Below are 57,671 nucleotides of genomic sequence, written 5' to 3' on the forward strand. Positions count from 1 at the left end.
CAGGGCACCGAGCTGATCCCGGCGGACTTCATCGGCTTCGCCCGCCCCGTCGACGAGCTGAGCGGTGAACTCGCGGCCCAGCACGACCTGTTGATGGCGAACTTCTTCGCCCAGACCCAGGCCCTCGCCTTCGGCAAGACCGCCGACGAGGTCCGCGCGGAGGGCGTGCCGGACGAACTCGTCCCGCACAAGACCTTCCCGGGCGACCGGCCGACGACCACCATCCTCGCGCGCGAGCTGACCCCGTCCGTGCTCGGCCAGCTCGTCGCCCTCTACGAGCACAAGGTGTTCGTGCAGGGCGCGGTGTGGAACATCGACTCCTTCGACCAGTGGGGCGTGGAGCTGGGCAAGGTCCTCGCCAAGCGCATCGAGCCCGCCCTGACCGAGGGCGCCGCCGTGCCCGGTCTGGACCCGTCCACCACGGCCCTCGTCGCCGCCTACCGTTCTCTCAGGAAGTGAATAGATCATGCAGCTCGGTCTCATCGGTCTCGGCAAGATGGGCGGCAACATGCGCGAGCGGATCCGCCGCGCCGGCCACACCGTCATCGGCTACGACCGCAACCCCGAAGTCTCCGACGTGAAGAGCCTCGAAGAGCTGGTCGAGAAGCTGGACGCGCCGCGCACGGTCTGGGTGATGGTCCCGGCCGGCACCGCCACCCAGGGCGTCGTCGACGAACTCAAGGACCTGCTGTCCGAGGGCGACACGGTGGTCGACGGCGGCAACTCCCGCTGGACGGACGACGAGAAGCACGCGGCCGAACTGGGCGTCAAGGGCATCGGCTTCGTCGACGCCGGTGTCTCCGGCGGTGTGTGGGGCCTGCAGAACGGCTACGCCCTGATGGTCGGCGGCGACAAGGCGCACGTGGAACGGCTCCGGCCGATCTTCGAGGCGCTCAAGCCCGAGGGCCCCTACGGCTACGTCCACGCGGGCCGGGTCGGCGCCGGCCACTTCTCCAAGATGGTCCACAACGGCATCGAGTACGCCATGATGCAGGCCTACGCCGAGGGCTGGGAGCTGCTGGAGAAGGTCAAGTCGGTGGACAACGTCCGCGAGGTGTTCCGCTCCTGGCAGGAGGGCACCGTCATCCGCTCCTGGCTGCTGGACCTCGCGGTGAACGCCCTGGACGAGGACGAGCACCTGGGCAAGCTGCGCGGATACGCGGAGGACTCCGGCGAGGGCCGCTGGACCGTCGAGGCCGCCATCGACAACGCGGTGCCGCTTCCCGCGATCACCGCCTCGCTGTTCGCGCGGTTCGCCTCCCGGCAGGAGGACTCACCGCAGATGAAGATGATCGCCGCGCTGCGCAACCAGTTCGGCGGCCACGCCGTGGAGGCGGCGAAGAAGGACTGACCTCGGGGGCGACGGCGGCGCCGTCCCCCGTGAGCGGCCCGGGTCGTCCACGGCGACCCGGGCCGCGGTGCGTTCAGTGCGGGGCGTGCTGCGCGGCCAGCCGCACCGGGGCGTTCGCGGCGCCGTAGCCCCGGTAGCCCGCGTCGCGCTGGACCAGTTCGAAGAAGACCCGGCCGACGGTCACGGTGTAGCAGTGCCGGAAGGCGCCGCCCGAGTCCCGGTCGTAGAGGATGCCGAGGTCCCGGTACGTCTGCAGTTCGCCGGCCTCGAACTCGTACCGTGCGGCCAGGTCGTCGTGGTAGTTGGCGGGCACGGGCAGCAGCCGGCCGCCCGCCGCGCGGAAGGCGCGGGCCGCGGCCACCACGTCGCCGGTGGCGAGCGCGATGTGCTGGGCGTGCGCGGTGTCGTCGGTGGGCGCCGCGCCGACGGACAGGGCGATCCGCACACTGCCGTCGGCGTTGCTGACGGCGCGGCTGCGCAGCAGGCCGTAGGGGTCGGCGAGGTCGACGCTCTGTTCGGCGTCGAGACCGAGGACGCTGCGGTGGAAGAGGGCCGCCTCGTCGAAGTGGTGCCAGGGCTGGGTGAGGGCGAGATGGTCGACCCGGACGGCGCTGGGCGCGGGGGCCCCGTGTTCCGGCAGGTCCTCGAAGTCGGCCCGCCAGTGCGGGAGCTGATCCCCTTCGGTGGCACAGAAGAACAACTCGGTGCCGTCGGGGGCGGACACCGCCTCCAGCGGGGCGTCCCCGGGATCGCGGTGGCGGGGCAGGGCGGGCGCGAGCAGGGCCTCGGCGCGGCGCGCGGCGGCGGCCGGGTCCGGGGACTCCAGGCCGATCGCGGCGAGCCGGGTGCCGTCCCGGCGGGCGGCCGGGCCGGTGTTGACGAGGACCCGGGCCCGGCCCGACTGCCACAGGTCGACGGGCTTGCCGCGGTGACGGGCGACGCGGGTGAAGCCGAGGGCGGCGAGGACGGCGGTGACCGGTTCGGCGTCCGCGGTGAGCAGTTCGGCGAAGGCGACCCCGGTGGGTACCACGGGCGCGGGCAGCTCCGCCACGCCGGCGGCCTCCTGCAGGAGCAGCAGGGAACGGTGGGCGTCCACGGCGGTCGGGCCGGCGTCGGCCTGCCGGAAGACGTCGTTGAAGACCTCCAGCGAGAGCGGTCCGGCGTATCCGGTGCGCAGCACGTGCCCGAGCAGGTTCGCCAGATCGAAGCCGCCCTGGCCGGGGAAGCACCGGTAGTGCCTGCTCCACTGCAGGACGTCCATGGCGAGCAGCGGGGCGTCGGCCAGCTGGAGGAAGAAGATCTTCTCGCCGGGGATGTCCGCGATGCCTTCGAGGTCCTTGGGGCCGGAGCCGCGGGAGAGGATGTGGAAGCTGTCCAGGCAGGTGCCGAGCGCCGGGTGGCCGGCCGCCTCGACGATGCGCCACGCGTGCTCGTGGGTGTTGACGTGCCGCCCCCAGGCCAGCGCCTCGTAGGCGACCCGGATGCCGAACTCCCGCGCCAGGTCGGCCAGCCGGCCGAGCTGGCCGGCGGCGAGCGAGTCGTCGTCCACGGCGTGCGGGGAGACGCTGGAGCAGACCAGGACGGTGTCCGCGCCGAGCCGGTTCATCAGCTCGAACTTGTGCCGGGCGCGGCGCAGGTTGCGGCCGAAATCGGCCTCCGGCACCGCCTCTACGTCGCGCATCGGCTGGTAGAGGTCGATGGTGAGGCCGAGGTCGGCGCAGCGGGCCCGGATCTCCTCGGGGGTGAGCGGGCTGGCGAGCAGGTCGTTCTCGAAGATCTCCACCCCGTCGAAACCGGCCCGGGCGGCGGCGGTGAGCTTCTCGGTGAGCGAGCCGCTCAGTGAGACGGTGGCGATGGACGTACGCATCCGGGTGCCTCTCTGCGTCGGGGCTGTTTCGGGCGCCGCGCCGGGCGGCGACGGGGGCGTTCGGCGCTACTTCGGCGTGGTCCGCTACTTCGGCGTGGTCCGCTACTTCGGCGTGGTCACGGCGCCGGCCAGCTCGGTGAGGTCCGCGAGCATCCGCGCGCTGTCGGGTTCCCGGCCGGTGAAGAGCCGGAACGCGTCGGCGGCCTGGAAGGCGGCCATGCCACCGCCGTCGAGGGTGGCGCAGCCCGCCGCCCGGGCGGCACACAGCAGCTCGGTCTCCAGCGGGCGGTAGACGACCTCCGCGACCCACAGCCGCGGACGCAGCAGCTCGGCGGGGAGCGGCAGGCCCGGGTGGGCGGCCATGCCGGTGGGGGTGGCGTGCACGATGCCGTCGGCGCCGGTCAGCAGGTGTGCCAGGCGGTCGGGGGTGGCCGGGACCGCCCGGCCGTCGCCGAAGTGCCGGTTCAGGGAGCCGGCGAGGGCGGCGGCCCGCTCCGGCAGGGCGTCGACGACGGTGACCCGCCCGGCTCCGAGGGTGAGGGTGGCGTGGGCGACCGCCGCGCCCGCGCCGCCCGCGCCGAGCTGCACGACGCGCTCCAGTGACACGTCCGGAAGGCCGCGCGCGAAGGCGGCGGCGAACCCGGTGACATCGGTGTTGTGGCCGACGGCGCGCCCGTCCTCGCCGAAGACGACCGTGTTGACCGCGCCGAGGGCCCGGGCCTGCGGGGCGAGCCCGTCCAGGTGCGGGACGACGAGCTGCTTGCACGGGTGGGTGATGTTGAGCCCGTCGTACCCCAGGTCGCGGGCGGCCCGGACGAGGTCGCCGACCGCCTCCGGCGGGACGCCGAGGGTGTCGATGCCGATGGTCCGGTACAGGTAGCGCAGCCCCTGGCGGTCGGCCTCCCGTTCGTGCAGGGCCGGACTGAGCGACGGGCCGATGCCGGAACCGATCAGCCCGACGAGATACGAGTCCTTGGCCACGAAGCCCTCCCGGCACGCTCACTAATGTACGAACTAGTACGTTAGCTATATCAGCAGTGGCCGTCTTCGGGAAGACCCCTACGGCCCGCCCCACCCCTGCTTCTAGAATCACCGGCACTGGCCCTACGCCCGAAGGAACCCGATGACCAGCGTCGACGAACCGGTACGACCCGGCGGGCGGACACGGGACGCCGCCCGCACCCAGGCCGAGATCCTCGACGTGGCGACCCAGGAGTTCGCCCGGGCCGGCTACGACGGCGCCCGGGTGGACGAGATCGCGGCCCGCACCCGCACCACGAAGCGGATGATCTACTACTACTTCGGCGGCAAGGAGCAGCTCTTCACGGCCGTGCTGGAACGGGCCTACGGCGTGATCCGCGAGGCCGAGCAGCAGCTCGACGTCGAGCACCTGGACCCGGTCGCGGCGATCCGGCGGCTGGCCGAGGTGACCTTCGACCACCACGAACTGCACCCGGACTTCATCCGCCTGGTCAGCATCGAGAACATCCACGGCGCCGAGCACATCGCCGCCTCGGAGAAGCTCGGACGGATCGGCTCCCCGGCCCTCGAGGTGATCCGCCGGATCCTGGCCGCCGGGCAGGAGTCGGGGTTGTTCACGGCCGATGTGGACGCCGTCGACCTGCACGCGATGATCAGCTCGTTCTGCTTCTTCCGGGTCGCCAACCGGCACACCTTCGGCGCGCTGTTCGGCCGCGACCTCGTCGACCCGGCACAGCGCGAGCACTACCGCGCCATGCTCGGCGACATGGTGATCGCCTACCTCACGGCGGAGCGGGCCGCGGACTGAGCCGCGGCCCCCGGGGGCGACCGCGAGTCGCGCCCGCCCCCCGGCCACGGCGGCCGGAGCCGCGCACGGGCCCTTGACAGCGGGGAAACGCGGGCGCAACATCCCACCCATCACGACTAACTATCCAGTGGGTTAATTAGCAGCCGTGATCCGGCCCTTCGCCCCGCCGCTCACTCCCCCTGCCGTCCGGAGGGTGGAGTCTCCCCGAAGGAGCACCGCCGTGTCCGTCCCCGCCCCAGCCCCGGCCGAGGCCCCGCCCGGCCAGCCCAGGAAGGCCGCCCTGGCCGCCTGGATCGGCAGCGCGCTCGAGTACTACGACTTCTTCATCTACGGAAGCGCCGCCGCGCTGATCTTCCCGAAGGTGTTCTTCGACGCCTCCGACCCGGCCACCGCGACCCTGCTGTCGCTGGCCACGTTCGGCGTCGCCTACGCCGCTCGGCCCGTCGGCGCGCTGTTCCTCGGGCACTTCGGCGACCGCCTCGGCCGCAAGAAGATCATGGTCTTCACGCTGCTCCTGATGGGCCTGTCGACGTTCCTGATCGGCTGTCTGCCCACCCACGCCCAGGCCGGCGGACTCGCCCCGGTCCTGCTGGTGCTGTGCCGGGTCCTGCAGGGGATCTCGGCGGCGGGCGAACAGGCCAGCGCCAGTTCCATGAGCCTCGAACACGCGCCGCCGGGCAGGCGGGGCTTCTTCACCAGTTTCACGCTCAGCGGCACGCAGGGCGGCCAGCTCATCGCCACCCTGGTCTTCATCCCGGTCGCCCAGCTCCCCGAGGACCAGTTGCTGTCCTGGGGCTGGCGGGTTCCGTTCTGGCTGAGCGTGGCGGTCGCGGTCGTCGGCTACGGCATCCGGCGCCGGCTGGAGGAGACCCCGGCCTTCGCCCGGCAGGCGGCGACCGAGGGCGTGGTCCGGCTGCCGCTGGCGGTGCTGCTGCGCGAGCACTGGGCGGACGTGCTGCGGGTGATCGCGGGCGCGCTGGTCGCCTCGGTGAGCACGATCTTCACGGTGTGGGCGCTGGCGTACGCGACCAGCGACGCGGTCGGCATGTCCCGTACGTCGATGCTGTGGGTGGGGGCGCTGGCCAATGTCGTGGCCCTGGCCGCGATCCCGCTGTGGGCGACGCTGTCCGACCGGATCGGACGCCGTCCGGTGTACCTGGTCGGCACGGTGGGCAGCGCGGCGGCGATGGCCGGCTACCTCTGGGCGATCTCCACCGGCTCCTATCCGCTGACCCTCGTCCTCGGGATCGTCGCGTTCGGCATCGTCTACAGCGCCGCGAACGGGGTGTGGCCCGCGTTCTACGGCGAGATGTTCGCGACCCGGGTCCGGCTGTCCGGCATGGCCATCGGCACCCAGATCGGCTTCGCGGTGGCCGGTTTCGCGGTCACCTTCGCCGCGGAGATCGCCGGTCCGGGCGGTGCCGACTGGTCGGCGGTGGCCCTGTTCACCGCGCTGTTGTGCGTCCCGCCGACCCTCGCGGCGCTCTCCGCCCGCGAGACCCACAAGGTCCCGTCGGACCTGCTGGGCGAGCGAACGGCCCGCAAGGAGCCGCACCCGGAGACGGTGTCGGCCTGAGCCCCCCGGCCAGGGCTCCGGACGGCTCCGGGGCCCTGCGGCGCGCTGCACCGCGCTGTCACGGGCAAGGGGGGCGGTCTCACGAGGGCGCAGGGCCGCCGCTTCGCGAAGGCGGAGGGCTGCCGCCCCACATGTGCGGGCGCGCGGACTCGCCGGGGCGAAGGAGCTCGTGGCCTCGCGAGAGCGGAGTGCTGACGCGCCACGAGCGCCAGCAATCGGGCCCACCAGAACGAAGGACCGCAAGGCCTCACCAAGGCGAAGGGCTGCCGCCCCACGAGTGCGGGCGCACGGACTCGCCGGGGCGAAGGACCGCAAGGCCTCACCAGGCCAAGGGCCGGCGCCCCACGACCGCCAGCGGACTCACCAGCGCGAGTGCCCGCAGCGCTCGCGAGGGCGGAGGGCTGACGCCCCTGACGACCGGGGGCCGTGGCCTCACTGGGAGCGGCTCGCCGCCGCGTCGAGCAGGGGGCCCAGTTCGCGGACCGCCGTCTCCAGCGGACGGACGTCCCGCTCGGCGCGGGCCATCAGGATCGCGCCCTCCAGGGTGCTGATCATCAAGGTGGCCAGGGAGTCCGCGCGTGCCGCCGGGACGCCCATGCCGGTCAGCGCCTCGGCCACCGGGCCGCGCCAGGCCGCGAACGCGCTCGCCGCCGCCTCGCGATTGGAGCTGCCCGACGACGCGCGGTCCACGGTCGCGGCGGCGACCGGGCAGCCGGCGGCGAAGCCGTCCACCCGGTACTCGTCCGTCCATTGCGCGGCCATCGCCGCGAACAGCGCGCTCGGCGCGGGCTCTTCGAGGCCCGCGACGAAGCGGGCGACGCGCTTGCCGGCGTACCGGCCGGCCCATGCCACGGCCTCGTTGACCAGTTGCTCCTTGCCGCCCGGGAAATAGTGCTGGAGCGAGCCGCGCGGTGCCCCGGCGAGAGCGGCGACGTCCCGCATTCCGGTCGCGGCGACCCCGTCCCGCCGGATCAGCTGGGCCGCGCTGAACACCATCCGCTCGCGCGGTCCGTACCGCGACTCCGCCATGACGGACCTCCGATCACCCTCACCCTCACTCTATGACCGGCGTCATAACGGCCGCTACTATGACGACGGTCATAGTCGATCCGGAGGTCCCGCGCGGAACTCCGCCGGAGTGAGGGGCGCCCCGTGAACGTCGCGAACGTCGGTTTCATCGGTCTGGGAGTGATGGGCCGGCCCATGGCGCTGCGGCTGGCGGCATCCGGCACGCCGCTGGTGGTGTGGAACCGGACGCCGGGGCGGGCCGAGCCGCTGCGAGCGGCGGGCGCCGGCGTCGCGGCGAACGCCGCCGGGGTGTTCGCGCGGGCGGAGGTGGTACTGCTGATGCTCGCCGACGAGGCCGCGGCCGACGCCGTCCTCGGTCGCGGCACCCCCGGCTTCGCCACTCGGGTCGCCGGGCGCGTCGTCGTCCACATGGGCACGACCTCGCCCGAGTACTCCCGCGCCCTGGAGGCCGACGTCCGGGCGGTCGGCGGCCGGTATGTCGAGGCGCCCGTCTCGGGGTCCCGCGTCCCGGCGGAGCAGGGACGGCTGGTCGCCATGCTGGCAGGCGAGGAGTCCGCCGTCGACGTCGTACGACCGTTGCTCGCACCCCTGTGCCGGGAGACGTTCGTGTGCGGTGCGGCGCCGAACGCGCTGCTGATGAAGCTGTCCGTGAACCTCTTCCTGATCACTCTGGCGACCGGGCTGGCCGAGGCGTTCCACTTCGCCGGGCGGCAGGGGCTCGATCCGGGCCTGTTCCTGGACGTGGTGGACGCCGGCCCCATGGCCAGCGGGGTGTCGCGAATGAAGGCGCCGAAGCTGCGCGAGCGGGATTTCGGGGTGCAGGCGGCCGCCCTGGACGTGCTGAAGAACAACCGGCTCATCGCCGAGGCGGCCCGCAGGGCACACCTGGCCTCGCCGCTGCTGGACGCCTGTCACGCCCTGTTCGAGGAGACGGTGTCACTGGGACACGGCGGCGAGGACATGGTGGCGGTGCTGCGGGCGATCGAGGCGCGGACCGCCGCGGCGACGCCGTAGCTCAGCGCTTCGGGATGCCGTACGCCCGCTCGACGCGCAGCCGCAGCACGAGCCGGCGGTCGCGGACCATGGCGGCCCGGTAGTCGTCCCAGTCCGGGTGCTCACCGGAGACGTCCCGGTAGAGCCGGACCAGTTCCTCGACGGTCTCGTCGTGCGGGTCCCGGGCGACGGGCGAGAGCTCGGCGGTGCCCTCGGCGACCGCGTAGGCCCACCGGTCGGCGGTGGTGACGTGGTAGGACGCGCGGGGGTCGCGCCGCAGATTGCGGGTCTTGGCGCGGTCGTCGGTGAGCGAGACCCGGATGATCCGCTCGTCCGGATAGAAGACGTGGGCGACGTTGGACAGCTGGGGCCGGCCGTCCCTCTTCAGGGTGACCAGCACCCCGCCGTGTCCCTCACCGAGCAGCTTGAGCAGTGCGTCGTCCTGCGTGTCGTCCTGAGTCATACCTGGGTCAACTCACCGGGGCGGGCCGCGCATTCCCACTCTCAGCACGGAACGGAAGACGAGTAGACACTGTCTACGGGCACCTGGTAGACAGTGTCTATGACAGCTGATCCCGACTCGGGCCTGCGGACCCGCCTGGTCGACGCCGGAGTGGCACTGGTGGCCGCCGAGGGGGCACAGGCACTGACGCTGCGGGAGATCGCCCGCCGGGCCGGGGTGTCGCACGGGGCACCCCGGCGCTACTTCCCCACTCATCTCGAACTGCTGTCGGCGATCGCCGGCCGCGGCTTCGCCGACCTGGCCGACCGGGTACGGGCGGCCCTTGACGGAGCCGGGCCCGATCCGCGCGAGCGGGTTACGGCACTCGCCCGGACCTATCTGGCGTTCGCCCTCGACAACGCCGGCATGTACGAGCTGATGTTCCGTCACGATCTGCTGGAAAGCGGCCACTTGGGTCTTCGGGACACCAGCCTGCCCCTCTTCGGGCTGCTCACGGAGCTGACCGGCCGGATCAGGCCGGAAGCGGACGCCCGGCGGGTGGCCGGTGCCCTGTGGGCGAACCTGCACGGCATCGCCCAGCTGTGGCGCTGGGGAAGTCTGCAACTCGCCACGGGTGCCGACGACTTCACGCCCCTGCTGGACGCGGCCCTGCTCGCTCATCTGGGCCCGGCGGGCGCCCGGTGAACCGCAGGTCGACGCTGGCGAGCAGTGTGGCGGGCGCCGTGCTCGTCGCCCTGGACGGCACGGTCCTCACCGTCGCACAGCCCTCCCTGCAGCGGGCGCTGCACGCGTCGTACGCGCAGGTGCAGTGGACCAGCACCGCGTATCTCGTGGCGGTGGCGAGCCTGCTGGTGTTCGCGGGGCGGCTCGGTGACCGGTACGGACAGCGCCGGATGTTCGCCGTCGGCATGCTGGGGTTCGGAGTGGTGTCGGCGGGCATCGGACTCGCGCCCGGGATCGGCTGGGTGATCGGACTGCGCGCGGCGCAGGGGGTGTTCGGGGCGCTGCTGCAGCCCGCCACGCTCGGCATGCTGCGCGCCGCCTTCCCGCCGGACCGGCTCGCGACGCCGCTCGCGGTGCGCACCAGCGCGATCGGACTGGCGGCCGCCGTCGGCCCGCTGCTTGGCGGGGCGCTGGTGAGCGGTCTCGGCTGGCGGGCGGTGTTCTTCCTGAGCGTGCTGCCGGCGGTTGGCTTCGGGCTGACGGCCCTGGTCCGGCGGGGACCGGAACGGCCGCCGGTGAGCCGGGACCCGCTCGATGTACCGGGCGCCCTGCTCCTGGCCGTGTCCCTGGCCTGTCTCGTGCACACCCTGGTCGCGCTCCCCGCCACGACGACGGCCACGGCGGCCGGGCTGGGGGGCGCCGTGCTCGCCGGTGCCGCGTTCGTCCGGCACGAACGGCGGGCGGCGAGTCCGCTGTTGCCGCCCCAGGTGATCGGCTCACCGGCGGCCGGCGCGGCGCTCGGTGTCCTCGTCACCGTGTCGGCCTCCATGTTCGGCACCCTGTTCGTCGAGACATACGTCCTGCAGCGCCGGCTCGGTCTCGATCCGTTCGACAGCGCGCTGCGCGGTGTACCGCTGGCGGTGCTGATGGTGGTGTCCGCGCCGCTGTGCCCGCCGCTGCTGCGCCGGGTGGGCGCACGGTGCGCGGTGGCCGCGGCGACGGCGGTGATCGCGGTGGGCGTGCTCGTCCTGTCCCGGGCCACCGGAGCACTCGCCCAGGGTGGTGCCTTCGCGCTGCTGGGCGCCGGGTTCGGCACGGTGATGGTGGCGGCCACCCATGTCGTCGTACGGCGTGCGGACGTGGCGGTGGCCGGGGTGGCGGGCGGGCTGCAGCAGACGGCGCTGAACGTCGGGCCCGTGGTGGGGGTGGCGGCGGGCACCGCACTGATGGGCGCGGGAGCGGGGACCGCGCTGCTGGTGCTCGCCGGGGCGGCCGCGGCCGCCGTGCCGATGGCCCGCGCGCTGCCGGGGCGGGGCGTCGTGTCGATCACACACACCACGGCGGACGGGGTCCCTCCCGGCGTTCCTGCGCGACGATGAGACCGTGCGGCCGGTCCGGCGGGAATGCCGGTCGTGCCGCGCGGGTACGACGCGACCGGAGGAGAGCGATGGCAGAGCTGCGGCAGGAAGCCGACCCGGGTGAGGCCGGTCTGGACCCCGAGGCGCTCGACCGCCTGGACCGGCACTTCGCCCGCCTCGTCGACGAGGGGCGGCTGCCCGGTTACCTGGTCTCCGTGGCGCGCGGCGGCCGCGTCGCCCACCTCACCGCCTACGGCCACCGGGACCGCGCCGCCGGGCTCCCGGTCGGGGCGGACACCCTGTGGCGGATCTACTCCATGACCAAGCCGGTCACCGCCGTCGCGGTGCTGCTGCTGGTGGAGGAGGGCCGTCTGTCCCTCGACGACCCGCTCGAACGGCATCTGCCCGCGTTCGCGGCCCCTCGGGTCCATGAGGGCGGCTCGGGCGCGGACCTGCGCACCCGCCCGGCCCGTGGCCCCATCCTGATTCGGCATCTGCTGACCCACACGGCGGGCCTGACCTTCGGGTTCTACTACAAGCACCCCGTCGACGCGCTGTACCGCGAGGCGGGCCTTGAGTACTCGGTGCCGCCGGGCAAGGACCTCGCCGAGACCGTCGAGGTGTACGCGCGCATGCCGCTGCAGTTCGAGCCGGGCACGCGGTGGAACTACTCCGTCGCCTCCAATGTGCTGGGCCGGGTGATCGAGGTCGTCTCCGGGCAGCCGCTGGACGAGTTCTTCGCCGAGCGGATCCTCCGTCCGCTCGGCATGACGGACACCGGGTTCCACATCACCGACGAACAGTGCGACCGACTGGCCGAGTTGTACGGCGAGACGGAGGACGGCGGCATCACACCGGTCCCTGGGCTGCCGGTACGGGGCCGGCCGCTGTTCCTGTCCGGCAGCGGCGGCCTGGTCGCGTCCGCCGGGGACTTTCACCGGTTCATGGAGATGCTGCGCCGGGGCGGCGAGCTGGACGGCATCCGCCTGCTGTCGCCCGGGTCGGTCGCCCGCATGACCGCCAACCAACTGCCCGGCGGCGCCCAACTCGACTCCTTCGGCGCCCCCGTCCACCAGGAACGCTCCAACGCGGGCCTCGGCTTCGGCTTCAACGTCTCCGTCGTCGTCGACCCGACCCGCACCCTCGCCCCGACCAGCCAGGGCACCTACGGCTGGACCGGCGTCGCCACCACCGCCTTCTGGGTCGCCCCGGCCCACGACCTGACCGTCCAGTTCATGACCCAGGTCCGCCCGAAGAACCTGAAGGTCTTCCCGGACCTGCGCCGCCTGGTGCACGAATCCCTGCTCGACTGACCCTTGTCACACCCCCGCACCACCTTCCTCCATGTCATCGGATCAGAACGGGGCACGCTGCCGCCCTGATGGACACCTGTGCCCTGTGACGTACATCACTCCCCTGCCTGGAACTCGTGGACGGCCATCGGCGAACAGCAGGTGACCATGTCTCCGAGACCCGAGGACGCGACATGAATCGCAGAGGTGGAACATGACCCTTCTGCCCGCCACCGGTGCCGCGTCCGCCTTGGCGGCGGACGCGAGCGGCACCTCCGACGGCTCGGTCATCGAGCGGTCCTGGGAGACTCCCGACGCGTTCGCCGTGATCTTCGACCGCTACGCCGACGACATCCACCGCTACATCGCCCGGCGCCTGGGCTCCGACACCGCCGACGACCTGATGGCCGAGACCTTCGTGACCGCCTTCCAGCGGCGGCGGCGCTACGACCTGTCCCACCCGCACGCGCGGCCCTGGCTGTACGGGATCGCCACCAACCTGATCGGCCGTCACCGCCGGGACGAGGCGCGCCGGCTTCGGGCGCTGTCCCGGATGGCGTCGCTGTCGGAGGGGCGAGGAGAGCAGGCGGGCCCGGAGGACGGGATCGGGGGCGGCCTCGGCTCCACGGAGGCGCACGGCACCCTGGCCGGCGCCCTCGCCGAACTGCCCGCCCGCTACCGGGACGTGCTGCTGGTCATCGCCTGGGGAGAGCTCGACTACGCGGAGGCCGCCCAGGCGTTGGACCTGCCCGTCGGCACGGTGCGCTCCCGACTCCACCGGGCCCGCACCAAGCTGCGCCGGGCCCTCGGCGGCCCGGAACCGACCACCTCGACCGCACCTGAGAAGGGGACCGATCATGGATGAACTGACGACGGTGCGCGCGTGGGACACCGACCAGCAGGGGCCGTCCGACCAGGCACGCGCCGCCGCCCGGGCCCGCTTGGAGGCCGCCATGGCGGAGGAGTCCGGCGGCGTCGCGCCCCGGGCGGGCCGGCTGAGCAGGCGGATCGTGCTCCGCACCGCGTACGCCGGCATGGCGGCGGCGGCCGCGGGCGTCGTGGTCGTGGCACTCGACGGCGGACACGACCGCGCGCCACGTCTGAACGCGGTCAGCGCGGCGGACGTGCTGCGCAAGGCCGCCGACAGGTCACGCGCCGCGGGCAGCGACCTGCCCGTACCCCGCGACGACCAGTACTTCTACACCCGGACCTACATCACCCGGGTACCGGTGAAGGGCGGGCCCACCAGGACGTGGACCGACCAGAGCTGGATGTCCGTGGACGGCTCGAAGCCGTCTCTGCGCCAGGAGTACGGGAAGGTCCACCACGACCCCCCGCTCGGCAAGCACGAGGTGAGATGGCCTCCCACCGTCTACTCCAAGCTCCAGGAGATGCCGACGGACCCCGACAAGCTCCTGGCCCGCTTCCGGGGCAACGACAGCGCGCCCAACAGCGACATGATGGCCTTCTTCGAGGGGTGCATGCTGCTGATGGGCCCCCGTGTCATGCCCCCCGGCCTGCAGGCCGGCGCCTTCGAGGCGCTGTCGAAGCTGCCCCGCATCCGGCTCGACTACGACGAGGCGGACGTCGCCGGCCGCAAGGCCGTCGGGGTCTCGCACCCGCAGGCGTCGTTCACGTTCCTCTTCGACCCCAGGACGTACGACTACCTGGGCCTGCGCACCAAGGGCAGCTCGCCGAAGAGGATTCACGGCGAGTGGAAGCAGACCAACTACTTCTACGAGACCAGGACCCTCAAGGACATCCAGGTGGTCGACCGCATCGGACAGCACAGCTGAAGGCAAAGGGAACGGAGGGAACCGGGGGGCCGGGCGGGACGTCGTCGTCGGTCGCCCGCCCCGCCCCCGCCCCGCCCGCTCACGACCCGTGAGCGACCGCGTCCAGGTGGGGCAGGATGTGGTCCAGGCGCTCGCGCTTGGTCCGCAGATAGGTGATGTTGCTCTCGCACGGCTCGATCAGCAGCGGCACCTGCTCGGCGACCTGGATGCCGTGCCGTACCAGCGCCTCCCGCTTGCGCGGGTTGTTGGACATCAGCCGGACCGACCGCACCCCGAGGTCGCGCAGGATCTCGGCGGCGACGCCGTAGTCCCGGGCGTCGACGGGCAGGCCGAGCGCCAGGTTCGCCTCGACCGTGTCCAGGCCCTCCGCCTGCAGCGCCATCGCACGCAGCTTGCCCAGCAGGCCGATGCCCCGGCCCTCGTGTCCCCTCAAGTAGACGACGATGCCGCTGCCTTCGGCGACCACCGCGCGCAGCGCCGAGGCCAGCTGGTCGCCGCACTCGCAGTGCCGGGAGCCGAACGCGTCCCCGGTGAGGCACTCCGAGTGCAGCCGGGTCAGCACGTTCTCCGTCCCGATCTCCCCGTACACGAGGGCGACCTGCTCGTCACCGCGGTCGTGGTCCAGGTAGCCGATCGCCTGGAACTGCCCGTACACGGTGGGCAGCGGCGCGTTGACGACGCGTTCCGCGCCCGAGCGCCGCGAGGACTTCTCGCCGAGGACACCGAGGTTTTCTGTCATGATCTGATTCCTAAGCAGAGACGAAGGGCCGGGAAAGATGAGTGGTTCGGGCGCGCGTACGGCCGGCTTCGGGGTGGTACCGGCGGACACTACGGAAGACGTACGGATGCGGGGGGCGGGCGTTTCAACACAGGTCGCCCTCCTTCCCGTCGGCAGCTTCGAACAGCATGGCCCCTTCCTTCCGCTGGCGACCGACACGCTCGTCGCCTGTGCCGTGGCCCGGGAGATCGCCGGCGCGTATCCGGTGCACCTCCTTCCGCCCGTGACGATCGGCTGTTCGCACGAGCACGCGGACTGGCCCGGGACCGTCAGCATCTCCTCGGTGACCCTGCACGCGGTGGTCCGGGACATCGCCGACTCGCTGCGCCGCTCGGGTGTCGGGACGCTGGTCGTGGTGAACGGCCACGGCGGCAACTACGTGCTGGGCAACGTCGTTCAGGAGGCCTCGGCGCGCGGGGAGCGGATGGCGCTGTTCCCGGCCGCCGAGGACTGGGAGGCGGCGCGGCAGCGCTCCGGAGTGCTCACCTCCCTGCTCACCGACATGCACGCGGGCGAGATCGAGACCTCCATTCTGCTGCACGCTCATCCCGAATTCGTCCGCCCTGGTTACGAGTCCGCCGATTTCACCGCTGACGACCGTCGTCATCTCCTCACCGTGGGAATGTCCGCCTACACCGAATCGGGCGTCATCGGCCGCCCTTCCCTGGGTTCCGCGGAGAAGGGGAAGGAACTGCTGGCCGGGCTGATGGAGTCGTTCGGCGCGCTTTTCGAGCTGCTCACCTCGGACTCCGGCCCGGCTCCGGTACGGGGGTAGCCGCGCAGCCCGGCGTACCAGCGGGCGACGAGTACGGCCGCCCCGGGCAGGCTCGCGACGAAGCTCAGCACCCCGTACACCACGGCGACCGCCACCCCGCTGCTGGCGCCGAGCCCGGCGGCACCGAACGCCCAGGCGGTGACGCCTTCGCGGGGGCCGAAACCGCCGACGTTCAGCGGGAGCCCCATCGCGACCAGGGCGAGCACGGCGATCGGCAGCAGCACCGCTACGGACGCGGCCGATCCGGCGATCCGGGCCGCGACGACGAACATCGCCACGTGCCCGGCCAGTACGACGGCGGAGGACAGCGCGACCCCGGGACCGGCCCCGCGCGACAGCAGCCCCCGGCGGGCCTCGCCGAGCGCGGAGCGCAGCGCGCCGCCGCGGCGAGCGGGCGCGCGGTTCAGCCGGACGGCCAGTACGACGGCGAGCGCGCCCACCCCGGCCAGCGCCACCGGCGCCGCGAGCGCCCGTACTTCGTCCCGGACCGGCGACGGCAGGACCACCAGGACGACCGCGCCGAACACGGCCAGCGCGACCTGCCCGGCGACCCGCTCCAGCACGACCGCCTTCACCCCGCGCCGGATGTCACCGGCGCTCTGCCCGTGCCGGACCGCCCGGTGCACATCGCCCAGCACCCCGCCGGGCAGGGCCGCGTTGAGGAACAGCGCCCGGTAGTAGTCGGCCACGGCCGCTCCGAACGGCAGCCGGATGCGCAAACCCCGGGCCACCAACTGCCAGCGCCACGCGCTGAACACGGTGGTGACCACCCCGATTCCCAGGGCCAGCAGCAGCGACACCGAGTCGATCCGCCGCAGCCCGTCGAGCAGCACCCCGGTACCGAGCCGCCACAGCAGCCCGGCGACGATGGCCACACCGGCGACGGTGCCGAAGTGGGTGCGGACAGCACGGGAGTTGAGTCTGCGGAACAGGCGGTGAGGGGCGTCGCGCCGCGCGGTCCCGGGGGCGGGCGGCTGCTGCGGTGCCGGCACCGCGCTCACCGCGTGAGCCGTGGCACCGCCCCGCACCCCCCGGACCCGCGCGTGCGGGATCACCCGCTCCAGGCGGGGTTTCACCGCCCTCCCCCGGCGCGGCCTCGCGCCGGTCTCCACCGCCTGTCCGCTCATGACGACGCCCCGCCCGCCGGCTTGGGCAGCGCGAGCAGATCGCTGTGGTGGACCACGACCCGCAACTCACCGGCCTCGCAGGCGGCCAGCCGCTCGCGCAGATAGCGCTCGGCGCGCTCGGACAGCTCGGGCCGCTGCTCGACGGCCGCGCCCACCCAGCCCCGCAGCCACTCGGCGGTCAGCGCGGACTCCTCGGGGCCCAGTCGCCACGGGCTCGGGTGCACCCGTACGGTCGCCCCGCGTTCGGCGAACGCCTCGCAGGCCACGGTGACCGCGTCCGGCCCGAGCAGCCCGTCGCGCCGCTGATGGGAGTTGAACGCGTCGGCGATCTCGGCGTCCAGCGGGTCCGACGGGGTGAGCTCGACCCGGCCCGCGACGGAGAGGGTGAGCAGCGCCGGGCAGCCTGCGCCGACGCAGGCTGTGGCGAGAGTGTCGATCTCCTCGCGGGTGAGGACGTCCAACAGCGCGGAGGCGGTAACCAGTCCGGCCCCGTTCAGCGCGTCCGGGGTGAGCCGGCCCACGTCACCGCGCCGGGTCTCGACCGTCACCCGGCTGCCGTCGGCGGCGGCGCGCGGGGAGCCCACGGCGGCGAAGTGCAGCAGGTACGGGTCGCGGTCGTGCAGGACCCAGTGCTGGGCGCCGTCCAGCCGCGGCGCCAGCCAGCGGCCCATCGAGCCCGTGCCGCAGCCCAGGTCGTGCACGGCCGAACCGCCCTCCCCGCCGGACCGTTCGGCCAGCCGGATCCGCAGCAGGTCCAGCAACTCCTGGGCGCGCGCCGCCGCGTCGGCCAGTTCCCGCAGCCGCAGCCACTCGGGCGCGTACCGCGGCGGCTCCTGCGGCTCACCGTCCCGCAGCCGCACGGTGGCCTGTTCGCCGGGGCCGGTGACGGGCCCGGCACCGGCGATCGCACCGGCCGGGTCGCTCTCGCGTGCATCGGTACCCATCGCGGCCTCCTCACCGTCCGGCACGAACTGCGCTGCGTCAGCCCCTGGTTGGGCCGGGATGCCCCCGGTCACCGTCCGTGTGTCCGTCATGCCGCCCTCCTCGGTGCCTCGGGGAGCCGGCCGAGGACTCCGGCCAGGCTGCGGGCGGTCGTCGCCCAGCCGTCGAGTGCCGCACGGCGGCCGCGGGCCGCGGCCTTCAGCCGGCGGCGCACATCGGGTTCCCCGAACCAGCCGCGCAGTTCGGCGGCGAGCGCCGCCGGGTCCTCCGGAGGGACGAGGATGCCGGGGACGCCGCCGTCGGGGGCGCGGCCGACCGCCTCGGACACCCCGCCGACGTCGGTCGCCAGCACCGGGACCCCGCGGGCGAGCGCCTCGGTGATGGCCATGCCGTAGGTCTCCGCGTACGAGGTGAGGACCATCAGGTCGGCCGACGCGTACGCCGCGTCGAGTTCGGCGCCGGCCCGGGGCCCGGCGAGCAGCAGCCGTTCGTCGAGGCCGCGTTCGCGGATCAGGCCGCGCAACCGGTCGACGTACTCCGGGTCCTGGGTGAGCCCGCCGACGCACACACAGCTCCACGGCAGGTCGGTCACCGCGGCCAGCGCCTCCACCAGCCGGTGCTGGCCCTTGCGCGGGGTGACGGCGGCGACGCAGAGCAGCCGGGAGACGCCGTCGGTGCCCGGGGCGAGGGGGGCGATGTCGGCGCCGGGGGCGGCGACGTGCACCCGCTGCGGGGCGAGGCCGTGGTGGGAGACGATCCGGCGGACGGCCCAGTCGCTGGTGGCGATCACCGCGCCCGCCGCCCGCAGCACCACGCGTTCGCGGGCGTCCAGGGCGGCGGCCACGGCCGGGTCCAGGCCGGTCTCGTCGCCGAGCGGCAGGTGCACCAGCACCGCGAGGCGCAGCCGCTCCGCCTCGGGGACGACGATCTCCGGCACGCCGCAGGCGACCAGGCCGTCGAGCAGGACGACGGTGTCGTCCGGGAGTTCCCGCAGGGTGCGGGCGAGCACGTCACGGTCGGCGCGGCCGGGGCGCGGCCAGCTGCCGGGCACGGCGTGCCGCACGGCCTGCCAGCCGAAGCCCGGCAGGTCCAGGCAGACCCGGCGGTCGTAGGCGTTGCCGCCGCTCGGCGCGGCCGGGTCGTCGACACCGCCCGGCATGACGAAGTGCACGGTGCGCAGGGACATGGGGATGATCCCGACGTTCTCGAGAGCGGTGGGCTGCGCGGGCACGTAGGCGAGCCGCGCCTTCTGCGTGGTCTCCGCGGTCGTCCCGCTGGTTTTCACGGTCGCCCCGCTGGTTTTCACCGCCGTACCGGCGGTCTCCACGGTCGTCCGGGTGGGCTCCACGGTCGTCTCCGTCACAGGGCACGCTCGTAACTCGCCCAGGCGATGTGCGACTCGTGCAGGGCGACGGTGAGTCCCGCCAGGCCCCTGGCACCTTCGCCGAGGGCGCCCTTGTGGACGCGTTCGGCGAGCCGGTCGGCGATGACCTTGGCCAGGAACTCGGTGGACGTGTTGATCCCGGCGAACTCCGGCTCGTTGTCGAGGTTGCGGTAGTTCAGCTCGGCGACGACGGCGCCCAGTTCCTGGGTGGCCAGACCGATGTCGACAACGATGTTGTCCTCGTCCAGCTGTTCACGGCGGAACGTGGCGTCCACCAGGAACGTGGCGCCGTGCAGGCGCTGCGCGGGCCCGAACACCTCGCCGCGGAAGCTGTGGGCGATCATGATGTGATCGCGGACGGTGATGCTGAACAACGGACGACCCTCCAGGTGCGGCGCGTCTGATGCCCCCGGCGGTCACCTGCCGGGGGATTGCCGAGTAGTACGGCTCCTCGCTTCCCCGTGTTCAGCCTCCTCTCACTCTTTTCTCAGGTCAGGCCGCTGCCGTCCTGACCGGGCCGGCCGCTGCCGGGGTAGGTGATGCGGTGGCACAGGGCCGGGATCTCGCCGGAGGCGAGCCGGGGCATCAGCTCCGGCAGCTCCTCGAAGGCGCTCTCGCCGGTGATGAGGGCGTCGAGGGCCGGGTCGGCGAGCAGGTCGAGGGCGAGCGCCAGCCGCTCGGCGTAGCCGCGGCCGGCGCGGGCGGCCGGTGAGACGGTGCCGACCTGGCTGCTGCGCACGGTGAGCCGGCGGGAGTGGAAGGCCTCGCCCAGCGGCAGGGCGACGCGCCGGTCGCCGTACCAGCTCAGTTCGACGACCGTGCCCTCGGGGGCGAGGAGTTCCAGGGAACGGGTGAGGCCCTGTTCGGTGGCGCTGGCGTGCACCACGAGGTCGCAGTCGCCGAGGGCGGTGTCGGGGGTGGCGAACTCTGCGCCGAGCGCCTCGGCGGTCCTGGCGCGGACCGGGTCGGCGTCGACGAGCTGCAGCCGTACGCCGGGGAAGCGGGCGAGCAGCGCGGCGACCGAGCAGCCCACCATGCCCCCGCCGACCACCGCGATCCGGTCGCCGATCAGGGGCGCCGCGTCCCACAGGGCGTTCACGGCGGTCTCCACGGTCCCGGCGAGCACGGCCCGCTCGGCGGGCACCCGGTCGGGCACCACGGTCACGGCGTTCACCGGAACGACGTAGCGGGACTGGTGCGGATACAGACAGAAGACCGTACGGCCGGTCAGCTCCCGCGGACCCTCCTCGACGACGCCGACGTTCAGGTAGCCGTACTTCACCGGCGCGGGGAAGTCGCCCTCCTGGAACGGCGCCCGCATCACGCCGTGTTGGGAGTCCGGCACCCCGCCGCGGAAGACCAGTGTCTCCGTGCCGCGGCTCACTCCGGAGTACAGCGTGCGGACCAGGACCTCGCCCTCGCCCGGCTCCGCGAGGGTGACGTCGCGAAGCTCACCGGCGCCCGGGGAGCTCAGCCAGAACGCGCGGGCCGACCGGTTCATCGGCATCCTCCTGAACGATCGGGAAGTTGTTCACGTACCGAGATGTGCACAGGCCGCGCACAGTACGCGGCGTTGATCGACTCTGTCACTCGGCCGGAGGATGTGCGGTGGCCCTGAACAACACGTATGACGCGAGGCTCCAGCAGGAGACCGCTGTCGGAGCGGGCGTACAGCTCCTGCTGCTCGCCCTGCTCGGCTCGGCGATCGGCATGGGGCCGGCCGGCTGGCTGACGGGGCTGGTCTTCGCGTTCGCCACCTGGGCGGTCCTCTCCCGCGCCCTGCACCGCTCCCGGCTCAGCTCCTTCGGCCCCGCCAACCGGGTGACCCTCGGCCGGGCCACCCTGGTCGGCGGGGTGACCGCGCTGGTCGCGGACTCCTTCGAGAGCGCGCCGCCGGTGACGCTGCTGGTCGGCCTGACCGCCGTGGCGCTGCTGCTGGACGGCGTGGACGGCAAGGTGGCCCGCCGCACCGGCACCTCCACCGCGCTCGGCGCCCGCTTCGACATGGAGGTCGACGCGTTCCTGATCCTGGTGCTGAGCGTGTACGTGGCGACGCAGCAGGGCCCTTGGGTCCTGCTGATCGGCGGCATGCGGTACGCGTTCGTCGCGGCGGCCCGCGTCGCCCCCTGGCTGAACGCCCCGCTGCCGCCGTCCTTCGCCCGCAAGACGGTCGCCGCGCTCCAGGGCATCTGCCTGCTGCTGGCCGGCGCCGAACTGCTGCCGCACCCGGCGAACCTGGCGATCGTGGTGCTGTCACTGGGCTCACTGGTGTGGTCGTTCGGCCGGGACGTGCTGTGGCTGTGGCGCGGCTCCCGTACGGACGACGGGCGGGCCTTCGCCGAGGGCGCGGTCGGCGAGGGCGCGGTCGGCGAACCGCTGGTACGGGAGCTGGAGCTGGCGACGCGCTGAGGGCGCCGGTGACACCATCGCGCCTCCGTCGTCTCGCTGCACCGTCAGCCGGTCGGTGCGGGGCGGCGGAGGCGTCCGTCGTGGACCTCGGCGATCCGGTCGGCGGCGGTCAGGTGGGCGCGGTCGTGGGTGACCAGCACGGTGGCGGTGGCCCGTTGGCGGGTGAGCCGGGTGATCAGCTCGATGACGGCGGCGCCGCGTTCGTGGTCGAGGGCGCTGGTGGGTTCGTCGACCAGCAGGACGGTGGGGTCGTTCATCAGGGAGCGGGCGATGTTGACGCGCTGGCGTTGGCCGCCGGAGAGCTGGTGGGGCCGTCGGTGGGCCTGGTCCGCGAGGCCGACCGCGTCGAGGAGTTCGAGGGCACGGCCGCGGGCCCGGCCGGGGTCGCGTCCGTCGATCCGGGCCATGACCTGGAGCTGTTCGGCGGCGGTGAGGGAGGGCAGCAGGTTGGGCTGCTGGAAGACGATGCCGATCCGGTGACGGCGCAGCTCGGTGAGTTCGCCGCGGCTCAGGCCGGTGGTGGGGGTGCCGTCGATGGTGACGGTCCCGGCGTCGGGGGTGATCAGGGTGGCGGCGACGGCCAGCAGGCTGGACTTGCCGGAGCCCGAGGGGCCGACGACCGCGGTGAGGCTGCCCTTGGGGACCTGGAGCGTGACTCGGTCGAGGGCGGTCAGCCGGGTGTCGCCGTCCGCGTAGGTGAGGGTGATGTCGGTCAGCTCGAGACTCATCGGGCGCTCCCCAGGGCGGTCAGCGGGTCGACGGAGGTGATGCGGCGGATGGACAGGCCGGCGCCGAGGGTGCCGAGCAGGACCATCACCGCGGCGGGCAGCAGCACGGTGCCGGGGCTGAGCAGGAACGGCACGTCCGACCCGGCCACGAGGGCGCCGACGGCGGCGGCGATGCCGGTGCCCGCCAGGGTGCCGCCGACGAGCAGGACGACGGCCTGGCCGAGGGCGTCCTTGAGCAGGCCGGCGGTGGAGGCGCCGAGCGCCTTGAGGACGGCGACGTCGCCGCCGCGCTGGATGGTCCACACGGTGAAGAAGGCGCCGATGACCAGCGCCGAGATGGCGAAGAGGAATCCACGCATGAGCTGCAGGGAGCCGTTCTCCGAGGTGTAGGAGCCGATCGCGGAGAGCGAGTCCCCGGTGGTGACCGTCCTGGTGCCGGTCCGCCGGTCGGTGGCCGTGATCTCGGCGCCCGCGGTGGTGCGCAGCGCGATGACGGTGGCGGTGGGGCCGTGGGCCGTGTCCGTAGGCGGCGCGGCCCGCCGCCAGGTGTCCAGACTGGTCCAGATCACCGGGGTGTGGCTGAAGGAGGCGTCGCCCCGGACGGCGGCGACGGTCAGCCGGTGCCCGGCCAGGACGAGGGAGCCGCCGGGGGCGAGACCGAGGTCGCCCGCGGCCGTGGTGGACAGTACCGCGGACCGGTCGTCGATCCGTCCGCCGTCCGGGGCGAGCGAGGAGCCGGGCTCGACGCCGAACGCGGAGACCGCGGTGCTCCGGTCCCCGGCGGTGGCCCTGGTCGTGGTGATCCCCAGCGGTTCGGCACGCTTGACGCCGGGCGCCTCGGCCCACTGTCGCCACTGGCGCGCGGTGACGGTGGAACCCGAGTAGGACAGGCCCTGTCCGCCGGTGGGGGCCTGGAAGGCTATCCGGTCCGCCGGCAGCCCGGTGATCGCGGAGACGTTCTGCCTGCCGAGCCCGGCCGTCAGCCCGGACAGCAGCCCGACCAGCAGGGTGATCAGCACGATGACGGTTCCCATCAGGGCGAACCGCCCCTTGGCGAACCTCAGGTCTCTCCAGGCGACGAACACGGGGTGGCCTGTCCTCTCGGTCGGCGTCGGCGTCGGCATCAGCGACATCGGAATCGGCATCGGTGGCCGGGGGTGGCCGACGGGTAATCCACGGGCGGCCGACGGGCGGCCGAGGCGTGGTCGAATCGGTACGTCCCCACCGTCGCCGACGTCCGCCCACCCGGGCATCTGGCGAGGGACCGCACTTCACGGGCCGGAAAGACGGCATCCCGGTTGTAACTTTCGATGGAGGCCTCTCGGGGTCCGCCTCCGTAGCCTGGACGCACTGTGAACTCCTCTTCCGCCACCGCCGCCCCGGTCCCGACCAGCCGGATCCTGGCCTGGTGCCTGCACCTGCTGATCGCCGGCCTGCTCGCGCTGGCCGCCGGGCGGGCGCTGACCGTCGGCGGGCCGCACCCCGGGGCGACCGTCGCCGCGGCTGTGGCCTGCGGCCTGGTGTACGCGGCCGGCCCGCTGCTGCCCGGGGTACGCGGGTCACGCCGGCCGGCGACGGTATGGCTGGCCTGCCTCGGCGCCGTCTGGCTGGTGCTGCTGGCCCTGTCCGCCGACGGCGTCTGGCTGGCCTTCCCCCTGTACTTCCTCCAGCTCCACCTGCTGCCGCGCCGGACCGCGCTTGCGGCGGTCGTGGCGACCTCGGTCGCGGCGATCACGGCCTTCGCCGCCCACCAGCACGCCTTCAGCGTCGCCATGGTGATCGGCCCGGCGCTGGGCGCCGCCGTGGCCGTCGCCGTGGTGTGGGGGTACCAGGCCCTGTACCGGGAGAGCGAGCAGCGCCGCCGGCTGATCGAGGAACTGACCGCCACGCGCGCCGACCTGGCCCGGGCCCAGCACACCGCCGGGGTGCTCGCCGAACGCGAACGCCTGGCCCGCGAGATCCACGACACTCTCGCACAGGGCCTGTCCAGCATCCAGCTCCTGCTGCGTGCCGCGGAACGCGCCCTGCCCGGGCGGCCCGACGCCGCCGCGCGCCATGTGGACCAGGCTCGTCAGGCGGCCGTGGACAACCTCGCCGAGGCCCGCCGATTCGTCGCCGCCCTCACCCCGCCGGCCCTGGAGGGCACCACACTGGCCGACGCGCTGGAGCGCCTGTGCGCCACGACCTCCGCCCGCCACCCCCTCACCGTCCGCTTCCACGTGGCCGGCACCCCGGTCCCCCTGCCCACCGCGCACGAGGTCGCCCTCCTGCGGATCACCCAGTCCGCACTCGGCAACACCGTCCGCCACGCCGGCGCCGGCACGGCGGACGTCACCCTCACCCACCTCGACGACCATGTCGCCGTGGACATCGCCGACGACGGCACCGGCTTCGACCCCGCGCTGCTGCCGCCCCCTGACCCGGACGACGGCGGCTTCGGCCTCGCCGCGATGCGCGCCCGCATGCGCGCGCTGGGCGGCACCCTCACCGTCGACTCCTCCCCCGGCCGGGGCACATCCCTGTCCGCCCGGCTCCCCCTGAACCCACGCGCGAACGCGCCCGACGCCGGCGAACCCGAGCAGCCGGACCTTCCTGAGCAACCCGAGGCCCACCCATGACCGACAGCCCCAGCCCGGCCGAATCCGGCGACTCCAGCCCTGCCGCACCCGGCAGCCCGGGCCCGGCTGTGTCCGGCAAGCCCAGCTCTGCCATGCCCGACGACCCCGGTCCAGTCACGTCCGGCAGCAGTCCCATCCGCCTGCTGCTGGCCGACGACCACCCGGTGGTACGGGCGGGGCTGCGCGCCGTGCTGGAGACCGAGCCCGGCATCGTCGTCATGGCCGAGGCGGCCACGGCCGAGGACGCGGTCACCCGCGCCGCCGAGGGCGACGTCGACGTCGTCCTGATGGACCTGCAGTTCGGCGGAGGCATGGGCGGTGCCGAGGCCACGGCCCGCATCACCGCCCGTCCCGGCGCACCGCGGGTCCTGATCGTCACCACCTACGACTCCGACGCGGACACGCTGCCCGCCATCGAGGCCGGCGCCACCGGCTACCTCCTCAAGGACGCCCACCCCGAGGAACTGGCGGCGGCGGTACGCACGGCCGCCGCCGGCCGCACCGCACTGGCCCCGACCGTCGCCGACCGCCTGATGAACCGCCTCCGCACCCCGGCCGTCGCCCTGACCCGGCGCGAGACGGAGGTCCTGACCCTGGTCGCGCAGGGCCTCTCCAACCAGGCGATCGGCCGACGGCTCCACCTCACCGAGGGCACCGTCAAGTCCCACCTGGCCCGCACCTACACCAAACTCGGCGTCGACTCCCGCACGGCCGCCGTGGCCACGGCGACGGACCTGGGCCTGATCCGCCGCTGATCCGGGCCGGCTAGGCGTCCGTCTTCGGGGACCGACCGCGCACGATGGCGAAGGCGGCCGCGGCCAGCCCCAGCACACCTACGACAAGCCCACCGATCCCCAGCCCCCGAGCGGTGCCGTCGCTCCCGTCGGCCGCCTTCACACCGCCGGTGTCCTCACTCTTCGCGGCCGCGGGGGCCGCGTCCTCCCCGTCGCCCTCCGTCAGCTTGAGCGTGGGCGCCGGATCGTCCGCCTCCTCCCCGCCGCTGGGCGCCTCGATCCACCGGACGACCTTGCCGTCGGAGTAGGTCTGCAGCGTCTTGAACGTCAACTTACCCGTGTTGTCCGGCAGTTCGCCGAACGCGACGTCGAAGTCCTCGTACTCCCCCGCGCCGATCTTCCCGCCGGTCCAGGTGATCTGGGAGACGGCCTCGGTGATGGTCCCGTCGTCGGTCTTCACCGGTGTCTTCAGCTTGGTGGTGGTCACCTTCGGCGTCCACCCGTCCCGCGGACGAACGAGAACTCCGAGGACAGGATGGCCGGTCGGCAGAAAGACCTGAACCTTGCTGGTGGAGGCCCCGTCCTCCTCGTTGGGCACCCGGAAGGTCAGCACTCCGTCCGTGGCTCCCTTGGCGTAGCTCTCCGGGTGGACGGTGACATGGGCGGACGCGACACCGGCCGCGGCGAGAACACCGACGGCGCTCAGGGCGACGACGGTTCCGGCCCGACGCAGGACGGTGCGGTTCACGGACATGGCGGACATGGCTGAGTGGATCTCCGTAGCGCTCACGGTGAGCGATCCTTCCACGCCGGGAGATACGTACGGCATCGAAATCCGGTTCAGTTGACGGCTGGGAGACGGCGCTTCCGGCGTACCTCCGCGGACTGCCGCAAGTCCCAGGCGCAGCAGAACGTCACTCGAACGCGTCAGCCCACCCCTCGCGTTGCCCATGCACCGCCGCAGCCGCCTGCGGGTTCCGGCCGCCGCCGAGAGGGACACCATTCCTTCACGTCGCCATGCAACCTTTCGCACATGCGGAATGTCGACGTGTGTATGCACCACACTCTTCTGACCAGGCAGGACAAGCACGCGCCGCCTGCCCGGCCCGCCTCGCAGCCGCTTCCGCCCGACCCCGTGAGAGAACTCCGTTGACCGACAGCACGATTACGCAGCGGGACGGGTCCGTCCCCGTCCCCGTCCCGCCGAGCGCCACCCCTTCCCCCTCCGAGGTGCGCGCCGAACGTCGCCGGCTCATCGAGTCGATCCGGGCCCTCCGGCGCCTCCACGACAAACGGCGCGCTTTCGAGCTCACCGATCAGCGGCGCCTGAACCGCGAAACACGGGACCGCGACCGCGCCGAGGCCGCGAACGGCAAGGCCCTGCAGCGCATCCACGAGCGCCAGGTGCGCCAGGAGGCCTCGCTCACCCGCCGGCTGAACGGACTCGACGGCAAGCGTGACACCCAGGAGAGGCAGGCCCTGGCCGTCCTGCGCCGCGAATCCATCGAGCGCACGCTCGGCAGCACGTACCTCGACTCGAGCGAGGTGAACGGAATCGGCAAGGGCCTGATCCGCGACCTCGCCGGGCAGGGCATCCGCACAGCCGCCGATTTCAAGCGCGTCAGTTGGGGGAAGGCACCCAACGGCAAGGGGGGCGACGTCCTCTACATCCACCGCGCCAAGGGCGCAAGGTCCACATCAACGGTATCGGCGAACACCGTGGCCGTCCGCTCATCGCATGGCGCGACTCCGCGGTCGCCCGCGCGGAGGCCCGAGCCCCGCGCGAACTGCCGCCGGACGAACGGCACCGCATCGCCGAGATCATCGAAGGCGAGCGCAAGCGTCTTCAGCGGGAGCTACAGGACGCGCCGAAGGCCGTCGAAGCGGCTCGCGCGGAAGCCGGCCGCGCGCACGGCGACATCCTGGCCCGGCTCACCGCCGACCACCGCGAGGCAGCGGAGCGCGCCGCCGAACGCCGGGCCGAGTTCGACGCCATGGCGGAGCAGTTGCTCGCCCTCCAGACCCAACTGTCGTCCCACATCCACCGGTACGGCTATGCGGGCCGCCGAGGCCGGCGCGCACAGACCCGGGCCCTGCGAGCCCTCCCGGACCCATCACCCTTGCCGGGCATCCCGTCGCCGCGCACCCCGTCGGACCCCGCACCGTCCGTAATCGGCGCGGCCCGCCCCAGGGTCACCCTCGCCAAGGCCGGAGAATCGCCCCAGCCGCAGCCGCAACGGCAACCCGGACTCCGCGCCGGCCTCGCCTGGCTGCTGCCGATCCTCTACTTCGGTCTGACGACAGTGGTCGGCGTGGGCGAACTCGGGGACAATACGGCGCATCTGTGGGTGAGGTTCGCTTCACGGATCTTCGCCCTCGCCGCGACGGTGGAACTCCTGCGCCTATGGATCCCGCGCAGACGCCGGCGCACGGCGGGCCCCATGCCGAAGGGAAGCGGCTTCCAGACCGCGGGCGTCTTCCTCGCGCTCACCGCGGTCGGCATGTTCGAGGACGAGAAGTCGGACGTCTTCACCGCGGCGTGCGTGTTCTCCGGCCTCGCGGTGTTGCTGCTCCTCGCCGGAACCGGCCTCCGCCTGCCGCGCACCACTCACCCGCACCCCCACTGACCTGCCGTGGCCGGTGCTGCCCGGCACAGGAGACGGAGGCACGTGTGGACCCCGTGACGGATCCGCGAGGCACCCGTGAACAAGGCGCCGCCGAGGGGGTGTCCTTCGCCACAGCACCGAAGCAAAGCAACATGAGTCGGCCATAACCGCTGAGCCCGCGATCACGGCGTTTCACGGCGTTTCGGCAAGCCGGATGACCTCTTCGCAACTCGCCCTCGGCGACGAGCCACCCCGCACCGTCTGCCTATGATCGTTGAATAGTTGACATCATCGCGTCTGCAACCAGCATCAGGCGCGTATGGGCCACCGTGGGACACCGCCGCACGATGGCGTCCCGCGGTGGCGACACGTGCGAGGAAAGGTGAACAGCATGGCCCTCGGACTGCTCCGGCGTCGGCGTTTCCGTGACGCTTCCGCTGCCGCGCCGGGCCTGTCGGTGCCCCTACCGGCCGGCGCGGGTGCTTACGGCTGCGAGGTCGTCGATCCCATGGGGCAGCCCATGCCCGGCGCCGAGATGACGGTGACCGCGCTGGACAGCCACCGCGTCGTCGCGCGCGGCACCACCGACCCGTACGGACTGTTCATGGCGGCACTGCCGCCCGGCACCTACAGCGTGATGACTTCGGCCGAGGGCCTCACCCCGGCCCGCAGCAACGTCGACATAGCCGAGGGCGCTGTCCTCCCCCCGGCCCGCATCGCGCTGCTGCCCGCCCGTCAGCTGGAACTCCCGCCGTCCGGCACCTGGTTGTTCGACCCACCGCACACCGCGATCCGGTTCATCGCCAAGCACGTGGGCATGGCCCACGTCCACGGCCGCTTCACCCGCTTCACCGGCGGCATCCGCGTCACCCCGGACGTGACCGACTCCCAGGTCTCTGTACGCATCGACGCATCCAGCATCGCCACGGGCAACAAGACCCGCGACAACCACCTGCGTTCCGCCGACTTCCTGGACGTCGAGCGCTACCCGTACATCGACTTCACCAGCAACCGCTTCGTCTACCGCGGCGGCTCCAGGTGGACCCTGAACGGCACGCTCACCATGCACGGCACCAGCCGCTCCGTAGGCCTGGACACGACGTACCTCGGCACCGTGAACGGCGGCTATGAGCAGGAGCTGCGCTGCGCGGCCCTGGCGAAGGCGGAACTGCACCGCGAGGACTTCACCCTCAACTGGCGCTCCATGCTGGCCCGCGGCATCGCTGTCGTCGGCCCGACCGTACAACTGGAACTGGACGTCCAGGCGATGTACCGCAACGCCGAGACGCCTACGCCGCCGGAGTAGGGTACGCGGGCCGCTCGAAGCCACACGGCGGCATCCTCTGACCAGCCGTTGCCTGGCCTGCACATGACCAGGAGACTCGGGGATCAGCCTCGCATCAGCACCCCCGGCCCCACCTGAGCCAGCAGGGGCGGCTCCGTGTCCCCCTCATAGGCGAAGTGCAGTTCACGCCGGGCCCGGGTGGCCAGGACGTAGTACGTCATGCGCAGGGCGGACGACGTGGGGTCGGTGGCGGCGTCGGTGTGCGTGTCAGGAATGACGACGGTGTCGAACCCCAGCCCCTTCGCGCTCGCGCGGTGAACCAGGACGATCCCGGGGCGGGCGAGGTCCAGGGTGCGGTAGCGGCCCTTGACGGCCTGGGACGTGTACAGCTGGGGCTTCAGCCAAGGTGCTCGGTTCTCCAGGCTGCCGAGCAGAGAGAACTGTGCGTGCCGCGAGTTCACGACTACGCCGATGGTGTGGTCCGGGTGCTGCTGGGTCAGAGTGATCAGCAGGTCGGCGGCGCCTCGTTCGGGAAGCCGGTGCACGCGCGGTGGCGGTCCGTCCCGGTCGGGCACGGCGGGCATGCCGACGCCCGTGTGGAAGTGCGCGGCGAGCGTGGCGATCTGCCGGGTGTTCCGGTGATTGCCCTCGAGTTCGACACGTGTGCAGTGGCCGAGGCGCTGGGCGATCTCCTCCAGAGTGGAGTTGGTGTCCGTCAGACGCTGGCATTCGTCGGCGAACACCGTGACGCGGGCACCGAGCAGCCTGCACAGCCTGTAGAACTCGGGAGGCAGGTCCTGGCCCTCGTCGACGACCAAGGTCAGTCCCGGGTCGGGATCAGCTTCAACGGCTCGCTCGAAGAACGACGGCCAGTCGTACCAGCCGTCTTCTGCGCGCGGAGCCTTCGGGCCGTACCAGTCGGCCAGCCAGGAGTGCGCCGTGGCGACGCGCACACTCCGGTCTCTGGGGCCCAGCGCGTGGACCGTGGTAGCCAGGGACTGGTGCAGCAGATGGGAGCGTGTGAGCAGAACAGCCGGAATGCCGGTCAGTGCCAGCATCACGGCACGCTGGGCCGCCAGGAGGCTCTTGCCGCTGCCTGGCGGGCCACTGATCAGGTGGTTGCCGTCGAACGGGAGGCCATCGAGCGCGGACCGCTGGTCCGGCATGAGGTCCAGGTACGTGAGGGTCATGACGCGGTCTCCTCCAGAGCCGCGGCCGCCGCTGCCCGGCCGGCGGTGACGACGGGCTCGAAGTAGCCGGGCACGCGTTCGCCTCCCACGACGAGGACGCGGTCGAGCAAAGTGTTGCCGGCCTCGCAACTCGTCTCGGGCAGCAGGGCGCAGGCGTGGCAGGCGGCCCGGTTGAGGTTTCCGAAACCCTGCCCGGAGTGCTCCGCGCACAGCGGGTCCGCCGAGCACCAGGCGGCAGCCTCGGTCAACCGCAGCAGGGTCTCCGCCAATCGGGGTGGTTCGCCCTGCCGCACGAGTCCGCCGAGGGTGCCCTCGGCGTCGCCGGCGGCGGTGTAGACGAGGATGCCGTACTGGTCCTGGTCGGGGCGGGCGTAGACGCGTTCACGCAGGCTGGCTGTCGTGTAGCCGGACTCGAACGACAACTGGCGGATGAGGAGGTGCGCGAGTGTGTGCAGCAGGACGAACCTCGGGGACAGCTCAGATCCGGTGAGGGCCTCCAGCCGGTCCTTCTGGAAGGCGCGGTCCAGGTCGGCGCGCATCCCCGCTACGCGGCGGCGTACTCGGTCGTCCGCCTCCCAGTCGCTCAGCGCGCCCTTGTCGAGGGTGAGGAAGATGCCCTCGCCGAAGACCTCCACGGCGGGCAGCCACTTCAGGCGCCGTGCCGTGTCGGTGGGGACGACGGCGGCATCCGGGGACACACGGGTGAAGCCGGACAGCGCGCGCACTTCTCGTAGCCGGTCGGCGAGCAGGACCCTCCCGATACCGCGCCGCAGGCCTGCCCAGGGTTCCGTGGTCTCCTGGGCCAGACCGAGCGTGGTCTCCCGCAGTGCGAAGTCACGAGTGGCGCGTGGCACGGGAGCCATGAAGGCCGCCCACTCCTCGCGGCTGAGGTCAGGCCGCTCCGCCGCGGTCGCCGGCCCTGGCCCGGCCGGCACCGGTTGTCCGGTCTCCTCGGCCAGAAGGAGGTCCAGCAAGGCGTCGTCCGCTCCGGTGTCGTCCTTGATCATGCCGCGGAAGACCTCGGCGCGCGGGGTCGCCGCGACCTTGCACAGGGAGACCCACAGGTCATGCTCGCGTACCCGGTTCGCGCATGTCTCGTCGGCGTACACGGGTGTTTCCGTCTCGGGGATGTCTAGGGCCGAGTGCACCACGGGGTAGTAGAGGTTGCCGGCGGTGCGCTGCACGATCTGAACGGGTTTGACGCACTCCGCCGCCTCGTTGACTCGCTGCCACGGGTTGCGTCCCGAGCAGCGCATGCCGTGCGTACCGAGGATGTCGAGCAGGTCACGCGCGGCCCCGCAGCCCTTCGCCGTGCAGGTGACCGACAGGGCTTCGAGGCCGGAGGCCCGCTCGGAGACCAGGAAGCGCAGCTTCTCCCGTTCACCGCATTCCCGGCGCTCGGTCGCCTCACGCCGTGAATGGGCCCAGAACCACCAGTCGATGTCTCCGAGGTGGCCGGCGGAGCAGATCTGCACGAACCTCATGGGCGCCAGCGTGGGACCGGGTGAACAGGACGGGCATCGTGGTGGCTGCCCCGGCTTCTCGTCGGCGATGCGCCAGCGCTTCATGCGTCGGCAGGCGCCGCAGAACAGCCAGGACGGGAAGCGGATGTAGGGAGCGCCGGGCGCGTCCGGCACGTCGTACCGTTCGTTGGCTGTGGGCGGGGCGGCGTAGAACCCGGTGACGCCGAGGCGGGTGGCGAGCCTGGCCGACTCCACGCGCTGCTTGGCCCGCTGCGGCCAGTCACCGATGCCGGTGGCCACGAACGACTCGCCCTGGATGTCGAAGACGGCTCCGACGCCGAACGGCAGGACGGTCTGCGACTGGCGTACCCGCAGTGTGCGGCTCACAGGTCCGCTCCCTTCACCATGACCTGGCACTCCCGGTCGACGTTGCGCATGGAATTGGGGGTCTCCCACAGGCCGTAGCGCTGTTCGAAGCTCTTGATCAGATTGGACTGGCCCTTGCCCTGGCTGCGGTAGTACAGCTCCCGGCCTTCCTTGCGCGCCTCGCGAGCGGCGTCCTCCCAGGCGGCCAGGAGTTCACCGAGTTCCTTGCGCACGGCCTCGGCAGCCGGGCCTTCGCCCGCGGCGACCACCCGGGACGCCAGGTCGTCGGCCAGCGACTCGGCCTCCGCCATCCGGTCGAGGAGGTCTCCGGCCCGGTTCTCCGCGGCCAGGCCGAGCCGGTGCCGTACGAGGATGACGAGCGCGGCGTGGAGCGCCCGTCGGCGCGAGGGAACCGACCAGGGTGTGACGCTGGTCGGTTCGACGTGCCGGTAGAGGGAGCGGTGGTACACGTCGAACGTCTCGTAGTGCGAACGGTCGCGGGGGCGGGTCGCGTTGAAGAACGTGACCACGAGACCCGGAACGGTGTGCCGGCCCACACGGCTGGTGGCCTGGATGTACTCGGCCGTCGTCTTGGGCTGCCCCTGCATCAGCATGAGCGACAGCCGCTTCACGTCGACGCCCACTGACAGCATGTTCGTGCAGGGCAGGAAGGACACCGACTGTTCGTCCTGCCAGCTCTTCTCGAGCCGGTCGAGCAGGACGGGTTGCTCCGCGCGCGGGAGGTTGCTCGTCAGCTCCTGCACCTGGTGGTCCCGCAACTCGCGTACGCCGGCGCCGGCGTCGAGGCCCTTCAGCTGGGCCGGGATGTCGTCGGCGGCAGCCGTGACGGTACGGCCGAGTTCGCGCAGGCTGTGGTGGTAGGCGACGAGGGTCCAGTAGTCGTCGCGGTCCTCCAGGGGCAGCTCCCAGGCTCCCTGGAGCATGGCCGCGGCGGTGGCCACGGAGGCCCGGCCCGCAGTGTGGCCCTGGGCCATCACACCGAGGTACAGCCGTCCTGAACGGGAGGTGTCGGGTTCGGCGAAGTACGAGTGCCTGGCGTCGAGTCCGGCCGGTGGAAAGAGCTGTACGTCGCAGCCGTACAGCGCGCGGATCTGCTCGCCGGAGCGGCGGATCGTCGCCGTGGAGGCCACCACTTTCGGGCCAATTCCCTCGGTCGTGGTGCACAGGCCGAGGATCGCCGACTCGTACAGGCCGACGGTCGTGCCGAGGGGGCCGGTCAGCAGGTGCAGTTCGTCCTGGATGACCAGTGACGGCGGAAGGTTTCGTGTGCCGGCGCCGAACAGCCGCCCAGCGCGCGGCTCCCAGGCCAGCCGGGCGAACTTGTCAACGGTACCGAGGACGAACGTGGGTGGACGGTCGTACAGTTGCTCGTCCACGACGCTCACGGGCAGTTCGTCGTGGAAGGCACATTCGTCGCGCGGGCAGAAGAAGGCGAAGGAGTCGGCCGCCGCCCGCACACCGTAGTCGCCGATGTCCGGGGACTTGTGGGAGGGGACGATGCGCGTGCCGCACCAGGGACACCGGTCGAGGATGAACACGTCGTTCGGCTTGGCGGCCCCGCGCACCTCCTCGAACTTGGTGCGGGCGCTGTCGTAGGAGTTGGGAGAGGTGGCCTCGCCCACCCAGAGGCCGATGGAGAACGGCTCCGCTCCGTATGTCCCGGGGTCGGCGCGGCGCAGGGTCTCGAGGGCGCAGACGGTGGTCGCCGCGCGCTGGAACTGCTGGGTGGTGAGCAGGCTGAGGGTGTAGCGGCTGAGCACCGCGGTTCCGCCGCCGTCGACCTCAGTGCGGCGCAGCAGCATGACGAAGGCGGCCAGGAGCAGGTACGCCTCGGTCTTTCCCCCACCGGTGGGGAACCAGATCAGGTCGGTGGTGCCTCGGTCCGGGTGCCGGGGGTCGGCGACGCCGTCCACCGCGAGCAGGAAGAAGGCGAGCTGGAACGGCCGCCATGTCGCGCCGGGGTGTGGCGCGGGGTCGAGCAGGACCGGGTCACGGCGGGCGCGCCGCTCGCCGGCCTGGTCGCGGGCGGAGTGCCGCATCTGCAGCGCCATGGCGCGGTTCGCCGCACGGAAGGCGCGCAGAAGTTCGGGCCGGCGCGGATCGCAGAGGGTGCGCACCCCCGACTCGATCCGGGCTACCGCCGCACCGATGCGCTCGAGAATCCGGTTCGCGGCGTCCCGTCCCCACTCGGGGACGTCCGCGTTCAGCTGGCCTACGTACCAGGCGCGGTAGTGCGCGGCGAACTCGCCCAGTTCTTCGCGTAGCTGGTCCGTTGAGACGACCGGGTCCGCGAGGTGCAGGACGTTCAGCACGGGCGTGTCCGTGAGGCCCGCCGCCCGGGTTCCGCTGACCTCGGCCTTCGGCATGACGGCCGCTCTCACTCCGGTGACGCGCCCGGTGTCCTCGTCGTGCAGTTCCTCGACGGCGCACCCGTGCCCGACGGCGTGCGTCTGGACGTGCCGGTACTGCAGCCGCAGTTCCTGCTCCTCGGGGTCGCGACTGGCCAGGCGCACGCTCGGGTAGGGCAGCACGGCGCCGTGCTCAGGCCGGGCCTCGAGACCGGCTTGAAACAGCATGCGGTCCCACTGTGCCGCCTTGCCGAGGGCCTGCTCGTGGTGCGCGGTGTTGACCAGGGCCACGGTGACCAGGTGCCCGTTGCCGAATGTCCGCCGCTTGACGCGGACTTCTGCCCGGCCGTCGAGCACGGGCAGGCGGTCACGGTCCGGTCCGAGAGTGTGCGTCTCGAGGTCGATCGGCACCCGCGCCCAGCGTCGGCCTCGTTCGCCGGTGGCGGCCCTGGTCTCGTACCGGGCGCCGGAGCAGCTGACGGTGACGGCGGTGGCATCGGTGTAGAAGCTCAGCCCCAGGGAGGACGGCAGCCATGAGTTGGCCTCGGGAACGGGATCGGCGGAGGGAGCCGTGTCGTCGGCTCGCTTTTCGGTGCCGGGCCCCTCCGGCTCCTCCGCGGCTAGGCTCAACTGCTTTTGCAGGTCAGCCTCCTGCGGATAGAGGGTGCCCATGAGGTACTGCCGGTCGGGCGGCGCGTCGAGGATCTCGTGCTCACCCGCGGCCGGTCCGACGAGTTGCCGGTGCAGGTAGTCGACGAGTTCTTGCCGGGCGTCCATGGTGCTCCTGGAACTGATCGGTGCTTGGCGGAAGGGTGCGACGCGGCCGGCCGTCGTCAGGAGCGGCGCCAGCGTTCGCGCAGGGGCGTCCGGCCGGCCGCCGGAGTCTGCAGGGCGGCGAGCTGGGCCTCCAGCTCGCTGATGCGCGCCCAGGCGTCATGCTCGACCTGCGCGAGGCGTGCGGTGGCGAGCTGCTGCCCGTGTGCCGCCCGGGCCTCCGCCTGGTCGGCGGCGGACATCAGTGCCTCGGCGCGCTTCTCCGCCGCCTCGGCGCGCCGCACGGCCTGCTCCACGTCGTCGGCGGCACGCTGCCCTGTCTCGTACATGGCGCGGTCCCGGGCGATGAGCCGCGTCTCGGTCTGCCGCAGCCGGTGCTCCAGGTGCGCGACGCGCGCCTCGGCCTCCTCGCGGTACTGCCGCAGGCGCTGCTCCGCCTGCTCGGCTCGGGCCTGGAGCTGGGATAGCTGCCCCGTCGAGGCCGTCTTCGACGCCGTCTCCGACTGCCGGAGACGGATCTCGAGGTCCACGATGCGTTCCTGCGTGCGACGCGTCGCGGCGACGGTCGCCTCGCGGTGCTCCTCTTTCAGCTGCGTCACACGCTCCTCGGCCTGGCGGCGCAGGTGCTCCTCCTGTCGGGCCAGCGCCTTGTCCACGCGATGCAGCAATACCTCCTCCAGGCTGTCGAGCTGCCGCTTTCCCTCGGCCAAAGCGGCCGCGACACGCGCGTCGGCCTCCTGCCGTACTTCCCCGATACGACGTTCGTGGGTCTCGGTCAGCCGGACGAGTTCGGCCTCGTGACGGGCGCGGACCCCGGCGAGCAGGTTCGGGGCGTCCTCCGGAGGCCGCTCCGACGGAGAACCTTCCACCGCTTCCGGCTCGACGTCCGTCTGTGGCGTCTGCGCCGCTGCCGACACGAATTCACGCAGCGCGTCACGGATGGCGTAACGCGACTCGTTGCCCACCAGGGGCTTCGCGGCCAGGAACGAACGAGGTGTCGCCCCGCCCAGGGTCGCGGAGGGCCGCTGGAGGAAGTGTTCGGGCCGCACTCCCAGCTCCTTCACCGCGTCGAAGACGCTCTCCAGGACTTCCAGAGCCCTGGCCACATGGCGGTTGAGCATGCCCCCGTCCCGCGCGGCCCTCACCACGGCGTCCGCGGCGGACGGGCCGAGCAGTACGGCCAGCTGCAGATGCCCCACGGCGAGCAGCGCGTACTCGGCGAGCCAGTCCACTCCCCCGCCGAAGGGCGGTGTCTTCAGCTCCCGGGCCTTGTCCCAGTCGGCCGTGTATCGGGGCGGGGCGGGTGCACCGGCGGCCACTTCATCTCTCGGGGCCTGCTTGTCGGACTGCGGCTCGGCTGCGGAATCGTCGAGCGCGTCGGCAGGTTCATCGCACGGTGCCGGGACCAGCTCAGGGGAGAGCGTGCGGGTCACGCCCGTTCCGTCCGAGGTCCCTTCGCCAGAGGTCTCGTCATCCGGGGCGCCTTCGCTCGGGACACCTTCCCTCCGGGCACCCTCCCCTCGGGCGCCTTCACCCGGGGCGTGGGCAGCCGATGTCCCCTCCACCGAAAGCCCTTCGGCCGAGGCACCTGTGTCCGGGGCACTTTCGACCGCTTCCACCCGCCCCGGATCCTCCTCCGCGCCGCCCGCCACCGGCGCCTCGGACAGCGGGGCCGGGGCCGGGGCCGCCAGGAACTCGCGAAGCGCGTCGCGCAGCGCCAGCCGGGGTTCGCCGCGCACCAGTGGCTTGCGGGCGAGGTAGGCCCGGGGCGTCACACCGCACAGCGCTTCCGACGGTCGGTCGAGGAAGTCCTCGGGGCGCAGCCCGGCCTGTGCGACGCCGTCGCAGACACGCCGCATCACCTCGAGCGCCGCCAGCACGTCATGATCGGCCGGTTCACGCTCGCGGGCGACCCTCAGCACCTTTTCGGCCGCCGGCTCTCCGAACATCTCGGTGAGCGCCCGACCTCCCAAGGCGGCGAGCGTGTAGTTCGCCAGCCAAGCCTGTCCGGACGGGGAGCCGGCCAAGCGGCGGGCACGGTCCCAGTCCGGTGCGTCCGTGAGTGCCACGGCTTCCTCCGACACACTGTCATCCAGGACGGCCACCGGCCGGGCGACCGTAGGTTCGGCAGGGACGCCGCGAACGGTTGGCACCGCGCGCGTGACCGAGCGGCGGGAGGCCGCAGCGGGCGCCGACGTCACGACGGGTTCCGGCTGCTCGCGCGAGACGCCACCGCCGGCACCGATGAGGCCCGCCTGCCGCAGTCTCGCTCGCAGCTGCGGGATCAGCTTGCTCTCCAGCTGACGGATGCGCTCCCTCGTCACACCGCACTCGCGTCCCAGCTCGTCCAGCGTCAACGGTTCCTCGTCGTCGAGGCCCAGACGTCCGACGAGGATCCGGTGGTCACGGCCGGAGAAGGTGTTCACCACGGCCATGGCGTCTTCCAGGAGCAGCGCGTCGTGCACCCGCCCCTCGAACGACGGAACTCCCTGGGTGCGGGCGATGAAGTCACCCAGGGTGGCCCCGTCCCCCACCACACGGTCGAGCGAGTCGGTGCGCCGGCTAAGCCGCCGGGCCTCTTCGACCTTGCTCAGGCTCATGTCGCACAGCACCGCCACGTCGGCCGCGGTCGCGGACCGCCCCTGCGCGGCCAGCGAGCGTTCGGCGTTGGCCACCTTGCGGATCTGCTCGTGCATGTGGACGGGAATCCGGATGATGGAACCTTCGTCCGCGATGCCCCGGGTGATGGACTGACGGATCCACCAGGTCGCGTATGTGGAGAACTTGAAGCCTCTGGCAGGATCGAACTTGCGTGCTGCTCGCAACAGCCCCAGCACTCCGTGCTGGACCAGGTCCTCGTAGTCCAGCCCCTGTTCCAGATAGCGGGGAACCAGGCTGCGGACAAGCCGCTGGTTGTGCACGACAAGGCAGTCCCGTGCCCGGATCCTGATGTCGTCCGGCGGAAGTGCGCTGAGGGTCTCCTGGTCGGGCTCCTCGGCCAGACCGCCGCGCACGAGCACCGCGAGCCCGACCTCCTCCTGCGCGGTGAGCAAGCGGCTGCCCGGCTCCCGCCGGTAGCGGTCCTCGCCCATGACCTGCCGGGCCGCGGTCACGGCGGCGGCCACATCCGTGTCGGAGGGTGCGGCCGCCTCGGGCGTACCGGGCTCGAGGCCCTCCGCCGACTCGGCTGCCGAGTACTTCGAAGGCTCTGGGCGGTCCGTACGGTCATGACTCTCCGAGTCCGCCGGACGCTCAGCCCGCGGCGGTCGCTCCGCAACCCGCACCCGGGCCGCCGCACGCAGGGCAGTGGCCTCGCGAGCGCTCAGTCCCGTGAGGCGGACGGCCCCCTCAAGAGCACGCGACGTCACATACCCCTCGTCGTCCGCATAGCGCTCGAGCAGACTCAGGACCCGCCCGAGACGGGGGGACACATTTTCTTCACGCTTACGTACAACCTTTCGCACATCTGGAATGTCGACGTGTGTATGCACCACGCTCTTGTGGGCGGGCAGGACAGGCACACCCAGCTTGATCAGCTCGCCCCGCAGTCGCTCTCGCTCGGCTTCGCCCAGCCCGAGCCCGCACGCCTGCTCCAGGAACATCGCCTCCGGCACGACCCCGCCGACAGCGGCCCGTCGGAGCTGCGCCATCAACTCGGCCAGCGCAGCCTTCGTCACGGACACCGACACCCCCCGATGTCCCGCTTCCTGAAACCCCGCCATACCCCTCACCCCCAACCCCAGTTGCGCCCCACACAGTAGAACTACACGTTGACAACGTCAACGCACAACGGGCTCTAGAAAAGCGCACACAGCTGCTGTACCGTGACCGCGTTCGCACCCTCTGCTTCGGAACCAGGCGGCGGGACGTCGGTGAACACAGGGGCAAGTCCCTTTGACGGGACGGGGAGAGTGCAGGGAGCGGCCGTGCGCCACGAGCTGATCGATGGCAGGTTCCACATAGGGCAAGCCATCGGCAAGGGCAACATGGGTGAGGTCCACCGGGCCGAGGACATGCGGGCGCCGGAGGGACGCTCCGGACGCGACGTCGCCGTGAAGACGATCCTGCGTCGCCGCACCGGTGGACTGATCGACACCGACGCTGACGACAAGGCGGTTGAGCGCTTCGCACGCGAGGTGCGCATCATGCGCCGCCTGGAGCACCCGAACCTGACCCGGCTCATCGCCGGCGGTATCAGCACGGACGGTGGACTGCCCTACCTCGCGATGGAGTTCCTTGACGGCGAGACGCTGCGCGACCTCATCGAGGAGGAGGGCCAGCTGCCCGTCTCCTGGGTGGCCGCGATCGGCGCGCAGATAGCCGACGGCCTCAGTGCGGCCCACACGGCCGATGTGGTGCACCGCGACCTGAAGCCCGGGAACGTCATGCTGATCCAGGGCGGAACCGTAAAGGTGCTCGACTTCGGCATGGGCCGCATCGTCGACGACCCGGACGAAACTCGGCTGACCAGCACCGGGGTCAGCGTCGGCACGGCCCGCTACATGGCGCCCGAACAGTTCCAGGCCCGTCAGGTCACCCAGGCCGCCGACCTCTACGCCTTGGGCTGCGTGCTGTACGAGATGCTCGTCGGCGCACCGCCCTTCGTCAGCGAATCGCCGTTCGAGCTGGCCCGTAAGCACCTCGAGGCCGAGCCGACGCCCCTCGGTGTGATCCGCCGTGACATCCCCGCCGAGCTGGTCCGGCTGGTCGGCCGGCTCCTCGCGAAGGACCCCGCCGACCGTCCGGCCAGCGCCGCAGACGTGCGCGACAGCCTGGCCCCGCTGGCCGTGCGGGACGCAGACACGTCCCAACTCCCGCACTGGAGCGCCCTCGACCCGACCCGGCCCCTGGCCCCCGGCACCTCCCGTAACGGCAGCACTGCGTCCGCGCCCGTGGCACGTCCCGCGCCCGTCACAGTCTCCGGCACGGCGATGGACGTCTTCGGTGTGCACCGCGCCCTCATCAAGGACTACCGCGACTTCACCGAGGGCGGCACCGTCATCCGCGACGACCGCGTCGCGGCGTTCGTGGAGAAGGACCTCGACGACAAATCGCAGTGGCCCGACCCGTGGCTGTCGCTCAACCCGTTCTTCCAGAGCGGCGGCACGGTCGCCGAACTCGTCGGCGAGCAGGTGCTCCACCCGGAGTGCGCCCGCATCTTCCAGGCTGGCAAGGCGGAAGGGGGCACCGTTCCGGACGGACGGCCGCTCACCCTCCACCGCCATCAGCGGGAGGCCATCGACGCCGCCACGCGCGGTGCCTCGTACGTGCTGACCACCGGCACCGGTTCCGGCAAGTCGTTGTCGTACATCGTTCCGATCGTGAACCGCGTCCTTCATGAGCGGGACTCCGAGGGTCCGAAAGCAGTCAAGCGGGTGCGCGCCGTCATCGTGTACCCCATGAACGCGCTGGCGAACAGTCAGCTCAAGGAACTCGAGAAGTACCTGCGCGACGGGTACGGCGAGGGCCACGAGCCGGTCACCTTCGCCCGTTACACGGGCCAGGAGGACGACGCGAAGCGCAGGGAGATCCGCGACAACCCGCCGGACATCCTGCTCACCAACTACGTGATGCTCGAGTTGATGCTGACCCGGCCGGCCGACCGGGCCAGCCTCATCAAGATGGCCAAGGGCCTGGAGTTCCTCGTCTTCGACGAACTGCACACCTACCGAGGCCGGCAGGGCGCCGACGTGGCCCTGCTCATCCGCCGGGTCCGCGAGGCCTGTCAGGCACCCGACGTGCAGTGCATCGGCACCTCGGCGACCATGTCGACCGAGGGCAGCGTGGAGGACCAGAAGATGGTGGTCGCCGACGTGGCGAGCCGCCTGTTCGGCACGCCGGTCAGCCCCGATCACGTCATCGGCGAGACGCTCGTACGCGCCACCGACGAGGCCCCTGACACTGTCCCCGCCGAGCGCTTGGGCTCCCCGGTGGCGCCGCGTGCGTACGGCGATCTGGTGCGCGACCCGCTGGCGCGCTGGATCGAGACGCGCTTCGGCCTCGCCACGGAAGAAGCGACCGGACGGCTGGTGCGCCGACAGCCGACGACGATCGCTGTGGCGGCGAGCGAGCTGTCCGCGCTGTCAGGAGTCGCCGAAGGCGACTGCGCGAGGGCCATCGAGGCCACTTTGGAGGCCGGCTCGCAGGCCCGGCATCCGGTCACCGACCGTCCATTGTTCGCGTTCCGGCTGCACCAGTTCCTGTCCAAGGGCGACACCGTGTACGTCACCCTGGAGGACAAGCTCTCCCGCCATCTGACCCGTTCCTACCAGTTGGAGCAGCCGGGCAGCGGCGGCAAGCTCCTGATGCCCCTCGCCTTCTGCAGGGAGTGCGGCCAGGAATACCTGACTGTCTGGCGCACCGAGAAGGACGGCGAGGTGCGCTACGAGGCGCGCCGGGACACCTCCGCCACGGGCGGGCGCCAGGGCGACGGCTACCTCTTCATCGACCAGGAGCGGCCCTGGCCGTCCAGCGTCCAGTACGCCGTCGACGACCGCCGACTCCCCGAGTCCTGGCTCGAGTTGGACGACAGGGACCAGGAGGTGGTCAAGAAGACGTACCGCGACCGGGTGCCGCGCGCGATCACCGTGGACCCGTTCGGCCACGAGGGCCGCGGCGAGCTGCAGGCCGCGTTCATCCCGTCGCCGTTCCTGTTCTGCCTGCACTGCGGTGTGGCCTACGAGCAGACGCGCGGCCGGGACTTCGCGAAGCTGGCGACGCTGGATCAGGAGGGCCGCTCCTCGGCGACCTCCCTCATCTCGGCGTCCGTGGTGAGGTCCCTGAAGTCGGTGCCGGAAGAGGCCCTGGACAAGGAAGCCCGCAAGCTCCTTACCTTCGTCGACAACCGGCAGGACGCCTCGCTCCAGGCAGGCCACTTCAACGACTTCGTGCAGATCACCCAGCTGCGCGGGGCGCTGTACCGGGCCGCCCTGGACGCTGGCGAGGACGGCCTCGCCCATGAGGAACTGGCCTCGGCGGTGACGAACGCGCTCGGCATCGCTCCCGTCGACTACACGGGCGAGCACGATCTTCCCCCGACCATGGCCAAGTCGGCGGCCAAGACGCTGCGCGACGTGGTCGCCTTCCGGCTCTACCTCGACCTGGAGCGCGGCTGGCGCATCACCATGCCCAACCTCGAACAGACCGGTCTGCTGGAGATCGACTACGCGGATCTGCGCTGGGTCGCGGACAAGCAGGACCGCTGGGCGCACGCCCACGCGGCGCTGCGGGACGCCGATCCGGCGCTGCGGGCCGAGATCATGAAGGTGCTGCTCAACGAGATGCGCCGTTCGCTCGCCATCGACGTGTCGTACTTCCGCGACGACTTCGACGCGTTGCAGCGGGCGAGCGAGGAACGGCTGGTGGACCCGTGGGTGCTGTCGGCCTCCGACCGCCCGGGCGTGGGCACCGCCTACCCGCACCCGTCGGGCCGGGGACTGGACCGCTCCGGGCTGTTCCTCTCGGCGCGCGGCAAGTTCGGTAAGTACCTGAGGCGCGCCGACGCCTCGTTCAAGAAGCTCTCCCCCGACGATCTGCAGCTCGTCATCGCCGAACTGCTGAAGGTGCTGGCCGCCAACGGCCTGGTGAAGGAGGTGGCGGAGGCACCGCAGCGCGCGGGCCGCTACCGCAGGCCGACGACGGCCGTGAAGACCGGATACCGAGTGGCGGCCCAGTCGCTGATCTGGCGTGCCGGCAAGGGCGAGACGGGCACGCACGACCCGCTGACCCGCACCTACCCCAGCGGCGACGGCCCACGGGTGAACACCTTCTTCCGGGACCTGTACCAGGAGGCGGCGAGCGCGCTGTCCGGGCTGTTCGCCCGCGAGCACACCGCCCAGGTCGCCCCGGAGGAGCGGGAGCGGCGCGAGGAGGCGTTCCGCAAGGCGGAGCTGAAGCTGCTGTACTGCTCCCCCACGATGGAGCTGGGCGTCGACATCTCCTCCCTCAACGCGGTGATGATGCGCAACGTGCCGCCCACGCCCGCCAACTACGCCCAGCGGTCCGGCCGCGCGGGCCGCAGCGGCCAGCCCGCGCTGGTGACGACGTACTGCGCGACGGGCAACAGCCACGACCAGTACTACTTCCGCCGCTCGGAGCGGATGGTGGCGGGCGCGGTGGCTCCCCCGCGCCTGGACCTCGCCAATGAGGATCTGGTCCTCTCCCACCTTCAGGGCATATGGATAGCCGAGGCCGGGCTGAAGCTGGGCCGCGCGATACCCGAGGTCCTGGACGTCTCGCACCCGGACACCGGCGACCGCCCGAGTCCGGCCCTGGAGCTGCTCCCCGACATCCTCGACGCTTCCCTGGACGAGACCGCGCAGCACCGCACGGTGGACGCGGCGCTGCGGGTGCTCGGCCCGCTTCTGCCCGACTTCGCCGACACCACGTGGTGGCACGACGACTGGATCCAGGACCGGGTCCGCACGGTGCCGGAGCGCTTCGACCGGGCCTTTGACCGGTGGCGGCAACTGTTCCGCGCGGCACTCGACGACCAGTACATCCAGAACAAGCGGCGCCTCGACTACAGCCTCACCGAGAGCGACCGCAACCGGGCCAACGCCCGCCGCCGCGAGGCGGAGACACAGCTCAACCTGCTGATGAACGAGAGCGTGGACAGCAAGTCGGTCCTCTCCGACTTCAACCCCTACCGCTACCTGGCCTCCGAGGGCTTCCTGCCCGGATACAGCTTCCCGCGCCTGCCGCTGGCTGCCTACATTCCCACCATCGGCCGGCGCCGGGGTGACGGCGACTACCTCCAGCGTCCCCGCTTCCTCGCCATCCGCGAGTTCGGCCCCGGCTCCCTCATCTACCACGAGGGCGCCCGCTACCAGGTGACCCGCATCCAGCTGCCGCCGGACTCCTCCGGTGACCTGGCGACCAGCGAGGCCCGCCGCTGCACGCACTGCGGCTACCACCACGACCCGGCCGAGCGGCAGGACCGCTGCCACATGTGCGACGAGCCGCTGGGCGCGGCCACCCACGGGCTGCTCCAGCTGCATACCGTCTACACCACACGCCGGGAGCGGATCTCCTCCGACGAGGAGGAGCGCCGTCGGGCCGGCTTCCGCCTGGAGATGTCGTACCGCTTCCAGGACCACGGTGCCCGCAAGGGCCGCCTCAACGCGTCCGTCGCCGACGCCACGGACGTCCCTCTCGCCGACCTCGCCTACGGCGACTCGGCGACCGTCCGCATCACCAACCTCGGCCGGGTGCGGGCCAAGAAGGACGAGCCGGCGGGCTACTGGCTCGACCTCGCCGACGGCCGCTGGATGAACGACAAGGACGCCGCCGAGGCATCCGGCGACTCCAGCGAGCTGCCCGTGGTCGACGAGGACGGCAAGGAGCGACGCCGCAAGAAGCGGGTCATCCCGTACGTCGAGGACCGCCGCAACATCCTCGTCGTCACCCTCGACGAGGCCCTGCCCGAGCCCGAGGCGCTGTCCCTCATGTACGCGTTGGAGCGGGGCATCGAGGCCGCGTTCGAACTGGAGGACGCCGAGCTGTCCAGCGAGCTGCTGCCGCCGGACGGCGGACCGCGCAACCGGTTCCTGTTCATGGAGGCCGCCGAGGGCGGCGCGGGCGTGCTGCGCCGCCTCCAGGCCGAGCCTGACGCCCTGGCCAAGGCCGCCCGGTACGCCCTGTCGATCTGCCACTTCGACGAGGACGGCACCGATCTGGGAGGCCCGCACCCGGACCGCCCGTGCGCCCTGGGCTGCTACGAGTGCCTGCTGACGTACGGCAACCAGCTCGACCACGCCCTGATCAACCGCCATGCGGCCCGACACCTGCTGGTGCGGTTCGCCTCGGGGACGGCGGAGCGCGAGTCGCGCGGCGAGTCCCGGTCGGAGCAGTACCGGCGACTGCTCGACCAGACCCCGGCGGCACCGACGGCGGTCGAGGCGTCGGCCGCCGCCGAACTGGCCGCGAACGGTGACTTCCTGGGCTGGGCGAAGGCCCGGGGCCTGAACCTGCCGGACGAGGCGGGCCCCTTCCTCACCGAGGCGAACGCGATGCCCGACTTCGTGTACCGACTCCCCGGCGGAAACGTGGCCGTCTTCGTCGACACACCCGACAAGGAGCAGGACACCTTCCGGGACGAGGACGCCGAGGACCGCCTCTTCAACGCCAGTTGGGACGTCGTGCGCTTCCCGCACGACGCCGACTGGGACGCCATCGCCGCCGCCAACACCCGCTACTTCGGCACGCCGACCGCCAACTGACGCCCGCCTTCTCCCGAGGACTCGACAACACACATGGCACTCACGTACTCCGCAGGCTCCCTGGTGAAGGCCCGCGGCCGCGAATGGGTGGTGCTCCCCGAGAGCAAGCCCGACCTGCTCGTCCTGCGCCCGCTCGGCGGCTCGGACGACGACGTCGCCGCCGTCTTCCCGGCGTTCGAGACGGTCGAGGAGGCCCGGTTCGCCGCGCCCGAGCCGAGCGACCTCGGCGACCAGCGGGCGGCCGGCCTGCTCCGCACCGCCCTGCGCGTCGGCTTCCGCTCGGGCGCGGGCCCGTTCCGCTCGCTGGCCGGCATCGCCGTCGAGCCGCGCGCGTACCAGCTCGTCCCGCTCCTGATGGCGCTGCGCCAGAAGACGGTCCGCATGCTGATCTCTGACGACGTCGGCATCGGCAAGACGGTCGAGGCGGGTCTGATCGCGAGCGAACTCCTCGCACAGGGCGAGGCGTCGGGCCTGGCCGTGCTGTGCTCGCCCGCGCTGGCGGAACAGTGGCAGCAGGAGCTGCGCGGCAAGTTCGGCATCGACGCGGAGCTGGTGCTGTCGTCGACGGTCACTCGCCTGGAGCGTGGCCTGGACCTCGGCCAGTCCCTCTTCGACCGCTACCCGAACGTCGTCGTCTCCACGGACTTCATCAAGTCCACCCGTCACCGCGACGACTTCGTACGGCACTGCCCCGACCTGGTGATCGTCGACGAGGCGCACACGTGCGTGGCGGCCGACGACACCAAGACCGGCACCCAGAACCAGCTGCGCTACGAGCTGCTGCGGCGCGTCGCCGAGGACGAGGAACGACATCTGCTCCTGGTGACGGCGACGCCGCACAGCGGCAAGGAATCCGCGTTCCGCAACCTGCTGGGCCTGGTCAAGCCCGACTTGGCGCACGTCGACCTGGAGTCGGAGAGGGGCCGGAAGCTGCTGGCCCAGCACTTCGTGGCCCGCAAGCGTGCGGACGTCCGCCAGTACCTCACCAAGGAGGACGGCCTGGCCGACGACTCGCTCGCCGAGCGCACCGCGTTCCCCTCGGACCGCTACTTCAAGGACGAGACGTACAAGCTGTCCCCGGCGTACCGGGCCCTGCTGGACGACGCGATCGCCTACGCGAGCGAGCGGGTGGAGGAGGCGGACGGCCGAGGCCGCAGGGAGGCCCGAATAGCCTGGTGGTCGGCGATCGCGCTGTTGCGCTCGCTGGTGTCGTCCCCGCGGGCGGCGGCCCAGACGCTGCGCACGAGGTCCGCGGCAGCGGTCGCGTCCTCGGCGGAGGAGGCCGACAAGCTCGGCGCCCCGCTGAACAGCGACGCGGCCGACAGCGACTCGATGGAGGGCATGGACGTAGCACCGGGCGCCGAGATCGAGACCGACGACCCGCGCTCGCGCCTGGCCGAACTCGCCGACCGGGCGCAGGAGCTGGAGGGCCCGACGCAGGACCTCAAGCTGAAGGCGCTGATCAAGCACCTCAGGGCGCTGCTGGCCGAGGGCTACAACCCGATCGTCTTCTGCCGCTACATCCCCACGGCCAAGTACCTGGCCGAGCAACTGGCCAACGACCCGGAGACGAAGAAGCGCGGCCCGCTGGGCGCGAAGACGGTCGTCAAGGCCGTCATCGGTGAGCTGTCGCCGCAGCAGCGCATCGACAACATCGAGGCGCTGGCGACGGAGGCCGGCGAGGACGCCGCGGCGCGTCGGGTGCTGATCGCCACGGACTGCCTGTCGGAGGGCGTGAACCTCCAGCACTACTTCGACGCGGTGGTCCACTACGACCTGGCGTGGAACCCCACCCGCCACGACCAGCGCGAGGGCCGCGTCGACCGCTACGGCCAGCGCCGCGACGAGGTCCGCGTCATCACCCTGTACGGCGATGACAACGGCATCGACGGCAAGGTCCTCGAAGTCCTCATCAAGAAGCACCGCCAGATCAAGAAGGACCTGGGCATCTCGGTGTCCATCCCGGACGAGCTGTCCACGGGCGTGACGGACGCGATCGTGGAGTGGCTGCTGATGCGTGGCCGCGAGAACGAGGACGCCCTGTTCAGCGCGGACGCGTTCAAGGTGAGCACGGCGAAGCTGGACAGCGACTGGAACTCGGCGGCGGAGCGGGAGAAGGCGTCGCGTTCCCGGTTCGCGCAGCGTTCGATCCACCCGGAGGAGGTGGCCCGGGAGGTCGCCGCGATCCGGGACGCGCTGGGCGGCACGGGCGAGGTGAAGACGTTCGTACGGGAGGCGCTGGGCTCGCTGGGCGCGGTGCTGCGCGGAGCCGACCCGTCGCAGGACTTCACGGCCCAGGTGGGTGGCACGCCGGCGGGCCTGCGAGACGCGCTGGCGACGGCCGTGGGCGCTGAGGTGATCGAGCAGGACCGCCCGATCCCGTTCCGCACGGACCCGGCGGTGGCGCGGGGCGAGGCCGCGCTGGTACGGACGGACCCGGTGGTGGGCGCGCTGGCGTCGCACGTCCTGAACGCCGCGCTGGACACCCAGGCGGACGGAGCCCGCCCGGCACGCCGCTGCGGTGTGGTGACGACGGACGCGGTGACCACGCGCACGACTCTGCTCCTGGTCCGCTACCGCTTCCACCTGACCCTGCCGTCGCGCAGCGGCGAGAAGCAGTTGGTCGCGGAGGACGCGCGGCTGCTGGCCTTCGAGGGCTCCCCGAAGAACGCGGTGTGGCTGTCGCAGGAGCGTGCGGCGGCGCTGCTGGACGCGACGGCGTCCGAGAACACGGACCCACACTTCGGTGAGCGCATGATGAAGCGCATCCTCGACCAACTCCCCGATGCGAGCGGCTATCTGGAGACGTACGGCGAGGATCTGGCGGCCGAACTGGACGCCTCGCACCGCCGAGTGCGGCAGGCGTCCGGCGAGATCGTCCGGGGCCTGTCGGTGACGGCCCAGAAGCCGGCCGACGTCCTGGGCGCGTACCTGTACCTGCCCGCCAACCCCGCTGCTTCCTCCCCCGCCCCTGCTGCTGTCTCTGGAGCGTCCGCCTGATGTCCGCCACCACTCGCAACCAGGTGTTCACCGCCGTCCACACGGTCGGAGGTCTGCTGCCGGCCGACATGCTGCTGCGCATCTCCGAGGGCAAGGACGTCCCGGGTTCGAAACCGGCCGACTACGGCCTGCCGTCGTCGCGGTCGGTACGGGACGAGGCCGAGCGCAGCTGGGAGTACCTGAAGCCGCTCTGGCGCGAGCTGCGCAAGCATCTGCCCGAGGACCGGGAGACGGGCCTACCCGCGACCGACCCGACCGGTCGTGCGAGTGCCGACTGGCTGGCGCCGCTGTGGCGTGAGCTGGGCTTCGGCCGCCTGACGCCGATCGGCACGGACGGCGTTACGGCGGACTCGGACACGGAGAAGCGGTTCGAGGTCTCGCACCGCTGGCAGCACGCGCTGATCCACCAGGTGCAGTGGAACGCCAACCTGGACAAGCGTCCGGGGGGCGCGGGCACAGTGCCGCCGCAGTCGATGCTCCAGGAGTGCCTGAACCGCACCGAGGCCCACCTGTGGGGCATCCTGACGAACGGCCGCCAGGTCCGCCTGCTCCGTGACTCTAGCGCCCTGGCCACGGCGTCGTACGTCGAGTTCGACCTTGAGGCGATCTTCGACGGCGAGCTGTTCAGCGAGTTCGTGCTGCTGTACCGGCTGCTGCACGTGTCCCGCTTCGAGGTCGCGGAGGACGCGGCGCCGTCGACGTGCTGGCTGGAGAAGTGGCGCACGGAGGCGATCGCTCAGGGCACCCGTGCACTGGACCAGCTGAGGAAGGGCGTCCAGCGGGCGATCACGACCCTCGGCACGGGCTTCCTGAAGCACCCGGACAACCGGGAGTTGCGGGAAACGCTGGAGGTCAAGACCTTCCACTACGCGCTGCTGCGTCTGGTCTACCGGCTGCTGTTCCTGTTCGTGGCTGAGGACCGCGAGGTCCTGCTGTACCCGTCGGCGGACGAGACGGCGAAGGAGCGGTACGCCGCGTACTTCTCCTCAGCCCGCCTGCGCCGGCACGCCCAGCGCCGCCGGGGCACGGCCCACGGTGACCTGTACCAGGCGCTGCGCTTCGTCCTGTCGGGCCTCGGCAACGACGACGGCCTGCCGGAGCTGGGCCTGCCCGGCCTGGGTGGCATCTTCGACGACACGGAGGCGGACAAGGTCCTGCACCCCCTGTCTCTCTCGAACGAGCCGCTGCTGGAGGCGGTCCGGGCGCTGTCGATCGTGCGGGACATGAGCAGCAAGCGGAACCGGGTGGTCGACTATCGGCACCTGGACGCGGAGGAGCTGGGCTCGATCTACGAGTCCCTGCTGGAACTGGTCCCCAAGCACAACGCCTCCGAGCGCACTTTCGAACTGGTCGAGCTGGCGGGCAACGCGAGGAAGACGACGGGCTCCTACTACACCCCGTCCTCGCTCATCGAGTGCCTGCTGGACTCGGCGCTGGACCCGGTGATCGACGACGCGGTGAAGCGCGGCGAAATCCGGGCGACGCGCTCGGGCCAGCCGGACCCGGGCCCGGCCATCGTCGAGGAACTGCTAAACCTGACGATCTGCGACCCGGCCTGCGGCTCAGGCCACTTCCTGGTCGCTGCGGCGCGGCGCGTCGCCAAGCGCGTGGCCGCGGTGCGGGAGCAGAACCCGGAGCCGACGATCGACGCGGTACGGCATGCCCTGCACGAGGTCGTCGCGCGCTGTATCTACGGCGTGGACCTCAACCCGATGGCGGTCGAACTGGCCAAGGTGTCGCTGTGGTTGGAGGCCCTGGAGCCGGGGAAGCCGCTGGGGTTCCTGGACTCTCACGTCAAGCACGGCAACGCGTTGATTGGGGCTACGCCGGCGCTACTGGCGAAGGGCATCCCGGATGACGCGTTCAAACCTATCGAGGGGGACGACAGGAAGATCGCGGAGGGCTTGAGGAGGCGGAACACCCAGGAACGGGCCGGCCAGCTCAGCTTCACCACCGAAGAGAGCATCTGGGTCTCCAACGCCTCCTTCGCGGCCAGCCTCCGCGACATCACCACCGCCAGGTCCGACACCCTGCGCGACGTTCGGCTTCAGTCCAGCCGCTTCCGCGAACTGGAGCAGTCAGCGGACTACCTCCACGCCCTCAACATCGCCGACGCCTGGTGCGCGGCCTTCGTCTGGCCCAAGGTCCAGGGCACCGTGGCCCCCGTCACCGAGGGCGTCTTCCGCGACCTCCAGAACCCCGGCGGCGGGATACCTGAATCCACCCGTGACGGGATCGTCCACCTCGCCCACCAGTACAAGTTCTTCCACTGGCAGTTGGAGTTCCCCGAGGTCTTCACGGTCCCGAAGGACGGCGGAACGGCCTTGGACATCGACCCGGCAACGGGTTGGGCCGGAGGATTCTCCTGCGTGGTGGGCAATCCCCCCTGGGACAAGGTCGACTTCGAGGACAAGAAGTACTTCAGCGTGGTCGAACCATCGATCGCTGCGATCTCCGGCACCGCCCGGCGCACCCGGATCGTCGAGTGGGAAAAGGAGAATCCGGAAGCAGGCGAGCGGTACCGTGCGACACGGCGGATGGTGAAGTCGACGTTCCTGTTCGCGTCGAGCTCCGGTTCCTTTCCTCTGTGTGCACAAGGGTTGACCGTCAAAGGAGTCAACTCCCTTCAGACGGATCAGCTGTTCACCGAACGCTTCGCGTCAATCGTGGCGCCACAGGGCCGCCTCGGTGCCATCGTCCCGACCGCGATAGCTACCGGGGCAGGAGCTCAGCACCTCTTCAACGGCTTCACCCAACGCGGTGGAGTCGCCTCCCTCTATGACTTCGAGAACAAGAAGCCACTATTCGAGGGAGTGCACTCCAGCTACAAATTCTGTCTGCTCTCCCTCACAGGCCGGGGCGTCTCCGAGCCAGCCGCCAAGTTCGCATTCTTCCTCCACGACACCACCGACCTCGAACACGCCGACCGCGTCTTCGCGCTCAGCCCGGAGGAGATCATCCTCATCAACCCCAACACCGGCACACTGCCGATCTTCCGCTCGCGTCGGGACGCGGATCTCACAGCGGCGATCTATCGGCGGATCCCAGTGCTGTGGGACGAGACAAGGCTCGGTGGAAACCCCTGGGGCATCACCTTCAAGCGCCTCTTCGACATGACCGACGACTCCGATCTCTTCCGAACACGCGAGGCGTTGGAAGCCGAGGGCTGGGAGCTCAACGGGAACGTATTCACTCGGGGCAGGGAGCGAATGCTACCGCTCTATGAAGCAAAGATGGTGAGCTTCTTCAATCATCGCGCCGCCGATGTCGTGAAGAGCGAGACGGCAGTTAACCGCCAGAATCAGCCCCGTTACCTCAGTCAGGATGAGCTCGGAGACGCTGGACGGCCCGCCCTACCGCTGCACTGGATCGCTGGGGACGGGCTCATCCCTACCCGCCGCAATGGCAGGGACGTCTCCGTGCCTGGCGTGAATGTCCGATTGGGTGAGATGAAGTGGGACCGGAAATGGCTATGCGGTTGGTGTGACGTAACCGCCTCAACGAACGAGCGCACGGCCATCCCCGCCTTCCTGCCGCGAACCGCAGTCGGCCACAAATTCCCTTTGATGCTTCCGCAAGTTTCCCCCGCCCTTTCTGCAGCCCTGGTCGCCTCTCAAAGCTCGCTAGTGTTCGATTACGTGAGTCGACAGAAGATCGGTGGCACCAGTATGGGTCTTTTCGTGTGGAAACAACTCCCTGTCCCTACACCTGAGTCATTGACCCCCCATCTTCCTTTCCTCATTCATCGCATCCTTGAACTTGTCTACACATCCTACGACATGACGCCCCTCGCCTTTGATCTCGGCGACCAAGGTAACCCCTTTCAGTGGGACGAGGAACGTCGCGGCGTAATTCGCGCCGAGTTGGACGCGTACTTCTTTCACCTTTACGGCGTCAGTCGCGATGACACCGAATACATACTTCAAACCTTCCAGACCGAGAGCGGCGGCCTGAAGAACAACGAGATCGCCAAGTACGGCGAATACCGTACCGAGCGGCTCATCCTTGCCGAGTTTGACCGCATGGCTGAAGCCGGCGTCAGCTTGGAGAACCCGTTGGTGGACGGCGAGAACTACACCTCCACCCTCACCCCGCCCCCGGGTCACGGCCCCCGACACCCCGCCTGACCGCCAGGCGATCGCCGCGCGCACCCCGACCACCCTCAACTGCGAGAAGCCACTTCAGGAGCGGGCAATGGACAACGAGATTCAGCTCATCAGTGACGGTGATGGACTGGCGGTCATCGGGAACACGACGGATGTCGAACGCTTCCTCGTCTCGGAGGGACTGCCGTCCAAGGACCTCGGACTGCAACGGCTCAAGTCCGCCTTCGGCACCGGGGCCGCAGCCGCGCAGGCAGGGTCGGAGATCGGCGCCAACTCCGGTCGCTGGGTAAAGCTGACCCAGGAGTCCGCGGAGCGTGTCAAGAAGTTCGGGCTGATGGAAAGCAAGACGCCAGGCGTCAGCCATGCGATGGTGGGGAAACCCGGGTCAATCAAGAACTGGCTCCAGGTCGAGAAGGGGGCCGGCTCGCTCCTGAGCAACCCGGCGCTTCTGTCCGGTGCCGCGGGGATCATGGCACAGCTCGCGATGCAGCAGACCATGGACGAGATCACCGACTACCTCGCCAGGATCGACGAGAAGGTCGACGACGTGCTCCGCGCCCAGAAGGACGCTGTAGTTGCCCGCATGATCGGGGTGGACTTCATGATCGAGGAGACCATGACCATCCGAGAGCAGGTGGGCCGGGTCTCCGAGGTCGCGTGGTCGAAGGTGCAGGGCGCGCCGGCGACGATCGCGGATACGCAGGCATACACGTTGCGCCAACTCGACGCACTTGCGGAGAAGATGGAGAGCAAGACCAAGATCGGTGATCTCGCCACGACGGCCAAGGAAGCCGAGTCCAAGGCGCAGGAGTGGCTAGCTGTCCTGGCTCGTTGCTTCCAACTGCAGGACGCGATCGCCGTGCTCGAACTCGACCGAGTGCTGGACGCGAATCCGGACCAGCTGGACCAACATCGTATCGGGCTTCGGACCGCCCGACAGAACCGGCTGGAGCTCATCGCACGGAGCACCGAGCGTCTGATGGCCCGGATGACCGCGGCTGCTGACACGGCGAATGCGAAGGTGCTACTGAACCCGACCAAGTCCCCGGCTGTAGTCAAGTCGGCCAACCACGTCGTGACCGGTGTCCATGACTTCCACGGACGGCTCGGGATTGAGTCCGGTCGCCGGTCATCGGAGGCGAGACGATGGGTGGACGCGGCCGCGGTGGTGAGGGACAAGGCGATCGAGACAGGATCAAAGAGCGTCGTTGCCGCCAGAAGCCTCGGCAACGAGACCCTCGACCGTGCTAACTCGGTCAAGGGCAAACTCTCCAGCGAGATCGCCGGGCGAGTGCGCCGTCGGCGCGGAGGCGAGGAGGAGCGCGGCGAGAAAGGCTGAGTGAGCGCTGATCGTCAGCCAGGTGCGCAGCCGGACTATACCCTCAACTGCGACAAGCCGGTTCACGCGTCACGGTGGCATGCGCCTACGGGCTACCACCGTGGCGCGTCACCTTTAGCACCCCGCGAGGAAGTCCAGGAAGCGCGACCAGCCGTCCCGGCTCACGGCGAAGGGGGTGCACATCGCATCCTTGGAGTCACGTACGTGAACGCCCTGTTCGGTGACGGCCACTTCCACGCAGTCATCACCCTGTGCGCTGCTGTAGCTGGACTTGAACCAGCCGAGTTCGGAAACGTTCATAAAGCTCCTCTGATCCGCACCAGCAGGCCCGTGGAGTCCTTCGGGGTAAGTGCCTGCGAGCGCAGTCTCGCATAGCGCATGTGGATCCTGCTCACCTCTTTCGGGTCAGTGATCAAGCGGCCGTTCTCCTGACCTTCGGAGTAGGCATGCCAGCGTCCATCTGGTGTCTCCAGTAGCCGGACAGGTCCCGAAAGGCAGGAGTGTTGTTCGCTGTCCGCAGGCATGATCTGCACCGTCACGTTGCGCAGTGAGCTGAGCTCAAGGATGAGGTCGAGCTGCTCGGCGGTGACCTGCGTGCCGCCCAAGCGGCGCATGAAGACGGCTTCCTCCATGACGAAGTCGAACGTCGTGTTGCATCTCTCCCTGAGTAGTTGCTGACGCTCCATGCGCGCCCGCACAGTGGTTTCAAGAGCCTCGTCCGACAGAGGCGGAATCTCGTTGTCGCAGAGGGCCCGCACGTACCCCTCCGACTGCAACAGTCCCGGAATCAACCGGCACTCATACGTGCACAGGCTCACCGCCCGCCGTTCCAGCCGAGCCCACTGCCGGAACCAAGCCGCCAACCCCGCCTCCCCACGAGTCAGGAACCTGGCCGAGTGCCGTAACGCCCCCGTGTTGCCCAGCGCCTCCTCCGCCCGCTCCACGAACGACGCGTCCGGCATCCGCCGCCCCAGCTCCACCGACTCCACCGTGTGCTTGGAGAAGCGCACCATCTCCCCGAACTCCACCCGACTCAGTCCCGCATGCTCGCGCAGCGCCTGAACCACCGCCCCGAACGTCCGCAGACTGTCCGACGGATCCGGTTCCCGCTCGCACTCCGCGCCGGCCGCCGGTTCGAGGTTGTCGGTCGTCATTCGAGGCCCACCTCCAGGTGCACACGTGCCAGTTCCCCCTGATCGAGAACACCCAGAGTGGCCAAACCCAATTCGTACTGTCCACCGAACGTGTCCGTACGCTGACTCCACGTACGGGCCTCGCTTCTGGCGCACGCCGCCCCACTCGCGACACGGTGACCGCATGAACGTGAGCACGCCCCACTCCCCCACCACCGTCCGGACGTTCGCGCAGCAGCTGTCGTCCACGCGCCGCGGCGCACGGCTCGCCCGTCTGCTCGCTGTCGCGGAATTCCAGACCTGGCAGATCCCCTCTGCCGTGGCCGAGCGTGCGGAGCAGATCGTCGCCGAACTGGCCGCCAACGCGGCACTGCACGGCCGCGTTCAGGGCCGCGACTTCCGCTTGACGCTCCACCTCGATCCGACGGCCGGCCTACTGCGGATCGCCGTGACGGACGCGCGAGGTGACCGCCTCCCCTCCCCCACCGCAGACCTAACGGCGCCCCCGGACGCGGAGTCGGGTCGCGGCCTGCTCATGGTGACCGCCCTGGCCGACCGCTGGGTCACGGAGCCGTGTCCGCCCGGCGGCAAGACTGTCTGGGCGGAACTGACCACGCTTACCGGGCCCCCGGACTGAAGCGCGCCCCATCGTGGTGCCGCTGAGCCCCGCGAATCTCTGTGCGGTAGAAAAGACGTTCAACGTCCTTCTGTTGCACGGCCATTCGACGTGAGGAGATTCGTGTGGGGCTGCCACCGGACCTGAAGGTCATCGCCGATGGCATGATCAAGGCGTCCATGGGCATGGTGGGGACGGTCATGGTCGGCACCCGTGACACCGCCATCGCGCTCTTTCACGAGCTGGACCGTCAGCACGGCATGGCGGGGGACGACGACGCGGGGCGGGCGTTCGCGAAGGTTTACGACTCCGCAGCGGCCACCACGCTCGACAAGATGGGCTTCAGCGCCTACGTGATGGGTGAGACCGGCAAGGGGCTGATGCGGAACGTCCGCGAGTTCATGGCACGCGAGAGCCACATCGCCTCGGCCATCCTGGAGAAGCAGGTCGACCTGACAGCAGGCATGGGCGATCCCGGCGCCGACTGCACGGAGAGCTTCCTGGGCCTCGGGCAGGAACTTCCGGAGGTCGTCGGCGACACCGCCTGGTACGACCAGTACGCGCCCGCCGGTATGAGCGACCGCTTCCGTGGTTCACCGGAGAAACTGCGTGACGTGGCCGGCTCCTGGCGGGCGGGCGGCAAGATGATGCTGCGCTTCATGCATGATGCCCAGGCCTATGCGCACACCGCGGACAAGGCGCACTCCGGGGAGGCCGCGGACGCGTTCCGCCGCTACTTCGCGGGCTTCGTCGGTTTCGCCGAACCCCCGGACCAGGCCCAGCAGGACGAGACCCTGGTGGCCAACCTCGTGGCCGCCTGCACCCAGCTCGCCAAGGCCTGCGACCAGTACGCCGACCACGTCGAGGCGGCCAAGCGGAAGATCATCCAGGACCGGACGGACCCGTTCCATGTCGACATGCCCTGGGACCAGCCGATGTTCGGCGGCAACGGCGACGACGGCGGACTGCTGGACGCCGTACTCGGCGACGTGTGGATCCACCGCCTCGGCAACGTCGCCCACGCCCTCGACGAGTCCGAGCGCCGGGTCAAGCTCCCCCAGGGCTCGGACGACCCACCCGGGCCCCCGTTCCCCCCTCTCCTGCCGGTGCCGGTGCCGGGCGGTGTTCCGCTACCGGTCACCCTCGCCTCGTTCCACGGACAGGTACCGGGACTCATGCCGATGGCGAGCAGGGTGGATCCGTCCATACCCGCGCAGGACCCCATCGCCCCGGAGCCCGGCACCACCCGTCTGCTCACACCTGCCGAGCAGCAACACTTCCGGACCTGGCTCAATTCGCTGAACACGGGCGGCTTCGCCGGAGGCGGTGGGGCCACGAACCCCAACAACGCCTACCAGCTGCGCGTGGCGGGATACCCGGAGCGTGAGGTTCCCCTCGCCGGGCGTCAGCGTGGTCTCATGGTGGACGGCATACGCCCGGTCGACGGCTACCTGGTCGAGGCCAAACACGTGCAGGACCCTGACTGCAAGAAGCGCAGCTTTCGCACCATCGAGCGGGTCAACGAGACCCTG

General features: G+C 71.2%; 39 protein-coding genes and 2 pseudogenes (1 of these 41 running past the window's edge). 22 read left to right on the top strand and 19 right to left on the bottom strand.

Annotated elements, in window-relative coordinates; genetic code table 11:
• A pseudogene (locus tag ABZ478_RS06620) lies at window positions 1–459 on the top strand (glucose-6-phosphate isomerase); the annotation flags it as partial.
• A gap of 7 nt (window positions 460–466) precedes the next feature.
• Window positions 467–1,351 (top strand): phosphogluconate dehydrogenase (NAD(+)-dependent, decarboxylating), encoded by an 885-nt coding sequence (gene gnd / locus ABZ478_RS06625; RefSeq protein ID WP_359545939.1) that lies wholly within the window; start codon window positions 467–469, stop codon window positions 1,349–1,351.
• 73 nt (window positions 1,352–1,424) lie between these two features.
• On the opposite strand, the gene ABZ478_RS06630 is transcribed toward gnd, so the two are convergent.
• Together ABZ478_RS06630 and ABZ478_RS06635 are read right to left on the bottom strand one after the other, a co-directional pair.
• Complete coding sequence (locus tag ABZ478_RS06630) at window positions 1,425–3,218, bottom strand: TIM barrel protein (protein WP_359545941.1); 1,794 nt, start codon at window positions 3,216–3,218, stop codon at window positions 1,425–1,427.
• A 102-nt stretch (window positions 3,219–3,320) separates the two neighbouring features.
• Complete coding sequence (locus tag ABZ478_RS06635) at window positions 3,321–4,199, bottom strand: shikimate dehydrogenase (RefSeq protein ID WP_359545943.1); 879 nt, start codon at window positions 4,197–4,199, stop codon at window positions 3,321–3,323.
• A gap of 142 nt (window positions 4,200–4,341) precedes the next feature.
• Between ABZ478_RS06635 and ABZ478_RS06640 the strand changes: the two genes are divergently transcribed.
• Together ABZ478_RS06640 and ABZ478_RS06645 are read left to right on the top strand one after the other, a co-directional pair.
• Complete coding sequence (locus ABZ478_RS06640; protein WP_358928066.1) at window positions 4,342–5,007, top strand: TetR/AcrR family transcriptional regulator; 666 nt, start codon at window positions 4,342–4,344, stop codon at window positions 5,005–5,007.
• 220 nt (window positions 5,008–5,227) lie between these two features.
• Entirely contained in the window at window positions 5,228–6,583 is a 1,356-nt protein-coding gene (locus ABZ478_RS06645) for an MFS transporter (protein ID WP_359545945.1), read from the top strand.
• 432 nt (window positions 6,584–7,015) lie between these two features.
• Here the strand turns inward: ABZ478_RS06645 and ABZ478_RS06650 are convergent, their stop codons facing one another.
• The gene (locus ABZ478_RS06650) at window positions 7,016–7,612 is read right to left on the bottom strand and encodes a TetR/AcrR family transcriptional regulator (RefSeq protein WP_359545947.1); all 597 of its coding nucleotides are present in this window, start codon (window positions 7,610–7,612) and stop codon (window positions 7,016–7,018) included.
• Between the two features lie 78 nt (window positions 7,613–7,690).
• Here ABZ478_RS06650 and ABZ478_RS06655 point away from each other — a divergent pair, with 78 nt between their 5' ends.
• Window positions 7,691–8,626: an NAD(P)-dependent oxidoreductase gene (locus tag ABZ478_RS06655; protein WP_359546716.1), complete on the top strand. Its 936-nt coding sequence runs from the start codon at window positions 7,691–7,693 to the stop codon at window positions 8,624–8,626.
• A gap of 1 nt (window position 8,627) precedes the next feature.
• Here the strand turns inward: ABZ478_RS06655 and ABZ478_RS06660 are convergent, their stop codons facing one another.
• A complete protein-coding gene (locus ABZ478_RS06660; protein ID WP_359545949.1) occupies window positions 8,628–9,068 on the bottom strand; it encodes a PPOX class F420-dependent oxidoreductase in 441 nt (146 codons plus the stop codon).
• Between the two features lie 99 nt (window positions 9,069–9,167).
• Between ABZ478_RS06660 and ABZ478_RS06665 the strand changes: the two genes are divergently transcribed.
• The 5 genes from ABZ478_RS06665 (at window position 9,168) to ABZ478_RS06685 (ending at window position 14,177) form a co-directional block, all read left to right on the top strand.
• On the top strand, window positions 9,168–9,752 hold the full coding sequence (locus ABZ478_RS06665; protein ID WP_359545951.1) for a TetR/AcrR family transcriptional regulator: 585 nt from the start codon (window positions 9,168–9,170) through the stop codon (window positions 9,750–9,752).
• Window positions 9,749–11,110 carry an MFS transporter gene (locus ABZ478_RS06670; protein WP_359545952.1) on the top strand — a complete coding sequence of 454 codons (1,362 nt, stop codon included), beginning with the start codon at window positions 9,749–9,751 and terminating at the stop codon, window positions 11,108–11,110. Before ABZ478_RS06665 ends, ABZ478_RS06670 begins: the two co-directional genes overlap by 4 nt.
• Before the next feature lie 68 nt (window positions 11,111–11,178).
• A complete protein-coding gene (locus ABZ478_RS06675; protein ID WP_359545954.1) occupies window positions 11,179–12,402 on the top strand; it encodes a serine hydrolase domain-containing protein in 1,224 nt (407 codons plus the stop codon).
• A gap of 193 nt (window positions 12,403–12,595) precedes the next feature.
• Entirely contained in the window at window positions 12,596–13,246 is a 651-nt protein-coding gene (locus ABZ478_RS06680; protein WP_359545956.1) for an RNA polymerase sigma factor, read from the top strand.
• Window positions 13,239–14,177: a CU044_5270 family protein gene (locus tag ABZ478_RS06685; RefSeq protein ID WP_359545958.1), complete on the top strand. Its 939-nt coding sequence runs from the start codon at window positions 13,239–13,241 to the stop codon at window positions 14,175–14,177. Before ABZ478_RS06680 ends, ABZ478_RS06685 begins: the two co-directional genes overlap by 8 nt.
• A gap of 79 nt (window positions 14,178–14,256) precedes the next feature.
• Here ABZ478_RS06685 and ribA read toward each other — a convergent pair whose 3' ends face one another.
• Complete coding sequence (ribA, locus tag ABZ478_RS06690; protein ID WP_359545960.1) at window positions 14,257–14,916, bottom strand: GTP cyclohydrolase II; 660 nt, start codon at window positions 14,914–14,916, stop codon at window positions 14,257–14,259.
• A gap of 37 nt (window positions 14,917–14,953) precedes the next feature.
• Here ribA and ABZ478_RS06695 point away from each other — a divergent pair, with 37 nt between their 5' ends.
• On the top strand, window positions 14,954–15,730 hold the full coding sequence (locus ABZ478_RS06695) for a creatininase family protein (RefSeq protein WP_359545961.1): 777 nt from the start codon (window positions 14,954–14,956) through the stop codon (window positions 15,728–15,730).
• A 53-nt stretch (window positions 15,731–15,783) separates the two neighbouring features.
• On the opposite strand, the pseudogene ABZ478_RS06700 reads toward ABZ478_RS06695, so the two are convergent.
• The 5 genes and pseudogenes from ABZ478_RS06700 to ABZ478_RS06720 all read right to left on the bottom strand — a co-directional run.
• A pseudogene (locus tag ABZ478_RS06700) lies at window positions 15,784–16,857 on the bottom strand (lysylphosphatidylglycerol synthase transmembrane domain-containing protein); the annotation flags it as partial.
• Complete coding sequence (locus ABZ478_RS06705; protein ID WP_359545963.1) at window positions 16,854–17,891, bottom strand: class I SAM-dependent methyltransferase; 1,038 nt, start codon at window positions 17,889–17,891, stop codon at window positions 16,854–16,856. The gene ABZ478_RS06705 and the pseudogene ABZ478_RS06700, both read right to left, overlap by 4 nt.
• A complete protein-coding gene (locus ABZ478_RS06710) occupies window positions 17,888–19,084 on the bottom strand; it encodes a glycosyltransferase family 4 protein (RefSeq protein WP_359546717.1) in 1,197 nt (398 codons plus the stop codon). Before ABZ478_RS06710 ends, ABZ478_RS06705 begins: the two co-directional genes overlap by 4 nt.
• Window positions 19,085–19,158: 74 nt before the next feature.
• Window positions 19,159–19,557 (bottom strand): 6-carboxytetrahydropterin synthase, encoded by a 399-nt coding sequence (locus tag ABZ478_RS06715; RefSeq protein ID WP_359545965.1) that lies wholly within the window; start codon window positions 19,555–19,557, stop codon window positions 19,159–19,161.
• A gap of 113 nt (window positions 19,558–19,670) precedes the next feature.
• Window positions 19,671–20,684, bottom strand: a complete 1,014-nt coding sequence (locus ABZ478_RS06720; protein WP_359545967.1) for a dehydrogenase — start codon at window positions 20,682–20,684, stop codon at window positions 19,671–19,673.
• 107 nt (window positions 20,685–20,791) lie between these two features.
• Between ABZ478_RS06720 and ABZ478_RS06725 the strand changes: the two genes are divergently transcribed.
• Window positions 20,792–21,592, top strand: a complete 801-nt coding sequence (locus ABZ478_RS06725) for a CDP-alcohol phosphatidyltransferase family protein (RefSeq protein WP_359545969.1) — start codon at window positions 20,792–20,794, stop codon at window positions 21,590–21,592.
• Window positions 21,593–21,636: 44 nt separating this feature from the next.
• On the opposite strand, the gene ABZ478_RS06730 is transcribed toward ABZ478_RS06725, so the two are convergent.
• Both ABZ478_RS06730 and ABZ478_RS06735 read right to left on the bottom strand, forming a co-directional pair.
• Complete coding sequence (locus tag ABZ478_RS06730) at window positions 21,637–22,320, bottom strand: ABC transporter ATP-binding protein (RefSeq protein WP_359545971.1); 684 nt, start codon at window positions 22,318–22,320, stop codon at window positions 21,637–21,639.
• The gene (locus ABZ478_RS06735; RefSeq protein ID WP_359546719.1) at window positions 22,317–23,405 is read right to left on the bottom strand and encodes an ABC transporter permease; all 1,089 of its coding nucleotides are present in this window, start codon (window positions 23,403–23,405) and stop codon (window positions 22,317–22,319) included. Before ABZ478_RS06735 ends, ABZ478_RS06730 begins: the two co-directional genes overlap by 4 nt.
• Window positions 23,406–23,672: 267 nt before the next feature.
• Between ABZ478_RS06735 and ABZ478_RS06740 the strand changes: the two genes are divergently transcribed.
• Window positions 23,673–24,938: a sensor histidine kinase gene (locus tag ABZ478_RS06740; protein ID WP_359545972.1), complete on the top strand. Its 1,266-nt coding sequence runs from the start codon at window positions 23,673–23,675 to the stop codon at window positions 24,936–24,938.
• Between the two features lie 92 nt (window positions 24,939–25,030).
• The gene (locus ABZ478_RS06745; protein ID WP_359546721.1) at window positions 25,031–25,693 is read left to right on the top strand and encodes a response regulator transcription factor; all 663 of its coding nucleotides are present in this window, start codon (window positions 25,031–25,033) and stop codon (window positions 25,691–25,693) included.
• 10 nt (window positions 25,694–25,703) lie between these two features.
• Here the strand turns inward: ABZ478_RS06745 and ABZ478_RS06750 are convergent, their stop codons facing one another.
• Window positions 25,704–26,426, bottom strand: a complete 723-nt coding sequence (locus tag ABZ478_RS06750; protein WP_359546722.1) for a YcnI family protein — start codon at window positions 26,424–26,426, stop codon at window positions 25,704–25,706.
• Window positions 26,427–27,297: 871 nt separating this feature from the next.
• Here ABZ478_RS06750 and ABZ478_RS06755 point away from each other — a divergent pair.
• Both ABZ478_RS06755 and ABZ478_RS06760 read left to right on the top strand, forming a co-directional pair.
• The gene (locus tag ABZ478_RS06755) at window positions 27,298–28,299 is read left to right on the top strand and encodes a hypothetical protein (RefSeq protein WP_359545973.1); all 1,002 of its coding nucleotides are present in this window, start codon (window positions 27,298–27,300) and stop codon (window positions 28,297–28,299) included.
• Window positions 28,300–28,669: 370 nt separating this feature from the next.
• The gene (locus ABZ478_RS06760) at window positions 28,670–29,584 is read left to right on the top strand and encodes a YceI family protein (RefSeq protein ID WP_359545974.1); all 915 of its coding nucleotides are present in this window, start codon (window positions 28,670–28,672) and stop codon (window positions 29,582–29,584) included.
• 83 nt (window positions 29,585–29,667) lie between these two features.
• On the opposite strand, the gene ABZ478_RS06765 is transcribed toward ABZ478_RS06760, so the two are convergent.
• From ABZ478_RS06765 to ABZ478_RS06780, 4 genes are read right to left on the bottom strand one after another with little or no spacing between them, the layout of a single operon-like run.
• On the bottom strand, window positions 29,668–30,753 hold the full coding sequence (locus ABZ478_RS06765; RefSeq protein ID WP_359545976.1) for a DNA helicase: 1,086 nt from the start codon (window positions 30,751–30,753) through the stop codon (window positions 29,668–29,670).
• Window positions 30,750–32,603 carry a DUF1998 domain-containing protein gene (locus tag ABZ478_RS06770; protein WP_359545978.1) on the bottom strand — a complete coding sequence of 618 codons (1,854 nt, stop codon included), beginning with the start codon at window positions 32,601–32,603 and terminating at the stop codon, window positions 30,750–30,752. The genes ABZ478_RS06765 and ABZ478_RS06770 overlap by 4 nt, the downstream gene beginning before the upstream one ends.
• Entirely contained in the window at window positions 32,600–35,728 is a 3,129-nt protein-coding gene (locus tag ABZ478_RS06775; protein WP_359545979.1) for a helicase-related protein, read from the bottom strand. The genes ABZ478_RS06770 and ABZ478_RS06775 overlap by 4 nt, the downstream gene beginning before the upstream one ends.
• A gap of 56 nt (window positions 35,729–35,784) precedes the next feature.
• The gene (locus ABZ478_RS06780; RefSeq protein ID WP_359545981.1) at window positions 35,785–38,850 is read right to left on the bottom strand and encodes a sigma-70 family RNA polymerase sigma factor; all 3,066 of its coding nucleotides are present in this window, start codon (window positions 38,848–38,850) and stop codon (window positions 35,785–35,787) included.
• 801 nt (window positions 38,851–39,651) lie between these two features.
• On the opposite strand from ABZ478_RS06780, the gene ABZ478_RS06785 reads away from it, so the two are divergent.
• The 4 genes from ABZ478_RS06785 to ABZ478_RS06800 all read left to right on the top strand — a co-directional run bounded on the left by ABZ478_RS06785 (window position 39,652) and on the right by ABZ478_RS06800 (window position 54,390).
• Window positions 39,652–45,945, top strand: a complete 6,294-nt coding sequence (locus ABZ478_RS06785; RefSeq protein ID WP_359545983.1) for a protein kinase — start codon at window positions 39,652–39,654, stop codon at window positions 45,943–45,945.
• A 33-nt stretch (window positions 45,946–45,978) separates the two neighbouring features.
• Window positions 45,979–48,945 carry a helicase-related protein gene (locus ABZ478_RS06790; RefSeq protein WP_359545985.1) on the top strand — a complete coding sequence of 989 codons (2,967 nt, stop codon included), beginning with the start codon at window positions 45,979–45,981 and terminating at the stop codon, window positions 48,943–48,945.
• Window positions 48,945–53,072 carry a DNA methyltransferase gene (locus tag ABZ478_RS06795; protein WP_359545987.1) on the top strand — a complete coding sequence of 1,376 codons (4,128 nt, stop codon included), beginning with the start codon at window positions 48,945–48,947 and terminating at the stop codon, window positions 53,070–53,072. The genes ABZ478_RS06790 and ABZ478_RS06795 overlap by 1 nt, the downstream gene beginning before the upstream one ends.
• 67 nt (window positions 53,073–53,139) lie before the next feature.
• Window positions 53,140–54,390 (top strand): hypothetical protein, encoded by a 1,251-nt coding sequence (locus ABZ478_RS06800; RefSeq protein ID WP_359545989.1) that lies wholly within the window; start codon window positions 53,140–53,142, stop codon window positions 54,388–54,390.
• A 114-nt stretch (window positions 54,391–54,504) separates the two neighbouring features.
• Here ABZ478_RS06800 and ABZ478_RS06805 read toward each other — a convergent pair whose 3' ends face one another.
• Window positions 54,505–54,690 carry a DUF397 domain-containing protein gene (locus ABZ478_RS06805; RefSeq protein ID WP_359545991.1) on the bottom strand — a complete coding sequence of 62 codons (186 nt, stop codon included), beginning with the start codon at window positions 54,688–54,690 and terminating at the stop codon, window positions 54,505–54,507.
• Window positions 54,687–55,544, bottom strand: a complete 858-nt coding sequence (locus ABZ478_RS06810) for a helix-turn-helix transcriptional regulator (RefSeq protein WP_359545993.1) — start codon at window positions 55,542–55,544, stop codon at window positions 54,687–54,689. The genes ABZ478_RS06805 and ABZ478_RS06810 overlap by 4 nt, the downstream gene beginning before the upstream one ends.
• A gap of 163 nt (window positions 55,545–55,707) precedes the next feature.
• On the opposite strand from ABZ478_RS06810, the gene ABZ478_RS06815 reads away from it, so the two are divergent.
• Together ABZ478_RS06815 and ABZ478_RS06820 are read left to right on the top strand one after the other, a co-directional pair.
• A complete protein-coding gene (locus ABZ478_RS06815) occupies window positions 55,708–56,160 on the top strand; it encodes an ATP-binding protein (protein WP_359545995.1) in 453 nt (150 codons plus the stop codon).
• A 104-nt stretch (window positions 56,161–56,264) separates the two neighbouring features.
• Window positions 56,265–57,671 carry the 5' portion of a restriction endonuclease fold toxin-2 domain-containing protein gene (locus ABZ478_RS06820; RefSeq protein ID WP_359545997.1) on the top strand. The gene runs 234 nt beyond the window's last position, so only the first 1,407 of its 1,641 coding nucleotides appear in the window; the start codon lies at window positions 56,265–56,267; the stop codon falls past the right edge of the window.

The sequence above is a fragment of the Streptomyces sp. NPDC005706 genome, from assembly GCF_040631045.1.
Taxonomy (GTDB): Bacteria; Actinomycetota; Actinomycetes; order Streptomycetales; family Streptomycetaceae; genus Streptomyces.

Coding starts and splice junctions, on each gene's coding strand:
- gnd (WP_359545939.1), top strand. CDS start 467: ATGCAGCTCGGTCTCATCGGTCTCGGCAAGATGGGCGGCAACATGCGC.
- ABZ478_RS06630 (WP_359545941.1), bottom strand. CDS start 3,218: ATGCGTACGTCCATCGCCACCGTCTCACTGAGCGGCTCGCTCACCGAG.
- ABZ478_RS06640 (WP_358928066.1), top strand. CDS start 4,342: ATGACCAGCGTCGACGAACCGGTACGACCCGGCGGGCGGACACGGGAC.
- ABZ478_RS06650 (WP_359545947.1), bottom strand. CDS start 7,612: ATGGCGGAGTCGCGGTACGGACCGCGCGAGCGGATGGTGTTCAGCGCG.
- ABZ478_RS06660 (WP_359545949.1), bottom strand. CDS start 9,068: ATGACTCAGGACGACACGCAGGACGACGCACTGCTCAAGCTGCTCGGT.
- ABZ478_RS06665 (WP_359545951.1), top strand. CDS start 9,168: ATGACAGCTGATCCCGACTCGGGCCTGCGGACCCGCCTGGTCGACGCC.
- ABZ478_RS06675 (WP_359545954.1), top strand. CDS start 11,179: ATGGCAGAGCTGCGGCAGGAAGCCGACCCGGGTGAGGCCGGTCTGGAC.
- ABZ478_RS06680 (WP_359545956.1), top strand. CDS start 12,596: ATGACCCTTCTGCCCGCCACCGGTGCCGCGTCCGCCTTGGCGGCGGAC.
- ABZ478_RS06685 (WP_359545958.1), top strand. CDS start 13,239: ATGGATGAACTGACGACGGTGCGCGCGTGGGACACCGACCAGCAGGGG.
- ribA (WP_359545960.1), bottom strand. CDS start 14,916: ATGACAGAAAACCTCGGTGTCCTCGGCGAGAAGTCCTCGCGGCGCTCG.
- ABZ478_RS06695 (WP_359545961.1), top strand. CDS start 14,954: ATGAGTGGTTCGGGCGCGCGTACGGCCGGCTTCGGGGTGGTACCGGCG.
- ABZ478_RS06705 (WP_359545963.1), bottom strand. CDS start 17,891: ATGACGGACACACGGACGGTGACCGGGGGCATCCCGGCCCAACCAGGG.
- ABZ478_RS06720 (WP_359545967.1), bottom strand. CDS start 20,684: ATGAACCGGTCGGCCCGCGCGTTCTGGCTGAGCTCCCCGGGCGCCGGT.
- ABZ478_RS06730 (WP_359545971.1), bottom strand. CDS start 22,320: ATGAGTCTCGAGCTGACCGACATCACCCTCACCTACGCGGACGGCGAC.
- ABZ478_RS06745 (WP_359546721.1), top strand. CDS start 25,031: ATGCCCGACGACCCCGGTCCAGTCACGTCCGGCAGCAGTCCCATCCGC.
- ABZ478_RS06750 (WP_359546722.1), bottom strand. CDS start 26,426: ATGTCCGTGAACCGCACCGTCCTGCGTCGGGCCGGAACCGTCGTCGCC.
- ABZ478_RS06760 (WP_359545974.1), top strand. CDS start 28,670: ATGGCCCTCGGACTGCTCCGGCGTCGGCGTTTCCGTGACGCTTCCGCT.
- ABZ478_RS06765 (WP_359545976.1), bottom strand. CDS start 30,753: ATGACCCTCACGTACCTGGACCTCATGCCGGACCAGCGGTCCGCGCTC.
- ABZ478_RS06775 (WP_359545979.1), bottom strand. CDS start 35,728: ATGGACGCCCGGCAAGAACTCGTCGACTACCTGCACCGGCAACTCGTC.
- ABZ478_RS06790 (WP_359545985.1), top strand. CDS start 45,979: ATGGCACTCACGTACTCCGCAGGCTCCCTGGTGAAGGCCCGCGGCCGC.
- ABZ478_RS06795 (WP_359545987.1), top strand. CDS start 48,945: ATGTCCGCCACCACTCGCAACCAGGTGTTCACCGCCGTCCACACGGTC.
- ABZ478_RS06800 (WP_359545989.1), top strand. CDS start 53,140: ATGGACAACGAGATTCAGCTCATCAGTGACGGTGATGGACTGGCGGTC.
- ABZ478_RS06805 (WP_359545991.1), bottom strand. CDS start 54,690: ATGAACGTTTCCGAACTCGGCTGGTTCAAGTCCAGCTACAGCAGCGCA.
- ABZ478_RS06810 (WP_359545993.1), bottom strand. CDS start 55,544: ATGACGACCGACAACCTCGAACCGGCGGCCGGCGCGGAGTGCGAGCGG.
- ABZ478_RS06815 (WP_359545995.1), top strand. CDS start 55,708: ATGAACGTGAGCACGCCCCACTCCCCCACCACCGTCCGGACGTTCGCG.